This window comes from Streptomyces ochraceiscleroticus, from assembly GCF_000720485.1.
In the GTDB taxonomy this organism is placed as follows: domain Bacteria; phylum Actinomycetota; class Actinomycetes; order Streptomycetales; family Streptomycetaceae; genus Streptomyces; species Streptomyces ochraceiscleroticus.
On sequence record NZ_JOAX01000040.1, the window covers coordinates 1 to 54,312 of the forward strand.

At 67.9% G+C, this 54,312-nt stretch carries 42 protein-coding genes, 1 tRNA gene and 4 pseudogenes; 9 read left to right on the forward strand and 38 right to left on the reverse strand.

The annotated features are described in order from the left end of the window. The 13 genes from IG84_RS0134240 to IG84_RS41360 all read right to left on the reverse strand — a co-directional run. The coding region (locus IG84_RS0134240) for a homocysteine S-methyltransferase family protein (RefSeq protein ID WP_037801250.1) at positions 1–2,193 on the reverse strand (2,193 nt) is incomplete at its 3' end. Continuing rightward, positions 2,190–3,173: a carbohydrate kinase family protein gene (locus IG84_RS0134245; RefSeq protein WP_031066304.1), complete on the reverse strand. Its 984-nt coding sequence runs from the start codon at positions 3,171–3,173 to the stop codon at positions 2,190–2,192. The genes IG84_RS0134240 and IG84_RS0134245, both read right to left, overlap by 4 nt. 34 nt (positions 3,174–3,207) lie before the next feature. After that, complete coding sequence (metK, locus tag IG84_RS0134250) at positions 3,208–4,428, reverse strand: methionine adenosyltransferase (RefSeq protein ID WP_031066309.1); 1,221 nt, start codon at positions 4,426–4,428, stop codon at positions 3,208–3,210. 1 nt (position 4,429) lies between these two features. After that, positions 4,430–4,684 carry a hypothetical protein gene (locus IG84_RS0134255; RefSeq protein WP_031066313.1) on the reverse strand — a complete coding sequence of 85 codons (255 nt, stop codon included), beginning with the start codon at positions 4,682–4,684 and terminating at the stop codon, positions 4,430–4,432. A 44-nt stretch (positions 4,685–4,728) separates the two neighbouring features. After that, the gene (locus tag IG84_RS0134260; RefSeq protein WP_031066317.1) at positions 4,729–5,097 is read right to left on the reverse strand and encodes a holo-ACP synthase; all 369 of its coding nucleotides are present in this window, start codon (positions 5,095–5,097) and stop codon (positions 4,729–4,731) included. A 49-nt stretch (positions 5,098–5,146) separates the two neighbouring features. After that, complete coding sequence (locus tag IG84_RS0134265; RefSeq protein ID WP_245659703.1) at positions 5,147–6,013, reverse strand: class-II aminoacyl-tRNA synthetase family protein; 867 nt, start codon at positions 6,011–6,013, stop codon at positions 5,147–5,149. Positions 6,014–6,065: 52 nt separating this feature from the next. Continuing rightward, a complete protein-coding gene (locus tag IG84_RS0134270) occupies positions 6,066–6,956 on the reverse strand; it encodes a diiron oxygenase (RefSeq protein ID WP_031066323.1) in 891 nt (296 codons plus the stop codon). Between the two features lie 42 nt (positions 6,957–6,998). Further along, positions 6,999–8,066 (reverse strand): class I SAM-dependent methyltransferase, encoded by a 1,068-nt coding sequence (locus tag IG84_RS0134275; protein ID WP_031066326.1) that lies wholly within the window; start codon positions 8,064–8,066, stop codon positions 6,999–7,001. Next, a complete protein-coding gene (locus tag IG84_RS0134280) occupies positions 8,063–8,929 on the reverse strand; it encodes a class I SAM-dependent methyltransferase (protein WP_051862790.1) in 867 nt (288 codons plus the stop codon). The genes IG84_RS0134275 and IG84_RS0134280 overlap by 4 nt, the downstream gene beginning before the upstream one ends. Positions 8,930–9,019: 90 nt before the next feature. After that, positions 9,020–9,517 carry a MaoC family dehydratase gene (locus IG84_RS0134285; protein WP_031066331.1) on the reverse strand — a complete coding sequence of 166 codons (498 nt, stop codon included), beginning with the start codon at positions 9,515–9,517 and terminating at the stop codon, positions 9,020–9,022. A 119-nt stretch (positions 9,518–9,636) separates the two neighbouring features. After that, complete coding sequence (locus tag IG84_RS0134290; RefSeq protein WP_245659704.1) at positions 9,637–10,734, reverse strand: trans-sulfuration enzyme family protein; 1,098 nt, start codon at positions 10,732–10,734, stop codon at positions 9,637–9,639. Positions 10,735–10,959: 225 nt separating this feature from the next. Next, positions 10,960–12,396 (reverse strand): MFS transporter, encoded by a 1,437-nt coding sequence (locus IG84_RS0134295; RefSeq protein ID WP_031066337.1) that lies wholly within the window; start codon positions 12,394–12,396, stop codon positions 10,960–10,962. 161 nt (positions 12,397–12,557) lie between these two features. Continuing rightward, positions 12,558–12,755 (reverse strand): hypothetical protein, encoded by a 198-nt coding sequence (locus IG84_RS41360; RefSeq protein WP_157848991.1) that lies wholly within the window; start codon positions 12,753–12,755, stop codon positions 12,558–12,560. Between the two features lie 266 nt (positions 12,756–13,021). Between IG84_RS41360 and IG84_RS0134305 the strand changes: the two genes are divergently transcribed. Both IG84_RS0134305 and IG84_RS0134310 read left to right on the forward strand, forming a co-directional pair. Beyond that, entirely contained in the window at positions 13,022–13,564 is a 543-nt protein-coding gene (locus IG84_RS0134305; protein WP_031066340.1) for a DUF4396 domain-containing protein, read from the forward strand. Between the two features lie 156 nt (positions 13,565–13,720). Beyond that, complete coding sequence (locus IG84_RS0134310) at positions 13,721–14,128, forward strand: four-helix bundle copper-binding protein (protein WP_031066342.1); 408 nt, start codon at positions 13,721–13,723, stop codon at positions 14,126–14,128. A gap of 119 nt (positions 14,129–14,247) precedes the next feature. Here the strand turns inward: IG84_RS0134310 and IG84_RS0134315 are convergent, their stop codons facing one another. The 7 genes and pseudogenes from IG84_RS0134315 to IG84_RS40890 form a co-directional block, all read right to left on the reverse strand. Next, positions 14,248–15,546 carry an MDR family MFS transporter gene (locus tag IG84_RS0134315; protein WP_031066344.1) on the reverse strand — a complete coding sequence of 433 codons (1,299 nt, stop codon included), beginning with the start codon at positions 15,544–15,546 and terminating at the stop codon, positions 14,248–14,250. Then, the gene (locus tag IG84_RS0134320; RefSeq protein ID WP_078649783.1) at positions 15,543–16,727 is read right to left on the reverse strand and encodes a PLP-dependent cysteine synthase family protein; all 1,185 of its coding nucleotides are present in this window, start codon (positions 16,725–16,727) and stop codon (positions 15,543–15,545) included. The genes IG84_RS0134315 and IG84_RS0134320 overlap by 4 nt, the downstream gene beginning before the upstream one ends. Positions 16,728–16,836: 109 nt before the next feature. Then, a complete protein-coding gene (locus IG84_RS0134325) occupies positions 16,837–17,193 on the reverse strand; it encodes a hypothetical protein (RefSeq protein ID WP_031066348.1) in 357 nt (118 codons plus the stop codon). Between the two features lie 936 nt (positions 17,194–18,129). Then, positions 18,130–18,798: a DUF305 domain-containing protein gene (locus IG84_RS0134330; protein WP_031066350.1), complete on the reverse strand. Its 669-nt coding sequence runs from the start codon at positions 18,796–18,798 to the stop codon at positions 18,130–18,132. A gap of 99 nt (positions 18,799–18,897) precedes the next feature. Further along, positions 18,898–19,308, reverse strand: a complete 411-nt coding sequence (locus IG84_RS0134335; protein ID WP_245659705.1) for a DUF6153 family protein — start codon at positions 19,306–19,308, stop codon at positions 18,898–18,900. Positions 19,309–19,726: 418 nt separating this feature from the next. Then, positions 19,727–20,234 (reverse strand): annotated as a pseudogene (locus IG84_RS40285) (alcohol dehydrogenase catalytic domain-containing protein); the annotation flags it as partial. 183 nt (positions 20,235–20,417) lie between these two features. Further along, positions 20,418–20,534 (reverse strand): annotated as a pseudogene (locus IG84_RS40890) (short-chain dehydrogenase); the annotation flags it as partial. 361 nt (positions 20,535–20,895) lie between these two features. On the opposite strand from IG84_RS40890, the gene IG84_RS0134350 reads away from it, so the two are divergent. Further along, positions 20,896–21,348 (forward strand): flavodoxin family protein, encoded by a 453-nt coding sequence (locus IG84_RS0134350; RefSeq protein ID WP_031066358.1) that lies wholly within the window; start codon positions 20,896–20,898, stop codon positions 21,346–21,348. Here IG84_RS0134350 and IG84_RS0134355 read toward each other — a convergent pair. Further along, positions 21,338–21,802 (reverse strand): annotated as a pseudogene (locus IG84_RS0134355) (MFS transporter); the annotation flags it as partial. The gene IG84_RS0134350 and the pseudogene IG84_RS0134355 sit on opposite strands and share 11 nt — an antisense overlap. Between IG84_RS0134355 and IG84_RS41730 the strand changes: the two are divergent. Beyond that, positions 21,759–22,064, forward strand: a complete 306-nt coding sequence (locus tag IG84_RS41730; protein ID WP_169749919.1) for a hypothetical protein — start codon at positions 21,759–21,761, stop codon at positions 22,062–22,064. The pseudogene IG84_RS0134355 and the gene IG84_RS41730 sit on opposite strands and share 44 nt — an antisense overlap. Positions 22,065–22,210: 146 nt before the next feature. Here IG84_RS41730 and IG84_RS41915 read toward each other — a convergent pair whose 3' ends face one another. The 6 genes from IG84_RS41915 to IG84_RS41365 all read right to left on the reverse strand — a co-directional run bounded on the left by IG84_RS41915 (position 22,211) and on the right by IG84_RS41365 (position 26,585). Continuing rightward, on the reverse strand, positions 22,211–22,816 hold the full coding sequence (locus IG84_RS41915; protein ID WP_211266556.1) for an MFS transporter: 606 nt from the start codon (positions 22,814–22,816) through the stop codon (positions 22,211–22,213). After that, a complete protein-coding gene (locus IG84_RS41920) occupies positions 22,798–23,451 on the reverse strand; it encodes an MFS transporter (RefSeq protein WP_211266557.1) in 654 nt (217 codons plus the stop codon). Before IG84_RS41920 ends, IG84_RS41915 begins: the two co-directional genes overlap by 19 nt. Before the next feature lie 111 nt (positions 23,452–23,562). After that, positions 23,563–24,534, reverse strand: a complete 972-nt coding sequence (locus IG84_RS0134370; protein WP_031066363.1) for a PDR/VanB family oxidoreductase — start codon at positions 24,532–24,534, stop codon at positions 23,563–23,565. Continuing rightward, a complete protein-coding gene (locus IG84_RS39150) occupies positions 24,531–25,754 on the reverse strand; it encodes a WXG100 family type VII secretion target (RefSeq protein WP_051862793.1) in 1,224 nt (407 codons plus the stop codon). The genes IG84_RS0134370 and IG84_RS39150 overlap by 4 nt, the downstream gene beginning before the upstream one ends. A 58-nt stretch (positions 25,755–25,812) precedes the next feature. Beyond that, entirely contained in the window at positions 25,813–26,115 is a 303-nt protein-coding gene (locus tag IG84_RS0134380) for a hypothetical protein (RefSeq protein ID WP_031066368.1), read from the reverse strand. Between the two features lie 212 nt (positions 26,116–26,327). Then, entirely contained in the window at positions 26,328–26,585 is a 258-nt protein-coding gene (locus tag IG84_RS41365) for a hypothetical protein (protein ID WP_157848992.1), read from the reverse strand. Positions 26,586–26,746: 161 nt separating this feature from the next. Between IG84_RS41365 and IG84_RS39155 the strand changes: the two genes are divergently transcribed. Continuing rightward, positions 26,747–27,628, forward strand: coding sequence for a recombinase family protein (locus IG84_RS39155; RefSeq protein WP_051862794.1), 882 nt, complete (start codon positions 26,747–26,749; stop codon positions 27,626–27,628). A gap of 10 nt (positions 27,629–27,638) precedes the next feature. Continuing rightward, complete coding sequence (locus tag IG84_RS39160; protein ID WP_051862796.1) at positions 27,639–28,151, forward strand: hypothetical protein; 513 nt, start codon at positions 27,639–27,641, stop codon at positions 28,149–28,151. Positions 28,152–28,596: 445 nt separating this feature from the next. Here the strand turns inward: IG84_RS39160 and IG84_RS41370 are convergent, their stop codons facing one another. The 9 genes and pseudogenes from IG84_RS41370 to IG84_RS0134435 all read right to left on the reverse strand — a co-directional run bounded on the left by IG84_RS41370 (position 28,597) and on the right by IG84_RS0134435 (position 49,559). Continuing rightward, positions 28,597–29,166, reverse strand: a complete 570-nt coding sequence (locus tag IG84_RS41370; RefSeq protein WP_157848993.1) for a hypothetical protein — start codon at positions 29,164–29,166, stop codon at positions 28,597–28,599. A 108-nt stretch (positions 29,167–29,274) separates the two neighbouring features. Beyond that, positions 29,275–34,962 carry a methylation-associated defense system ATP-binding protein MAD8 gene (mads8, locus tag IG84_RS42465; protein WP_031066377.1) on the reverse strand — a complete coding sequence of 1,896 codons (5,688 nt, stop codon included), beginning with the start codon at positions 34,960–34,962 and terminating at the stop codon, positions 29,275–29,277. Further along, positions 34,959–36,626, reverse strand: coding sequence for a methylation-associated defense system protein MAD7 (mads7, locus tag IG84_RS0134400; protein WP_031066380.1), 1,668 nt, complete (start codon positions 36,624–36,626; stop codon positions 34,959–34,961). Before mads7 ends, mads8 begins: the two co-directional genes overlap by 4 nt. Beyond that, on the reverse strand, positions 36,617–40,939 hold the full coding sequence (gene mads6 / locus IG84_RS0134405) for a methylation-associated defense system protein kinase MAD6 (protein ID WP_063761907.1): 4,323 nt from the start codon (positions 40,937–40,939) through the stop codon (positions 36,617–36,619). The genes mads7 and mads6 overlap by 10 nt, the downstream gene beginning before the upstream one ends. After that, positions 40,939–42,363, reverse strand: a complete 1,425-nt coding sequence (gene mads5, locus IG84_RS0134410; RefSeq protein ID WP_031066385.1) for a methylation-associated defense system restriction endonuclease subunit S MAD5 — start codon at positions 42,361–42,363, stop codon at positions 40,939–40,941. The genes mads6 and mads5 overlap by 1 nt, the downstream gene beginning before the upstream one ends. After that, entirely contained in the window at positions 42,360–44,501 is a 2,142-nt protein-coding gene (mads2, locus tag IG84_RS0134415) for a methylation-associated defense system DNA methyltransferase MAD2 (protein WP_031066388.1), read from the reverse strand. The genes mads5 and mads2 overlap by 4 nt, the downstream gene beginning before the upstream one ends. A gap of 260 nt (positions 44,502–44,761) precedes the next feature. Then, positions 44,762–46,882, reverse strand: coding sequence for an AIPR family protein (locus IG84_RS0134420; RefSeq protein ID WP_031066392.1), 2,121 nt, complete (start codon positions 46,880–46,882; stop codon positions 44,762–44,764). 1,026 nt (positions 46,883–47,908) lie between these two features. After that, positions 47,909–48,725, reverse strand: a pseudogene (locus tag IG84_RS40895) (IS5 family transposase). A 66-nt stretch (positions 48,726–48,791) separates the two neighbouring features. Beyond that, positions 48,792–49,559, reverse strand: a complete 768-nt coding sequence (locus IG84_RS0134435; protein WP_051862798.1) for an IclR family transcriptional regulator — start codon at positions 49,557–49,559, stop codon at positions 48,792–48,794. A 279-nt stretch (positions 49,560–49,838) separates the two neighbouring features. Between IG84_RS0134435 and IG84_RS0134440 the strand changes: the two genes are divergently transcribed. Beyond that, positions 49,839–50,360, forward strand: a complete 522-nt coding sequence (locus IG84_RS0134440) for a hypothetical protein (protein ID WP_031066402.1) — start codon at positions 49,839–49,841, stop codon at positions 50,358–50,360. A gap of 211 nt (positions 50,361–50,571) precedes the next feature. Here the strand turns inward: IG84_RS0134440 and IG84_RS0134445 are convergent, their stop codons facing one another. Then, entirely contained in the window at positions 50,572–50,892 is a 321-nt protein-coding gene (locus IG84_RS0134445; RefSeq protein ID WP_037801248.1) for a helix-turn-helix domain-containing protein, read from the reverse strand. A gap of 21 nt (positions 50,893–50,913) precedes the next feature. On the opposite strand from IG84_RS0134445, the gene IG84_RS0134450 reads away from it, so the two are divergent. Both IG84_RS0134450 and IG84_RS0134455 read left to right on the forward strand, forming a co-directional pair. Continuing rightward, entirely contained in the window at positions 50,914–51,918 is a 1,005-nt protein-coding gene (locus tag IG84_RS0134450) for a hypothetical protein (protein WP_157848995.1), read from the forward strand. After that, positions 51,915–53,816 carry a hypothetical protein gene (locus tag IG84_RS0134455; protein WP_157848996.1) on the forward strand — a complete coding sequence of 634 codons (1,902 nt, stop codon included), beginning with the start codon at positions 51,915–51,917 and terminating at the stop codon, positions 53,814–53,816. The genes IG84_RS0134450 and IG84_RS0134455 overlap by 4 nt, the downstream gene beginning before the upstream one ends. Before the next feature lie 248 nt (positions 53,817–54,064). On the opposite strand, the gene IG84_RS0134460 is transcribed toward IG84_RS0134455, so the two are convergent. Next, positions 54,065–54,149 (reverse strand) — tRNA-Leu (locus IG84_RS0134460). Between the last annotated feature and the right edge of the window lie 163 nt (positions 54,150–54,312).

Consider the following 54,312-nt stretch of genomic DNA (forward strand, 5'->3'; position numbering starts at 1 on the left):
GATGGTGCCCTTGCCCTCGTCGCCCTCGACCTTCTCCATGTGCGGCTCCAGGTAGGCCACCGCGGTCTTCATGACCTCGGCGGACTGGAGCACGAACGGCAGCTGCATCCGGCCGGAACCGAACAGCTCACCGACCACCTTCATACCCGCCAGCAGGGTGTCATTGACGATGTCCAACGCCCGCCGGTCTTCGAGCGCGGCATCGAGATCGACTTCAAGGCCGTTGCGTTCTCCGTCGATGATGCGGCGCTGCAGGCGCTCGTCCAGCGGCAGCGCGGCCAGCTCCTCAGCCTTGCCGGCCTTCAGGGACTTGGCGGTGGCGCCCTCGAAGAGTTCGAGGAGCTTCTGCAGCGGGTCGTAACCCTCTTCGCGACGGTCGTAGATCAGGTCCAGGGCAACCTTGACCTGCTCCTCCTCCAGTCGCGCGATCGGCAGGATCTTGGACACGTGCACGATCGCCGAGTCCAGGCCCGCCTTGACACACTCATCGAGGAAGACCGAGTTCAGCACGATGCGCGCGGCCGGGTTCAGGCCGAAGGAAATGTTGGACAGGCCCAGCGTGGTCTGCACGTCCGGATGGCGCCGCTTCAGCTCCCGGATCGCCTCGATCGTCGCGATACCGTCCCGCCGGGACTCCTCCTGACCGGTGCAGACAGTGAAGGTCAGACAGTCGACGAGGATGTCCGACTCCCGCACGCCCCACTTCCCCGTCAGATCGACGATGAGCCGCTCGGCGATCTCGACCTTCTTCTCCCGCGTCCTGGCCTGGCCCTCCTCGTCGATGGTCAGCGCGATGAGGGCCGCGCCGTGTTCGACCGCCAGCTCTGTGACCTGCGCGAAACGGGATGCGGGCCCGTCGCCGTCCTCATAGTTGACGGAGTTGATGACCGCGCGGCCGCCGAGCTTCTCCAACCCCGCCCGGATCACATCGACCTCGGTGGAGTCCAGCACGATCGGCAGGGTCGAGGCGGTGGCGAAGCGGCCCGCCAGCTCCTCCATGTCCGCCACGCCGTCCCGGCCGACGTAGTCCACGCACAGGTCGAGCATGTGCGCGCCCTCACGGATCTGGTCCCGGGCCATCTCCACACAGTCGTCCCAGCGGCCCTCCAGCATCGCCTCGCGGAACTTCTTCGAACCGTTGGCGTTCGTCCGCTCACCGATCGCCAGGTACGAGGTGTCCTGGCGGAACGGGACGGTCTGGTAGAGCGAGGCCGCACCCGGCTCCGGGTGCGACTCGCGCACGGCGGGAGCCAGCGCCCGGACTCGCTGAACGATTTCCCGCAGATGCTCCGGCGTCGTACCGCAGCAGCCCCCGACCAGCGACACCCCGTACGTCCGTACAAAGGTCTCCTGCGCGTCGGCCAGCTCACCGGGCGTCAGCGGGTAGTGCGCGCCGTCCTTGCCCAGCATCGGCAACCCGGCGTTGGGCATGCACGAGATCGGCACCCGGGCATGACGGGCCAGATAACGCAGATGCTCGCTCATCTCGGCCGGGCCGGTGGCACAGTTCAGGCCGATCATGTCGATGCCCAGCGGCTCCAGCGCCGTCACCGCCGCACCGATCTCGGAGCCCAGCAGCATCGTGCCGGTCGTCTCCACCGTCACCGAGCAGATGACCGGCAGACTGACGCCCATGGCATCCAGCGCCCGCCGCGCCCCCAGCACCGCCGCCTTCGTCTGCAGCAGGTCCTGCGTGGTCTCCACCAGCAGCGCGTCCGCATCGCCGGCGACCAGTCCCTCGGCGTTCCGCTGGTACGCATCGCGCAACGGCACGTACGCAACATGGCCCAACGTCGGCAGCTTGGTGCCCGGCCCCATCGATCCCAGAACCCAACGCTGCTGCCCAGTGGCGGCGGTGAACTCGTCCGCCGCCTCCCGCGCGATACGCGCCCCGGCCTCCGACAGCTCGTACACCCGCTCCGGGATGTCGTACTCCGCCAGCGCCGCGAAGTTGGCCCCGAAGGTGTTGGTCTCCACGCAGTCCACACCGACCGCGAAGTACGCCTCGTGCACGGAGCGCACGATGTCCGGGCGGGTGATGTTGAGGATCTCGTTGCAGCCTTCCAGCTGCTGGAAGTCGTCCATGGTCGGGTCCTGCGCCTGGAGCATGGTGCCCATGGCTCCGTCGGCGACCACGACGCGCGAGGCGAGGGCCTGGCGAAGTTCCGCCACCCGTCGAGATGTGGTGGTCACGTCAGCTCCCTCAGGTGGGGCAGGATCCGGGCGGGTACGGCGATGCCGTACGCGTTGCGGAGCCGGGCCAGGAGCGGGTCGCGGTAGAGGCGGTACTCCTGGGTGCCGATGTAGTCGAGGGCCGTGGCGGCGATGGCGCAGCCCAGCCGGGCGGCGTCGGCGAGGGGGACGCCCCGGGTCGCCGCGGCGACGAAGCCGGCCCGGAAGGCATCGCCGACACCGGTCGGGTCGACGACGCCTTCGACCGGCACGGCCGGTATCACGACCGGCGCGCGGTCCGCACTCTGCAGGCGTACTCCGTCCTCGCCGAGGGTGGTGATCCAGCAGCCCACACGGGCGCGGATCTGATCTGCTGTCCAGCCGGCGCGTTCCTGCAGCAGGGCCGCTTCGTACTCGTTGCTGAACAGCCAGCGGGCGCCCTCGACGAGCTGCCGGACCTCTGCGCGGTTCAGCCTGGCGAGCTGCTGCGAGGGGTCGGCTGCGAAGGGGATGTCGTGCTGCCGGCAGGCTGCCGTGTGGCGGAGCATCGCCTCCGGGTCGTCGGGGGAGATGACGACCAGGGCGAGGCGGCCGACCCGTGCGACCACGTCGCACAGGTCGATGGTGCGGGCTTCGGCCATCGCTCCCGCGTAGAAGGTGGCGATCTGGTTCTGTCTGCGGTCGGTCGTGCAGACGAACCTGGCCGTGTGCAGATCGGCGCTGATGTGCACCGAGTCGGTGTCGACCCCGTGCTCCTTGAGGTGGACCCGGTACGGCTCGAAGTCGGTGCCCGCTGCGCCGACCAGGACGGGGCGCAGTCCGAGCAGGCCCAGTCCGTAGCAGATGTTGGCTGCCACTCCCCCGCGGCGGATGTCGAGCCGGTCGGCGAGGAAGGACAGTGAGACCCGGTCCAGCTGGTCGGCAATGAGCTGATCGGCGAAGCTTCCGGGGAAGGTCAGCAGATGGTCGGTGGCAATGGAACCGGTCACGACTGTCCGCACGATGTGCTCCTTTCTCGCTTCGGTTTCCTGCTGCCTACTGGCAGCCCGCCGCGGTGCGCAGCTTCGCGGCGCGGTCGGTCCGCTCCCAGGTGAATTCCGGGAGTTCGCGGCCGAAGTGGCCGTACGCCGCGGTCCGGGCGTAGATCGGGCGGAGCAGGTCCAGGTCGCGGATGATCGCGGCCGGGCGGAGGTCGAAGACCTCGCTGATGGCCTCCTCGATCCGGGTGGGATCGACGGTGGCGGTGCCGAAGGTCTCGACGAAGAGGCCGACCGGCTCGGCCTTCCCGATGGCGTAGGCGACCTGGACCTCGCAGCGGGCGGCGAGGCCGGCCGCGACGACGTTCTTGGCGACCCACCGCATGGCGTACGCGGCGGAGCGGTCGACCTTGGAGGGGTCCTTGCCGGAGAAGGCGCCACCGCCGTGCCGGGCCATCCCCCCGTACGTATCGATAATGATCTTGCGGCCGGTCAGGCCCGCGTCCCCCATCGGGCCGCCGACCTCGAACCGCCCTGTGGGGTTGACCAGCAGCCGGTACCCCTCCGTCTCCAGCTTGATGCCGGCCTTGGCGAGCGCTGCAAGCTCCGGCTCGACGACGTGTTCGCGGATGTCGGGCGCGAGGAGGCCGTCGATGCTGATGTCGGCGGCGTGCTGGGAGGAGACGACCACGGTGTCGAGGCGGACCGCCCGGTCCCCGTCGTACTCGATGGTGACCTGGGTCTTTCCGTCCGGGCGCAGGTACGGGACGGTCCCGTTCCTGCGGACGTCCGTGAGGCGGGCGGAGAGCCGGTGGGCGAGGGTGATCGGCAGCGGCATGAGTTCGGGCGTGTCATCGCAGGCGTAACCGAACATCAGGCCCTGGTCGCCGGCGCCCTGCCGGTCGAGTTCGTCGCTCGTGCCCGGTCCCTTGCCGATGCGCTGCTCGTACGCGGTGTCCACGCCCTGGGCGATGTCCGGCGACTGGGCACCGATGGACACCGACACGCCGCACGAGGCGCCGTCGAAGCCCTTGGCCGACGAGTCGTAACCGATGGCGAGGACGGTGTCCCGGACGAGCTGGGCGATCGGCGCGTACGCCTTCGTGGTGACCTCACCGGCCACGTGGACCTGGCCGGTGGTGATCAGGGTCTCGACGGCGACGCGGGAGGAGGGGTCCTCCTTCAGGAGCGCGTCGAGAATGGAGTCGCTGATCCGGTCGGCGATCTTGTCGGGGTGTCCCTCGGTCACCGACTCCGAGGTGAAGAGGCGCAGGCTCATGTCAGCTCACCCGGGCCGTGAAGAAGTGCTGCTCGATGGCGTCCAGGGTGCGGATCGAGTCGACCTCCAGGGTGTCCATGTCGATGGACCGGCCGCTCACCTGCTCCAGGAGGAAGACGAACTCCACGAAGGACAGCGAGTCGATGAGACGGTTCTCGATGAGGTCGAGGTCACCGGCGATGTCCTGGCGGTCCGGGTGGCGCTTGACGATCCACGTCTTGACCTGGTCGATTCCGTCGGTCACGGGGTTGGTCATGGGGTTACTCCCTAATGTCTCAGAAGCCTGTCAGGAGGGGCGTTTCAGCGTTCGGTGAGGATGGGTGCGGCCACCGCGACCGCGTAGTCGACGTCGTGGCTGATGCTCACCGTGATCTGCGAGATGCCGGAGGCGGCGGCCATCCGGCCTGCCGAGCCGCGCAGGTCGACGAGCGGCCAGCCGCCGTCGGCGCGCTGCACCACGATGTCCAGCCAGGGCAGGAAGCGGTTGCGGACCCGCAGGGTCTTGAAGGCGGCTTCCTTGGCGGCGATGCGTCCGCAGAGGCTGAGCACATCCAGCCCGGTGGATGTGCGGCAGTCGGCCAGCTCACTGGGGACCAGCATGCGGGTGAAGAACTCCTCGCCGTGCTCGTCGAGGAGGCGCCGGACACGGGTGACGGACACGATGTCCATGCCGAGATGTGCCCAGCCCGGGCCACTGGGGGCGGGTTGGGCCGGCACGTCAGAGCGCCGACCTGGCCCGCAGGACCGCGTCGGCCGCCGCGTCCCAGTCGCCGTACCGGCGGGTCAGTGCCGACAGCCAGCGTTCCAGCCCGAAGGCCACGCAGCTGGTGAAGGCCGGGCCCCCGCTCTGCGCGAGCGAGATGTCGCACCGGTCGCCGAAGAAGTTGCGGTGGGTGTTGACAGAGGCGATGGCGAGGTCCTCGAAGAGGAACTCGTGCTTGACGGGGACGAGACGCTGCAGCACGGCCTTCGAGCTGCCCTTGTCGAAGAACGGGTCGCAGGCGGCTTCCTTGCGCAGTGGCAGATCGAGGGCCTCGGCGAATGCGGTGATCCTGTCGCTGAAGGTGGCGAGGTGCTGCTCGGCGTGCTCCTGGCCGCCCAGTGCGACGATCTCCCGCATACGGAAGCCGAGTTGGCGGCGCAGCCCCTCGTACTTCTCCTCCTTGCGGAAGCACCAGCCGACCACGGTCACCAGGGTGTCGGACTCCAGCTGCCGGCCCTCGTGACTGAGGTAGACGCCGTAACAGGAGGCCGAGGGCAGCCCGAGCGAGGCCGGCTGCAGGGCGTCACAGGGAAAGCAGCCGGTCTCCTGACAGAGCCCGGAGCCGCCCTGGGCGCTCTCCAGATTGAGCGGGGAGACCACAACGGCCTGGTGGGGGAAGTTCTCGTAGTAGTCGAGGCGGGCCAGGTCCTGCGTGGGGAGCAGCGGGGGCGCTGTCATGGAGGTGGCCCCCGCGGCGTGGCCCCAGCCCTCGAAGGTGTCGTCGAGCAGCCGCAGCAGTGCGGTGCCTTCCGCACCCAGGGTGGGCAGTCCGGCTCGGTGGTCGGTGGGTGGGGGCATTCGTACCTCGGTGGGTGTGGACATACGTACCTCACTTGGGGCGTGGATCGCGACGGAGGCAGGACGGCGGGCCGGGTCAGATGACGGGCAGCACGTCGTCCGTGAAGATCCCGGTCTTCAGGAAGAACGCGAGCGGCTTGCGGACCGACTTGCGCTCGATGGTGCGGCGACGGTCGTCGGCGAGCAGGGCGTTGCGCAGGGCGAGCGGGTCGGCGACGCCGGCGTCGCGGTAGACGTGCGGGTTGTAGAGCGAGTTGATGCTGAAGACGACGTACCGCTTGAGGTACGCCTCGACCTCGACGTGCCGCTCCTCGCTGATCGTCTCGCGCATCCGGGTGTGCAGCAGGGAGACCAGCTCACGTCCGAAGGCGATGTGCCGGGACTCGTCCTGGTGGTGGAGCCGGTTGACCTGCCGGATCGTGTCGCACAGCGACGCGTCCTGCGCCATGTGCGTGTTGTAGAAGTCCACGAGCTCTTCGAAGAACAGGATCCGGGCGAAGACCAGGAAGTTCTCGACCTCCGGCTCCCAGTCGGAGGTGGCCCGCATCGCCGTGGAAGAGTAGATCTTGTCGCCGTAGCGGCGGCAGAACTCGGCGAAGAACCACATGTGTTCGTTCTCCTCACCGATGAAGTGGTGGAAGAAGTCCGAGGGGATCTCGAATCCCGGCATGTGGATGCGGTTGACGACCTCGATGAGCAGTTCACGGATGCCGTGCACGTTGAGGCTGTAGAAGTTGATGCTCTCCCACTTCGACAGCCGGCGCAGGGTGTCCTCGCCGAGCTGGTCGAAGAGCGGGGTGCCGTACGGGGTGAGCAGTTCGGGGCTCATCCACATCCGGTCCTCGTCGAGCCGGTCGGGCCAGTCGAACTGCTGGTACGGGTTGTAGTAGTCCTCGATGGACTTGGTCGAGAGCCGTTCCAGTACTTCCTGGAAGCGGTCGGTGATGGGCAGGGCCGGGGCGGCCATGGTCGTCCCTCCAGTACAGGTGGTCCGGTGTGACGGGGCGGGTCAGGGACGGGCTTCGTAGACCGCGTTGACGGGCGTCTCGGTGGCGCGGCGCCAGCGGGAGAAGCCGCCGGCCTTGGCGATCTGCTGGAAGGCCGTCTCACCGGAGTGGTTGCCGAGGGCGTACGGGCCGCGCTGGGCGACGGCGACCGGCAGGCACATCACGGCGGACAGGCTCATGAACATCCGGGCGGCGGGCGTGCCGTGCCCGGTGACGTCATCGGCGGAGGCGTTGGTTTCCACCAGCATCCACGTGCCGTCCGGCTTCAGGGTGCTGCGGACGTGCGACGCGGCCCCTTCCGGGTCGCCCATGTCGTGCAGGCAGTTGAAGAACGTCACCAGGTCGTAGTCGCGTCCCGGGTAGTCGTCGGCCGAGGCGGTATCGAAGACCACCCGGTCGCTCAGCCCCGCGTCGTCGGCGAGCTGGCGGGCGATGGTGATCGCCTCTTCGGAGTAGTCGTAGCCGTGCACGGTGGCCTCGGGGAACGCCTTGGCGATGAGCAGGGTGGTGTGCCCGACGCCGCAGCCGACGTCGGCGACCCGGCCACCGTTACGCAGCTTGTCCGTCACCCCGTCGAGTGCGGGCAGCCACTCGGGGATCAGCCGGTGCTCGTACGCGGGCTGGAAGAAGCTGCCCATGCCGGTGTCCAGCGCCGGGTCGTGCTCGGCCCAGCCGACGCCCTCGCCGGTGCGGTACGCGTCCACGAGCAGGTCCTCGGTCGCGTACAGGGCCTTGAGCGCGGTGAAGAAGCCGGCCGTGTACGTGACCGCGGCGCGGTCGGCGAGGACCGGGGCGTGTGCGGCGGGCAGGGTGTAGCGGTCGGAGCTGGGGTGGCGCTCGACGTAGTCGGCGCTGAGCTGGGCGTGCAGCCATTCCTCGGCGTAGCGCGGGCTGATGCCGGTGCGCTCGGCGAGCTCGTCGGGGGTGAGCGGGCCGTGTTCGGCGAGGGCGCGGTACAGGCCCAGGCGCTCGCCGAGGGCGACGGTGAGGCCGCGTACGGCGGCGGCCGCGTCCGTGATGACGCGCTGGTGGAACTCTTCGGTGGTGACACCTTGCAGAACGGCACTCATGATCTGGGCTCCTCATCCGTGTGCTGCGTTCCTCGCCGGGTCGCGGATCGCAGGTCGCAGGTGAACAGGAAGGACCGGGGTACGCGGGGCACGCTGCGCGGCGGCACCGTGTAGGGCCAGCGGCCGAAGTCGGCGCCCTCGTCACCGGGCTGCTTGACCTCGCGCGGCGACCATCCGCTGTCCAGCAGCAGCTGCTCGGGCTCCTCCGTACCGAAGAGCCAGGGGTTGCCGTCGTCGGCCAGCGCCTTCAGGAACGGCCGGGACAGCGGGTTCTCCAGGGCGGCCCGGCTGATGACATCACCGGCCAGGACGGAGTCCGGTGCGCTGACGTCGGCGAGGGTTGCGAGGAGAGTGCGTACGGCGTCCTCGGGGAGGAAGAAGAGCAGGCCCTCGACGACCCACAGGGTGGGCCGCTCGCTCTGCCAGCCGGCCTCCTTCAGCGCCCCGGTCCACTCCTCGGTGAGGTCGACGGCGACGGGGTGCCGGGTGCGGCCGGCCGGCTGCGGCTCGTCGGCGAGCATCCGCGCCTTGGCGTCGAGCAGCGCGGGCCGGTCCAGCTCGTAGACCGTGACGCCGTCCGGCCAGGGCAGCCGGTAGAAGCGGGTGTCCATGCCGGCGGCGATGAAGACGACCTGCCGGATGCCGCCCTCGGCGACGGTCCGCGTGATGGCCCGGTCGAGGTACTGGGTACGGATGGCCAGGAAGGGCACCGTGCCGGCGCCCGCGTACCGTTCGAGCAGCTCGAAGCCGATGTCGGCGGCGACGGTACGTGCGTAGGAGTCGTTGAACAGCCGGTCCGGGCGCTCGGATTCGAGGGCTCGGGCGGCGGCGGTCCACTGTGCTGTGCGGGATACGGCCTCCACAGGAGGGTCCCCCTTCGGTTGAGAGCCGGCCGGTCCCGGACGGGACTCGGGGCCGCCGGCACTGGTGGAGTGGACGGTCGTGTCCGGCTTTCAGCCGCGCACGCAGGGCACCGGGTCCTCCGCCGCCGTCTTCGACGGGGGCAGGGCGGCGGAGCGGCGCCGGAAGATGCTGTGCAGGACCATGCTGAACACGACCGTCCCGTCTGCGGCCACCAGCGAGCACTTGGACTGCACGATGCCGGTGGCGGGGTTGCCGAGGGACGGGCGGGCGCCGAGGATCTCCATCCGGGCGGTGAGGACGTCCCCCGGTCGCACGGGCCGGAGGAAGCGGACCTCGTCGATACCGGGTGAGCCCAGCCCGTCGCTGGAGGCGAGCAGGCCGTCCACGTAGCACCGCATGAACATCGCGGCGGTGTGGAATCCGCTGGCGATCAGCCCGCCGAACGGGCTGTGCGCGGCGGCCTCCCGGTCGGTGTGGAACGGCTGCGGATCGAAGCGCGCGGCGAACTCCAGCACCTCCTCCTCGGTCACGGTGACCGTCCCCAGCTCGTGAACGTCACCGGCGCGGAAGTCCTCGAAGTAACGCATGCGCGTGCCATCCCCTCGTCAAGACTCGACAGTCTTTAGGACTCAACAGCCCTTGGCACACCACAACTTACGATCCAGCCGTTTATTTTGTCAATCCAAATCTATGGATCCACAAAGCGCTAAGCGCTGGGGAGCGCCTGCTCGATGTCGTTCCACAGGTCTTCGGGGTGCTCGATGCCCACCGCCATCCGCACCATCCCGGCACTCACTCCCGCGGCCTGCAGCGCCCGGTCGTCGAGCTCCCGGTGCGAAGTACTGGCCGGGTGGGTCACCAGCGTCTCCACACCACCCAAGGACAGGGCGAGTTGGGCGATCCGCAGCCGCTCGGCGAAGGCGCGGCCGGCGTCCCGTCCGCCGGCCGGCTCGAAGGAGACCATCGCGCCGAAGCCGGAGAGGAACCGGCGGGCGCGCTCGTGCGAGGGGTGCGTGGCAAGCCCCGGCCAGTAGACCTGCTTCACCGCCGGATGCAGCTCCAGCCGGGCGGCGAGGAAGGCCGCGTTACGGCAATGCTGGCGCATCCGCAGTGGCAGGGTCTGGATACCGCGCAGGGTCAGCCAGGCCGCGAACGGATCGGCGGTGGCACCGAGTTCGACCGCGCGCCGCCAGACCTGTTCGTACAGCTCCGCGTCCGCGAAGACCGCGACTCCCCCGATCACATCCGAGTGCCCGCCCAGGTACTTGGTCGTGGAGTGGACCACGATGTCCGCACCGAACTCGATCGGCCGGCACAGGGCAGGCGACGCGAGGGAGTTGTCGACCAAGCTCACGACACCGGCCCGCCGCGCCACACCCAACAGTCCTGACAGGTCTGGTACTTCACCGGTCGGATTCGCCAGCGTCTCCAGCAACAGGAGCCGGGTGGCCGGGCGCAAGCGCGCCGACAACTCCCCCGCGCCGTCGCCGGATATCCGCTCCACCTCGATGCCGAACCGCTCGGCGAGGTCGGACAGCACCGCGTACGTACCGCCGTACAGGCAGCTCTGCACCAGTACGTGGTCACCCGGGCGCAACAGGGCCAGCAAGGTGCTGCTGATGGCCCCCATGCCGGATGCGGCCGCCAGCGCCCGGGCGCCGCCTTCAAGGCCGGCCATGACGCGTTCCAGCGTGCGCACGGTGGGGTTGCCGCGCCGGCTGTACACGAAATCCCCGTCGGGAGTGGCCATCGCCGCGGCGAGCGCGTCGGCACTGTCGTACGCGAACGCCGACGATCTCACCATAGGCGTACTCAGCGGCCTTCCGCCGCCCGAGGCGAGCCCCACCGCTTCGGCCGTAACGTGGACCGCACGGGTCTGCAAGTGCAGCATCTCGGTTCCTCGCTCCTCCGCCATTGCGTTTTCCTTCCTGCGTGAGCTGGTCGGGTGGCTGGGTGACTACAGCAACGGGGCCGTGCCGCGCCCCCGTTCGGGCACTGCACGACCCCGGATTGACTGCCGGCCGTACGGCTACGCGACGGCCTTCTCGCCCGTCGGCGCGCTGCTCTGCTGCGCCTCGGCCTGGGGCGCGCGTCCGCGCATGAACACCAGCGTGAGCAGGCCGCCCACGGCCGCGACGCCCGCGGCCCCGATGAAGGCGGAGCTGAAGCCGTTGGTCAGCGCGGGCAGGTCGCCGAGCTTGCCGGCCCCCTGCGAGGTGGCGAGCGCGGTGAGCGCTGCCAGGCCGAGCGCGGAACCCACCTGGTAGGTGGTGTTGACGATGCCGGAGGCCAGGCCCGCCTGCTCCTGCGGCACGCCGGACATCGCCGCCATCATGGCCGGGATGTACGCCAACGACATGCCGAGCGCCGCGACCAGCGAGGCCGGCAGGACATCCACGACGAAGGTGCCGGTCGGCTCGACGGCCGAGAGCCACACCAGGCCGGCCGCCAGGACGAACAGACCACCCGCGATCAGCGGCTTGGGACCGAACTTGCCCAGCAGCTTGGCGGTGATCATCGTCATGAAGATCATGAGCAGGACGGTCATGGGCAGCAGCGCCGCGCCACTGGCGAACGCGCCGTAGCCCAGGACCTGCTGGAGGTAGAGGTTGAGGAAGTACCACATCGGGATCCAGGCCGCGCCGAGCAGTGCCATCGAAAGGTTCGAGGACGCCAGGCCCGGAGTACGCCACACACCCAGCGGCATCAGCGGCGCCTTGACGGAACGCTGGATCACCAGGAACAGACCGATCAGCACCGCGGCGCCGACGAGTTCGAGCACCGTCTCCGTGGTGCCCCAGCCGACCTCCGGAGCACGGACCACGGCGAACACGGCGAGCGCCAGGCCCGCGGTGACGGCGATGGCACCGAGCAGGTCCACGGAGCCCCGCTTCCCCGCGACCGCGGGCAGCAGTCCGGTGGCGGCGAGGGTGGCGATGCCGATCGGGATGTAGATGATGAACACCCAGGGCCAGCTTGCCCATTCGGTGAAGACACCGCCGAGGAAGACGCCCGCGGTACCACCGGCCGGGGCCGCGGCTCCGTAGAAGGCCATCGCCTTGCCCAGCTCCTTCGGGTTGTGCCCGAAGAGCATCATCAGCAGGGTCATGGACGCGGGGGCGATCAGCGCACCGCCGACGCCCTGCACCGCACGGCCCACGACCTCGACCCAGGCCGTGGAAGCGGCGGCCGCGACGACGGAGCCGGCGATCAGCACCGCCCAGCCGCTGACGAAGACCTTGCGGGCACCCAGCAGGTCGGAGAGCCGGCCGCCGAGCAGCAGCAGACCGCCGAAGGCGATGACGTAGGCGTTGAACACCCACTGCAGGTCGCCCTGGGAGAACCCGAGGTCGCGCTGCATCTCGGGCAGCGCCACTCCAATGATGGACGTGTCCATGATGACCATGAACTGTGCGGCCGCGAGCACAGCAAGTGCCCACCAGCGCCGCGGATTGACGGCAGACATGGCGCCACCCTTTTCTCGTCGTATACCCCTGGGGGGTACTTGCGGCGAGGAACGTAGCATACCCCCTGGGGGTAACGAAACCCTAGAGGCGGCCGCAAAGCGAAAAGGCTGCTGATACCCCCTAGGGGTATCAGCAGCCTTTTCATCAGGAGCGATCGGGGTCAGGTCAACTGACCTGCTTTGCAGACCCCTTCGCCGCAGCCGCGCCGCGCGGACGCCGGGCCGCCCGACTGCTCGATCCGCGCAGCAGCGACCTGAAGGAGCGCCACGGCGAGCATCCGCACCACGGGATCATCCGCGGCCCGGCGCGCCAGCCGCCACACACGGACGGGCATGCCCACTCGGCCGTTGCGAGACATCCATTCCACCCCCTCACTGGCACGTCACACGCGACAACATGGAGACAACGCGCACGCGTCACTCCGCACGTCGCTCGAACCATATACCCCCGTGGGGTATGCCGCCAGAGGAAGCCGGACAGTGACAGGAATGCATCGACGTCTACCCACCCCTGGGCCACTCCTCCTCGTCGACACCCCTGGCAATATACCCTAGGGGGGTATACAGTCATGGTGCGGCCGGCTCGGAAGCGGGACCGTAGCGGACGAGAATGGGGATGAAGGTCATGGGACACAGCGCTCACCACACCGGCACCGCGCACGACCACGTCTCCCACGAGGGCCACCACGGACACGCCGGCCACGCCACCCACCGCGGCGAGCACACGCACGGCGGAGCCTCCTGGGCGATGGCCGCGAAGGCAACGTTGCACTGCCTGACCGGGTGCGCCATCGGCGAGATCCTCGGCATGGTCATCGGCACCGCCCTGATGTGGGGCAACGTGCCGACCATGGTCCTGGCGATCGCGCTGGCGTTCCTCTTCGGCTACTCGTTCACGCTGTTCGCGGTCCGCCGGGCCGGCCTGGACTTCAAGAGCGCCGTCAAGGTGGCGCTGGCCGCCGACACCGTTTCCATCGCCGTGATGGAACTGGTCGACAACGGCATCATCGCCCTGGTTCCGGGAGCGATGGACGCCCACCTGTCGGACGGGCTGTTCTGGTCGGCGCTCCTCGGCGGGTTCGCCGTGGCATTCGCGATCACGACACCCGTGAACAAGTGGATGATCGGCCGCGGTAAGGGCCACGCCGTCGTCCACGCCTACCACTGAAACCGAGCAGCCACGTCCCCGGGGCGTCCCGCATCGACGGGAGCACCCCGGGGGCGTTTGCTTCGCCGCGCCACGGTCAACCCGCCAAGGGCCGGGGGTGGAAGAGGCATGGCCGCCCGGCCCGCCGGCCTCCGGCAGCGAAGGATGCGATCTGTGATGGCCAAGGTCAAGGACATGCTCGCCACCTACCCGGCCGACCTCGGCGGCGTCGACCGGGAGAAACTCACCAACTGCATCGAGGAATGCATCGCTTGCGCACAGGCGTGTACTGCCTGCGCCGATGCCTGCCTGTCCGAAGGCATGGTCGGGGATCTCACCAAGTGCATCCGCACCGACATGGACTGCGCCGACATCTGCAACGCCACAGCCGCCGTTCTGTCCCGCCACACAGGCTACGACGCCAACATCACCCGCGCGCTTCTCCAGGCATGTGCAACCGCCTGCAAGGCATGCGCCGACGAATGCTCGTCACACGCTGACATGCACGAGCACTGCCGCCTGTGCGCCGAAGCCTGCCGGTCCTGCGAACAGGCATGCAACGACCTCCTCCAGGCCCTCGGCTGATCCGCTGTTGGCCGCCGGGCCACGTTCTGCACGCTGGAGAGATCACCGACGTGCGCGCAGTTGGAGGGTGGGGCGAGCGGACTGCTCGGAGTCCGCTCGCCCCACGGTGACGGGATCGGTCAGGCGACGACGGGTTGCGGCACAGCCTCCGGCCGGGTCAGGTGGCCGGACCGCTGGAGCCCGTACAGGGCAGCCGCACAGCCGAGACCGAGGGCGGAGAGCACGAGCCAGGGCAGTGCGGACACGCCGGCCGCGCGGGCGGCGTCGAGCGCCGCGCCCGTGAGCAGATTGCCCAAGGTGATACCGATGCCGCAGATGGTGTTGTAGAGCCCGTAGTGGGTCGCGACCAGGCGGTCGCCCGAGAGGCGGACGATGGTGTCCATCTCGAAGGGGTACGCGATCATCGTGCCCAGGGCGAGCAGCAGCGCGGCCAGGGTCGGTGGCACCGCGGCCAGAAGCCACAGCCCGAGACCGCCGGCCGGTACGGGCAGCGCCGAGGCGGCGAGCAGCGGCACGAAGGCCGCGCCCATGGTCAGCAGACCCCACGCCAATGCGCGGCCGGGCTCCAGCCGTTCCTTGCACCAGGCCGTCACCCGGGTCTGCCCGACGATGGTGGAGAGCCCCGACACGGCGAACATCACCGCGACCGCGGCCGTACCGAACTCACCGTCGCCACCCACGCGCCGGACCTCCAGCGGGAGAGCCAGGTAGACCTGGAAGGAGAGCACGTACGACCCGATCATGGCGGTGGAGAACAGCAGGAACGCCCGGTTGGCCACCACCGTGCGCCACTGCGACAGCACGCGCTCCTGCTGCTGCCCGGAGCCCTGCGGTGCGTCGTTCGCCCGGCGCGCGGGGAGCGCGCGGATCTGAACCGCGCTCAACACGGCGAAGATGGCTGCCGAGACCAGGCACGTGACCCGGAAGTTGAGCCCGGTCAGCAGCATGCCCACCATGGGGCCGAGCAGGATGCCGGCCTGGTAGAAGACGTTGAAGAGCGCGAACGCCTCGACCCGGCGCTCCCCCGCGTCGGCGGCCAGGTAGGCACGTACGGCGGGGTTGAACAGCGCGCCCGCGAACCCGGTGGCCGCGGAGGCGACGAGCAGTGCGGGCACCGAGTCCACCAGCCCGATGGCGGCGAACCCGACGGTCCGCAGCACGCACCCGGCGATGATCAGCGGCTTGTACCCGAGGCGATCGGCGAGCGTCCCACCGATGAGGAACATGCCCTGCTGGCTGAAGTTCCGTACCCCCAGGATGAAGCCGACCAGCCAGCCGGCGAGCCCGAGCGTGCCGGAGAGATGGGCGGCCAGGTACGGCATCAGCATGTAGAAGCCGAGGTTGATGGTGAACTGGTTCACCATCAGCAGTTGGACGCTGCGGTCGTAGGAGCGGACCTGCGCGATCGTGCTCTTCATCGCGCCTCACCCACTGCGTTGTCGACGACGGCGTCATTCGTGGCCTCGCCGGCCCGGGCCAGCCAGGTGAGCGGGTCGGCGACAGAGGTGCAGCGGGTCCAGCGGGTGACTTCTTTCTCGTCCGCCCGGCCGATCAGCTCCGGCTCCGGTGCGGGGGCAGCGCCCAACAGGCCGCGTTCCCCACAGTATTCGTCGTTGTAGACGGTCTCCAGGTAGCGCTGCGGGCCGTCGGGGAAGATCGCCGCAATGCGGGTGTCCCGAGGCAGGGTACGGGCCAGCCAGCCCGCCACCAGTGCGACCGCGCCGACACTCCAGCCGCCCGTCGCGTAATGCGAGGACGCCAGCTGCCGGCACGCCCAGACCGATTCGGCGGGAGCGACCCAGTGCACCTCGCTGAAGTTCTCGTAGGCGACGTTCCGGGGATAGATGCTCGACCCGAGGCCGCGCATCAGCCGGGTGCGTGCGGGCTGGCCGAAGATGGTCGAGCCGATGGTGTCCACGCCGACCAGGCGCATACCGGGGTAGAGCTGCCGCAGGACGCGCGATACGCCCGCGGAGTGTCCGCCGGTGCCCACGCTGCAGACCAGTACGTCGATGTGGCCGAGCTGCGAGGCGAGCTCCAGGGCGAGCGGGGTGTAGGCGGCGACGTTGTCCGGATTGCCGTACTGGTCAGGGCACCAGGCGTCCGGCTGCCGGGCCAGCAATTCGGCGACGCGGTCGCGGCGGGCCTGCTGCCAGCCACCGGTGGGGTGCGGCGCGGGCACCATGTCGACGGTCGCACCGTATGCGGTCAGCAGCCGCGTCATGGACGGTTCGAGGCCCGGGTCGGTGACGAGGGTGACGGGGTGGCCGTGCACCATCCCGGCCAGGGCGAGGCCGAGGCCGAGAGTGCCGCTGGTCGACTCGACGATTGGCGCGCCGGGGAGCAGGTCACCGCGGGCCCGGGCGCGTTCCACCATGTGCAGCCCGGGGCGGTCCTTGATGCCACCGGGATTGAAGCCCTCCAGCTTGGCCCAGAAGCCGCGGTCCGGGGAGGTGGTGAAAGGTCGGGACACCCGCAGGACCGGAGTGTCGCCGACCAGCCCGCGGAGGGACGAGTCAGCGGGGCTGAAGGCGTTGCCCTCGGTAGCGGTCAGCGGGTGGTTGAACGTTGCTGTGTGGCTCTTGGTCGGAGAGTGCATAGTTTCGCTCTCGTTCGTACTGGCGATGGGTCGGACGCTCATCTCGCGCGCCACCCGGGCAGGCGTGGCACGCGGCAGGCCGGCCGCTGGCCGACCGCAACGGCGGCGTCTATATGCGCCACCGGCAGAGGGCGGCCAGCACGGTCCGTCCCTCGCTGGGAAGCCGGCTTCTCTTACCGGCGGAACGGTCGACGACCCGATGCCCGGCGGTGCCTGCCGTCAGCGCGAGCGTCGCCACCCCAGCCGGCTCCGCGCGCACGGGCGGTTGCTGCGCGGAACGGAGCGCAGCGTCGGCATGGAAGGGCAGACACCCATCGGGCACCGCGACGGTCTCGACGGCGGCCGCGGGCAAGGGGGCGGAGGCAACCGGCACGGAAGCATGAGCGTCCAGGTGCGTCGGCAGCCCACCGCAGCCCAGCAGGGTGAGGAGAAGTACGCCCAGCACGGCCCACGCAAAGCGGAACATCCAGAGCGAGCTCATCGATGAGGGCGTTTTACGGGAATGGGATTGATGAAAGGGGTGAAGCGGCACGCATCCTCCGCGCGGGTGTCGCCCTCCTCAGAAACGGAGGCACGACGAGCAGGGATCAACGGGATGACGGGAGTTCCGTCGACCGCCCCCGCACCGCGCGTAAAACGGCAGGCGTGGGAGGTCGGACGCCCAGGGAGCGCCGACCTCTAGATGCGCAGGACCGTTGGGTCCGCTGATGGCGGTATGGGGACAGCCAGGTCCCGTGCCGCCGGGCCGTGGGTACGGTCCATGACGGGCACACCTCGGCCCCATGCCGAGTTGAGTGGCGAGAGGCAGGGTGCCGCTAGATCAGGCCCCTGCTCCGGCTGGCCCAACGCACAGTCATCGACATACTGATGCCCGCCGTGCCCGCCGTGATGACCGCCCGGCTCCTCAACCCCGGACGAGTCCCCCGAGGAACCATCCATAGCAGTCGCAACAGATTCGCCCGCACTGACAAGTGTCGACGAGGCATGCGAAGCCGTAGCGCTGCTGAGGGAGGGAGTGTGACGCACTGTCACCTCGGGACTTACCGCGTGCGTATACAACAGCCCGAAGAGAAGCAGGCCCAGCCACCACACAGGCAGCGGAACCGCTGATGAGCGGCTCCGCCAAGCGCGGGAAGGCAACCAGGCCGTAATCACACCGTGATCGTACCCCGCTGCAGAGCGAGCGCCACCTCGTTTCCGGAAACGGATTGTGAACAAGCCATGCCCTCACTCCGCAGGACGCTGAATGGGCGCAACCTCGCTCAAGGGCAACGGGCTTTACTAAATGCAAACATCACGCATTTCGCCGACAATCATCGTCGACAATCATCAGCGGGCACGGAAAAAGCGGCCGGCAGGGCTGGTGCCCCGCCGGCCGCTCCGCGGCCTGACGTCCGCCGCGTCAGCTCTTCTTGAGCATCGTGTCCATCTTCTCGATCTCCGCCTTCTGCGCCGTGATCACGTCATCGGCAAGCTTCTTGGCGGGACCGTATTCGCCCTTGGCCTTCTCGGTCTCGGCCATCTGGAGGGCGCCCTTGTGATGCTCGACCATCATCTCGAGGAACATCTTGTCGAAGTCGGCGCCGGACGACTTCTTCAGCTTGTCCATGTCCTCGCTGCTCATCATGCCGGGCATCGAGGAGGACATGTCGTGTCCCATGTCGCCGTGGTCCATGTCGCCGTGGTCCATCCCGCTCATGTCCTCGGGCGCCTCCTCGCCCCACGAGGTGAGCCAGCCGGACATCTTCTTGATCTCCGGGTCCTGCGCTCCCTTGACCTCCGTGGAGAGGTCCTTCACCTCGCTCGACACGCGCTTGCCGTCGGCCAGGTCGGCCATCTCGATGGCCTGACGGTGGTGCTGGATCATCTCCTTGGCGAAGGAGACGTCCGCGCTGTTGTGCTTACCGCCCTTCGCCGACGGGGACGCGGATGCGGACGCCTTGGAGCTGGACTCCATGGAACCCATGTCGTGCCCCTTGTCGTTCCCGCCACAGGCGGCAAGGACGAGAGCGGCCGCACCAGTGGCGGCGACGAGGGCGGTACGGCGAATGAACGCGCGGTGCGCAGTCATGACGGAACTCCTGGATTGCTGAACTGATCGGATACGGATGAACGGCACGCCGGTGTGCGCCGCCGGCTCGTCCGGAGGGCACAGCGCGGCAGGCCGCCGCTATATCCGCAGCAATTGGAGTTCGGAGAGTGAGGGTGGCGCCCGGTCGCTCGCCGGGCCGCTGACGAACCCACAGGTACGGGCATCCGTTGGTTCGGCACCGTTCACGACACCAGGCAGGGGCGCAGGCAGCGACGGAGGCCCGGCGATGGAGGCCGAGACGCACATCCCGCTCGCGTGATCAACATGTCCGTCGCCGTGGTCATCCTGGCCGCACTGCCCGACCCCGCACACCATGGGACCGGCGGCCCGGCTGTCGGCGGCCATCCGGTGGTGCCCTGAGGCCGTGGCGATCCCCGGCACCGGGCCGAGGCCGTGCATGCCGAGCAGCCCCAACAACAGCGCACCCACGAGCAGCCCCCAGAGCCGCAGCATCCGCTGCGGCCGGCCGGGCAGTCCGTAGTGCGTCACAGGCACATCGTAGACATACGAGAGAGGCGCCTGGCGATACGCCCCGGCGCGCCTCGACTGCTCGACGACGATGGTCACGTGGCGCGTCGCGCCCCCGCACAATGCCTGAGATCATGCCTTCGTCGCACAGGCGATGAAGAGCGGCACGGCGAGGAACAGCCGGTCTCTGTGCGCTCGCGCCCGCTGTTCGGCGCGTGCCGAGCAGCCGGTTCACAAAGACCAGCTTGTATCTGGCTCCGGCGCCCACCGCTCGGACGCGCGGCCGTTCCAACAAGCGGCGGTGACGCTGCGACGACCACAACGGGCCTGTCTCAGCGACCAGTTCGACGAGGTCCCCGTCGGCAGACCACTGATCGGCCGACTACCGACAATCGCTGCACGATAAGCCTTTCCCATGTACCAACCGTGCCGCTTCCTCTCGCAGGACCGGGTTCGCGCGAAGCTCGCAGGCGAAGTCCGCGTCGGGAGGTCCGGCGATGTTGATGACCTTCCCGCCAGGCTTGAGGACCCGCAGGGACTTCTCCAGGGTCTCGCCTCCTAGAGCGTCCAGGGGGAGGGAGGCAGCCTCCGCCATGGTGAGCGTGGCCGCTTGGGTGCCAGGTCGTTCTGGTGGACGGCGATGAGTTCGGTGAAGGTGCCGATGCGGTCCTTATCGGGCCGGGCATAGACCTCATCGCTCACCGCGAACCGGGGGACGTCCGATCCCACCTCGACCACCGCCCCGGCGAGGTCGTTGCCCAGGATGAGAGGGAGACGGTACGGCAGGATCGCCTTGAAGCCGCCGTCGCGGATCCCGAAGTCCAGCGGGTTGACGCTCGCCGCGTGGACCCGGACCAGGACATCGTCGGCGCCCACCTGCGGGCCCGGGACTCGGCGATGCGGCCGCCGCCCTTGTCGCCGTACCGCTCGATCATGAAAGCCTTCATCGTCGTCTCCGTTTCCCGTCCACAGGGGGATGTGGCCGCTGTGCGTTCCGGGCTTCTGCCAGTACGACACCCTTTGTAGGGTTTGTTTCGGTTTCCTGGAGCCCTCGCCGATGCGGCGGGCGGCCGTCACCGGCGCGGTATCCGTCGCCGGGCATCAAGGCCACCGGTGGGGCGATGTGCGCCTCACGCCGCGCTCGGCGATGCGGCCGCCAGGCCCTGCTTCACGTGCCGGGTGATCTCGTCGGCAAGGATCTCGTGCAGTCCCGTCTCGATGCCGGACAGGGCCTGGGCGGCGACCTGGCAGCAGCTTGAAGTTGGCTTCGACGGGGGCCAGGAGGCGTAGGTCGGAGTACGGAACAGGTCGGCCTTGTTCTGGGTGACCAGCCAGGCCACGTGACAGCCTCGTGTCTCCTCAGGCAGGATCGCCGGGACGTTGCCGGGGACGCCATACCGCTTCGACGAGCAGCTAGACCACACCCCGATCTCGTTGCAGATTTCGTCCGCATGGGGGAGGCAGTTCCTGCTCAACAAAGCTGAGCATGCCACTGAGATCCAATACAGAGGTACTGCAGGGCGGGCACTTGGGTTCATGACCGGACGCTGGACAGCTCAGGGGCTGGCGGGAGTTGCGTCGGGGCCGTCGTCCCGGCAGCCTCTTCCCGTGCGAAAACTACTGATCGTTCACCACACGCCCTCGCCCAACGTGCAGGCCATGTTCGAAGCCGTTGTCGCGGGCGCCACCACGGAGGAGATCGAGGGTGTCGAGGTCGTTCGCAGGCCGGCGCTCGCTGCCACGGTCTCCGACGCGCTGGAGGCGGACGCGTACATCCTGGGAACCCCGGCCAACCTCGGCATGATGAGCGGCGCGCTCAAGGTCTTCTTCGACACCATCTACTACCCCTGCCTCGACGCCACCCGGGGCCGCCCGTACGGCCTCTACGTGCACGGCAACAACGACACCACGGGCGCCGTCCGCGGCGTGGAGTCCATCACCACGGGGCTGGGCTGGACAAAGGCCGCCGAGAACGTCCTGGTCACCGGGGAGCCGGACAAGGCCGACAGTGAGGCATGCTGGAATCTCGGCGTCACGATCGCGGCCGGTCTCATGCCCTAGCTGTGCAGCTCACGGGTCCGTTGTCCTTCCGCCACAGCCTCGGGCGCCACGCGGGTGCGGGGCCGAAGACGGCCACGACAACGGCGCCGACCAGCCAGGTGCCGGCGATGAAGCAGAAGACGCTCTGATAGCCGTGGCCGTTGTAGAGGGCCGCGACGATCAACGGTCCGGCGGCGTTCGACAGCCGGCCCAGTCCGTAGGAGACGCCGGTTCCCAGCGAGCGGCCGCGGGTGTCGAAGAGCTCCGGGGAGTAGGCGTAGCCGAGTGCGGTGTAGCCGCGCTCGAACATGTTCACCAGGAACCCGAAGACGATGATCAGGACGGGGTTGAAGGTGAGCCCGTACAGCAGACCGCACAGCGCGATGACCGTACCGAAGGCAGCCAGACACCACTTGCGTTCGAAGCGGTCGGTGACCAGGGACGCCAGATACGAGCCGAGTGACGCGCCGACCGAGGCCCCCGTCTGGCAGCGCCACCGGCACGGCCACCACCCCCGACGGCCGCCGGCAGGGGCCCGCACCGTCAGCCTGCAGGACGTCCTGACCGGGCGGGCCGCGGCCCGCGAGGACTCGCGGCAGATCACCTTCTCCGAGCGCGGCAACATCCAGGGCGCCCAGTTCCACGCGGTGGCCGCCCTGGTCTACGAGCGGGCCCGCAAGCGCGGACTGGGCCGGGAGGTCCCCCTCGACTGGCTGCTCCAGGACATCCGCGACTGACCCTGCTGCTGCGCTGCCGGGGGCCCGAGGAGCGCGGGCTGCGGTTCACCACGCCCGCTGAGCGGACCCCGGCAGGCCCGGAGCCCGCCGCGTCCGGAAGGTGGACAGGGGCGGGCCCTTCGCACACAGGTCCGCGAGGCCGGCGGCTACACGGACTCGGGCACTTTCTCGTCCGACTCCGCCGAGGTGGCCTGCTTCCGGTCTTCCGCTCGGTCGCGGACCGGCAGCATCATCAGGATCGCCAGAGCGGGACCGGCGGCAAGGGTGAGGAACGCGGCGTTGAAGGATCCGGTCGCGGAGAACACCGCGCCCACCGCCAGCGGCACGAGGACGCTGCCGAGCTGCCAGATCGCGTTGGCGATCCCCGCCACGCTGCCGGTCACCGAGGCGGGCACGAGACGCGGGATGAGGGCGACCAGGAGCGCGGTCCAGCCGTAGGCGGCGCCGCCGAGCAGCGGTGCGATCCAGATGAACGCCGTGGGCGAGGACAGACTGCCGAACCACACCAGGGTGAGCGCGAACACGGCGAAGATCACAAGGCTGGGCGTCTTGCGGGCGCCGCCGAAGAAGCGGTCGGTGATCCAGCCCACCAGCGGCTTCACCACGACGGCCGTGATGGCGAAGATCGCGACGACCAGTCCCGCGGTGCCGGCGTCGATGTCATGACCCTTGATCATGAGCGCGTTGGCCCAGGTCACAAAGCCGTACAGGCCCCAGAAGCCGCAGAACCCGGTCAGGCACGTGAGGACCACGTCACGGTTGCGGAGGAAGGTGCGCAGATCGGGACCGAAGATCCCGCCGGACTTCCGCTCGACGGGAGCCTTCTTCTGGCACCCTTCACCTCCTCCGGGCCGTTGCGGAGCACGAACAGCAGCAGCGCCGCCACGACGACCGAGATGATGCCGAAGACGTGGTGAGAGGTCCCCCAGCCGTGCCAGGCGATCAGGGCCGGCACGACAGCGTTGGCAATGGCGGTGCCGAGCGAGGTCGCCGTGGTGAAGACACCCATCGGCATGCCGAGCTTCTTGGACGGGAACCAGCTGGAGATCAGGCGGACACCGGCCGCGTAGTCCGCCCCGGCGAAGAGCCCGACGACGGCCTGCACCGCAATGCCGACGGTCGCGGACGTCGTGGAACCGAAGACGCTCATGAACACACCGGCACCGGCCAGCGACACGGTGAGCACGATGCGGCCACCGAAGCGGTCCACACCGATGCCGCCGATGGCATTGGAGATGACGTAGCCCACGTAATAGGCGGTAGCGAAGACACCGAGGCTCGCCATGGGCACGGCCAGCCCCTCGCCGACGAAGACCGAGGCCGGTCCCCAGGTCGAGCGGTCGATCGAGGTGAGGGTGAAGGACAGCCAGCAGGCGACGAGCACCACCCAGCGGTAGGGGAGGGAGCGTCTGCCCGGCTGGGGGTGGAGTGGAGCAGGTTCATCATTGAACCTCCGCTGCGGAGGGGGGATGGGTCGCGGACTCGAAGCCGGGCAGGCTCACAGGTCCAGGATGAGCCGCTGGGAGGCGCAACCGCCAACGCAGATCATCATCGAGGTGTTCTCGGCACGTTCCTTCTCGGACAGGATGGTGTCGGCGTGGACGGGGGTCCCGCCGAGCACCTTGGTCTCGCAGGTGCCGCAGAAGCCCTCCTCGCAGGAGGAGAGGACGTCAGGGCGCAGGGTGCGGACGGCCTCCAGGACCGAGGTGCCGGGGGTGACGACGACGGTCTCTCCGGTGCGGGCGAGTTCGACCTCGAACGCGTCGCCGTCGGCGTCCTCCGGGGCGGATGCGGCAGCGCCGGTGCCCGCCGAGGTGAACTGCTCGGTGTACAACGGCAGCCCGGGCCGGGCACTGTCGATCTCCGCGCGCAGGGCGGCGAGCAGGCCCGGCGGTCCGCAGGCATGGATCGCGCCGCCCTCCGGCACGTCCCGCACCAGGGCGGGGAGGTCGAGCGGCTCCCCCGCAGTCAGCCGGAACCGCGCGCCGGCGGACTCGGCCAACATACGTGCCTGCTCGACGAACGCCATGGTGGTGACCGCGCGTCCACCGTAGTGCAACTCCCAGGAGTCGCCGCGTGCCGTGGCCTCGCGCGCCATGGCGAGAACGGGGGTGATGCCGATGCCGCCGGCGACGAGGACGTGGTGGGCGGCGGGCTCCAGCGGGAAGTGGTTACGCGGGCCGCGGATGGCGAGGGTGCGCCCGATGAGCGTGGAGTCGTGGATCTCGGCGGATCCTCCGCGGCCGTCGGGTTCCCGCAGTACGGCGATGGTGTAGGCGGGGTCGCCGGGCTCGCCGCACAGCGAGTACTGCCGCACGGTGCCGGACGGCAGGCGCAGGTCGATGTGGCCTCCGGCGTCCCAGGCGGGCAGCGGGACGCCGTCGGCCGGCGCGAGGACGAGCGAGACGGCTCCGTCGGCCTCCAGGCCGAGCCGGGTGACGGTCACCTCCCGCCAGTCGGACACGGTCATGACTCCTCCTCCGAGTCGCGGGTGCCGCCCCGCAGCACCTGCAGGAAGTGCACGACGGGCGGCAGGTCACGCAGTACGGCGATGGTGTCGACGTACTCGCGCAGCACCGCGGCGGACGCGTGCTCGTCGGCACTGCTCCAGGACAGGCCGGGGGCGACGACGACGGCGCCGAGCAGGATGCCGGCGGCGCGGGCGGCCTCTCCCAGGGCGGCGACCGCGGCGTGGTCGACGAGGGAGAGGTCACAGGTGACCAGGGTGATGGCGTCGGCCCGCTCCACGGCCTCCCTGAGGCCGTCGTCGAGCTTGTCACTGTCGGCGAGGGTGACCCCGGTCAGGGAGTCCCGCCGGACGGCGAGGTCCAACTCGCCCGGGCGCAGCCTCGGCCGCGCCAGACCAGAGCCTTCCAGGCCCAGCGCCTTGCCGCGCCGACCCAGCTTGCTGGGCTTGAGTGCCTTGAGCCCCTTGCCGAAGGCCTTGCCCAGCACACCGCCGCCGACGCCCAGGACGGCACCCTCGCCCAGCACGTGCGCCAACTTGCCCGGGTCCTTGAACGCGTCCGGGTCCTGCAGCGCGGCATCCAGGGCGGAGAACTTCATGCCCTCGCCGACCATCCGCCCCACAGTGGCGACGCCCTTGATCTCCTTCAGTGCGCGCAGTGCCCGCTGCAGGCCGCGGATGACCTCCACTACCGCACGGATCGTGCGAGCCAGCGCGGTCCCGGACTGCTCGATCCGCGCGATCAACGCGATGATCCGTGCTGCCCGGGCGCCCGAGGCGAGGGTCGTTGCCACCGTCGACATGCCCGCGGTCAGCACCGACAACGCAAGCCCGGCCACCTCCATCTCGACGATCTCCACACAGATCACACCGATCTCGGTGATCATCTCGTGGGCCTCGTCCGCGAACTGATCCAGCGCCCTCGCGCCGTCGCGCAGCGCATAGGCCATCCGATCGGCCTGATCACGAGCCTTCTTCGCCCGCAGATGGAACGCCTCGGCGGCCTTGCCCTCCCACTCCACATCCTCAAGCGCCGCGCCGGCATCCCGGCTGGCGTCCTCCAACGCCCCGGCCAACTCCCGCCACTTCTTGGCGATCTCGCGGACGCCGTCGGGGTCGACGGCCGGATCAGAGATACCCAGGAACTCCAGGACGCTCGCCATGGACTCGCCCATGGCGTGGTTGACCTGGTTGATGTAGTGCAATGGATTCAGGTCGACCACAGCGCCGTGGATCCTCCCCCGTCAGAAATGTGTGCTGCCGATCCGTGTGCGCGCCGGCTCAGCCCTTGTCGTCCCCGCCCAGCAGCGCATCGAGCTGGTCGAAGGCGTCGGAGATCTCCGTCATCGCCGTCGCCTGCTCACGCCACTCCTCGTTCAACTCGCGGGTGAGCCGGCCCAAGGTGTCCATGGCCTCGGCGATGTCGTCCTTCGCGCTCAACAACGACCCGAGGGCGCCGAGCGCGGACAGGTCGTGCCCCTGCTCCGAAAACGCCTGTACCGGACGGTGAGTGTGATGCGTCATCCGGCGCAACGCCTGCGCCCCTGTGCGGATACTCTCCGCGTCCTTCTTCAAATCCGACATCGCGGTCTCCCCAAGTCCGTGACCACGCGTGCATGAGTACCGGGTGCCACTGGATACAGCCCAACCTAAGAAATCATCGAACTCCAGCCGATGATTGTGATCATGGGGATGAGGCGGCGTCGAAGCGGAGACCGTCTCCGATGATCATGACGCGGCATGAAGGTGATCGCGATGCTGCAGGCGGCCACTGAACGCTCGATTCGGCGACTTCATCATGCCGACTCATGCCGGGCAGTCATCCAGTCAGGACTGATCGAGGCACCTGCGATGCCGTCGCGCCAGACGGCGGTGGAGTACTCCTGGCCTGATGGGGGCTCACGGCCTGCCCCGAGTTGCGTTTTCGTCGGCCGCTGTTCGACCGAGGACCTGCAAGGCCCCGAAGCCTCCCGCAACTGGCAGCTGACGAGGGGAAATCCCTCATCGAGCCGGTCGGCGGCCGAATCGTCGCCGAGTACTTCGACATCGGCCACAGCCGCTCCCTGCCCTGGCGCCGCCGCCCCGTGCCTCCGCCCTCCTCGACGCCCTCAAGAACCCCGACCGCGGCTTCACCGCCGTCGTCATCGGCGAACCCCAACGCGTCTTCTACGACAACCAATACAGCCTCACCCACCCCCTCTTCACCCACTACGGCGTGGAACTCTGGGTACCCGAGGTCGGCGGCCCCATCAACGCCGACAGCGAAGCCCACGACCTGGTCATGTCCGTCTTCGGCGGCATGAGCAAGGGCGAACGCAACCGCATCAAAGTCCGCGTCCGCGCCGCCATGGCCTCCCAGGCCCAGATCGAAAGCCGATTCCTCGGTGAGCGACCGCCGTACGGCTACCGGATCGCCGACGCCGACCCGCATCCCAACCCGGCCAAAGCCGCCGACGCCAAACGCCTCCACCGCCTGGAGCCCGACCCCGCCACCGCCCCCATCGTCCGCCGCATCTTCGCCGAGTACCTGCGCGGCCGCGGCTACTACGCCATCGCCGAAGGGCTCACCCGCGACGACATCCCCTGCCCCTCCGCCTACGACCGCGCCCGCAACCCCCACCGCAGCGGTACTGCCTGGGCGAAGAACGCCGTACGCGCCATCATCTGCAACCCCCGCTACACCGGCCACCAGGTCTGGAACCGCCAGCACAAACAGGAGGTCCTCCTCGACGTCGAGGACGTCGCCCTCGGCTACCAGACCCGCCTGCGCTGGAACAGCCAGGACGACTGGATCTGGTCCAAGAACCTGGCCCATCCTCTCTGGTCCAAGAACCTGGCCCATCCTCCGCTGATCGCCATGGAGGACTACCTCCACGCCACCGAGATCCGCGCCTCGAACACCCGGCAGAAAGGTCCCAAGGAGCGCCGCCCCAAGGTGCACACCTACGTCCTCACCGGCCTGCTCCACTGCGCCCGCTGCCAACGCAAAAATGACCAGCCACCCTGTCCGCACCGAGCCCTATTACCGCTGCCGCTATGCCGAGGAATACGCTCTCGCCAACAAAATCGACCACGCCCGCAACATCACCCTGCGTGAAAATGACGTCGTGCCCGCCCTGGACGAGTGGATCTCCCTCCAGTTCACCCCCGGTCACCGCGACGCCACCATCGACCGCCTCCACGCCGCCCAGCGGCTGAGCGCCCCCGATGCAGCGGACGAGGTCCAGGCGATCATCCGCGACTGCGACTCCAAGCTCACCCGGTACCGGAGCCTCCTCGACTCCGGCGCCGCCGACTCCGCCACCGTCGCCCAGTGGATCACCGAAACCGAAGCCCACCGCAAAACAGCCGCCGCACGCCTCACAGCACAGCACCACGTCCAGCTCAGCCGCCACCAAATCGCCGGCCGTGTACAGGCCGCCGGAGACATCGCCGACGCACTACAGCACGCCGAGCGACCGGCAAAGGCGCGCTTGTACGCCGAGCTCGGCCTACGCCTCGACTACCACCACACACAACGCAAAGTGCTGGTCGGGATCGCTCCCGGCCAGCACTTGGTTGGTGAATCGTATGTGGGTCGTTCACGAAATCCGCTGACCAGGAGCGATGTCTCCAATTGACCAAATGATTCCCGGCAGCATGTAGATCATTACCTGAATAGTTGCGTGCGCATCCACCTGATTTCGGAATCGGCCCCTACCGTATGCCCCAGACCAAGCACGCCGCTGTCAGGCATGCCGCGCACGTCGCCGACGTGGCCCCGTCGGCGGGCGAGTACTCCAATACATTGGCCGGCCTGAGGCAGTCAGCAGCGCCAGCCGGGGCGGACAGGAGGGCCTGAGGACGCAGGCGAAGGAGCTTGCGACCTTGATCCTCCGGGCGGCCAGCGTGTGGTCAAGAGATCGCCTTCTCCTGGCTACGAGTGAGCAGGGCGGCCCAGGAACCCCTAGGATCCGAGGTGGCGAACGAGATTCCCGCAGGGGATCGCTGGAACGAGACGGGGCGCGCAGTGACGCGCCAACAGCGGCAGACGGTCGAGGCGGGAAGGAGGATCGAGCGGTGTCGTCACTTCGCGAGCGCGGGAACCATCTGCACGCTCGTAGCTTCGGAAAGGAGGCTCTGGGTGCTGGGGTGCCGCTGATAAACGGCATCGATTTCCTCCGAGGCTGCCACGTCGTCGGACGGACGGGCGAGCTGCCTGGCGACCGCATCCCTGAGCGAGTCGGCGATCTCCGCGTCCAGCTCGACCACGCGCAGCCCCTCTACGATTCCGGTGCTTGAGTCGACGAGCACCATGTAGGCCATAAAGGGTTTTCCGATCCCTCCAGGCACCCCGACCCTACGGTCGCGCTGCCGATGGGCCTCCCAGGGTGAATCCCCCCAGCCGAGAGAGTCCGATTGGCGGTCTGGTCGGTCCGGAGTCTCGAACCGGTAGCACCACATGAGATGCCTGTTCCCAGGGACAACGGCGAACGTAGCCGCGCCAGTACTAAACGCGTGCTTTTCACCAGCCGTGAGCCCATCGAACGCATAGATGATCTCTACATATGGGTCGTTGAGTACGAGATTGGCGGCGGATTTCGGCCAGTTGACCTGCTTCGGGTAAGGAGCGCCTACCACCAGCGAGTACCCCATGCTCCATCCTTTCCTCGAACCGGTCCCGGCCCGATCTTTCCAAAGCGCGGCTCGGGCGCGCCGGTACCGCGTGGCCCAGATCCGGTAACCGGACCACGTACTGTCGCCCTACTGCCCGCCTGATGCGGTCTTCGTCGCTCCGCCGTGCCGGGTCACCCGAGGCCGGCACCGCACACGCACCGCGCCGTGGGTGAACGCAGGGTCGGTGGACTTGCTCGCCCACACGTATGCCTCGCCGGGTTGGAGCTGCGCCATCTGCTCCGAGCGCAGTCCGGCGAAGGAACTGTTCGCCTTCTGGAGGTGCTTCAGCCAGGCTGGGGAGGTGAACTTGTGCAGGATGACGTGGTCGGAGAGCTCGATCAGCGAGATCGGCACGGAGGGCGGGTCCTGGCTGGCGATCAGGATGCTCATGCCTTTGTGCCGCATCTCGCGGACCGTCTCGACGAGGCCGGCAACTAGGTCGGGGCTGTCAATGTACTTGTGCGCCTCGTCGAAGACGACCAGCTTGTTGAAGTGCCTTTCCTCGTCGCGGGCTTCGGCGAAGAGCTGCATCAGGACGACGAAGAGGCCAAGGGCCTCGTCCTTCTCGATGTATTCGTCCCGGAGGTCCACGATGATCAGTCGGCCTGGGCGGATGAGGCTAGTGAGGCTGGCGTTATCGTCGATGTACTCCTCGGCGAGGTCGAGACGTTCCTGGGCGAGCTGCTTGACGTGGTCGGGCATGGCCGAGTCGTCCACGCCCTGCCGGATGGCGGCGAGGCTCAGGTTATTGCGGTTCGCCCGCATGATGCGGGTGAGCTGGCGGATGTACGTGGACTGGTTGCCGACTGCGCCCATGAGGAAGCGCCAGTGGGATGCCTGGAGTTCTCCGGAGGAGAAGGCCAGTGGCTGGACATCGATGCCGGGGAACTCTCGCTTGCGTTCCGCAACTTGGGCCTCGGGCGTGAGGAGCAGGACATCGGTCAGGGCGCGTGGTTCGGCCCCGTAACGCTCTTTGAGGACCTTGAGCTGCGCCTGGTCGTCGTTGGGGCGCACCATGGAGGTGAACTCCGGGGCATAGTCCATGGTCCGGCTGTAGTGGAACACCACGGTCGCGAGCGGGTGGGGCAGTTCGTTGACGGGCGGGGCGGGCAGCGAGGCCATCTCAACGATGCTGCCCAGGGTGTAGCTCTTTCCGCCTCCCTGGACACCGAAGAGGCTGATGGTGTGGGTCTCGTAGAGGTCGACCGCGACCTTTCGTCCGGCAACCTCACCGAGCACGCCGTGCTGCAGGGACGGGCGGGAGACGCCGAGGAAGATCTCGGGGACGCTTCCCGCAGAGGACATATCCAGCGTGACAACCGGAGTGGGCTGGGCGTCGATGGTCGGCGCCACGTGGAAGCCGCGCCTGTCCAGCTCGGTCTCCGTCCGCGGTGGAACCTGGTTCGCTGCCGACGCAGCATCGGACGGGGGGCCGTGCGGGACGGGCGGCGACTCTGCCTGAGGTCCGGTCAGTGCAAGTGCGCCATCCTCGACCGATTCGTCCATGCTGCCTTCCGTGCGGCGAGGCTGCATCTGGTCGGCGGGGAACGCCGGAGCATCGCCCGCTCCGGAGCAGTCTCCGGCCGAGTTCTCTCCGTCGTCCCTGTAGAGCTCCTCCTGCGCCGGGGTGTTCTCCCCATCCGCTTCCTCGCGCCCAGGAGCACGGAACTCCGCGTCGGCTAGTCGCGGAACGGACAGCTGCAGAAGGGCCAGGGTGGGAGCGGTGGCCGCTCCGTCCGTATCCGGGCCGAACTCCGCCGCGCCCTCGGCGACGGCATCGCATGGCTCCGGGACGCCCGGTCGTCTGGTGGGGATCGCATCGATCAGCTCCGTGATCAGGTCGCTGCCGATCCGGTGGTACTCCACCCCACTCTCCGACTCCCGATCCGTACCGCTCCGGGCCAGGTCGAAGATCAGTCCGCTACGGGTGAATTCGAGCCGGTAACCGTCGTCGAGGGAGTCGAGAAGGGCATGTGCGGACGTTTGTGGCCCACGCCCCATGGTTCCGTGACGGGCTGCCCGCTCCAGGTAGAAGCGGAGCAGGGAGCCGAGGGCGAGGTTCTTGACTGGCCGGTCGATGCGGTCCGGTGTGGTGCATTCCGGGTCGAAGGACTCGGCAAGGATGCGCTCGCTCTGCCCCAATTGCTGGGCGACCTTGGTCTTGAGCCGCTGGTAGGCACTGATGTCGTCGAGCGCTGTGTAGCACTTCACCTCGACGAGTCGGCAGGTGACGGTTCGTGTCCTCGCGTCGACGTGGAACAGAGCGAGGTCACTGCGCTGGAAGGAGAGCACGTCACCGAGCTCGCCGGCGCGGCGGCGCGCCTCGGCGTAGAGCTCGGGGTGTGCGTCCAGGGGGACGACGATCTGGTTGTGAAGTGCGTCCTGGTAGTCCAGGTAGAGGCGGGCCAGGGACAGCCCGAGAACCTCGGTGCGCTGGTTGGGGGCGGTGGAGGCCAGCTTGAAAGCGAGGTTCCCCGAGAGCAGGCGCAGCTGGTCGAAGAAGGAGTTGAGGTGGCGCTCCTCCACCGCAATGCCGTGCTGTCGTGCGGTGGGGCCGAGCAGGTTGCGCAGCTCGTCGACCGAGTTCGAGCTGACCATGATCTGGTGGCCGAGGCCGCTGTCGAGCGCGGGCGCGTAGTCGATGACGTACTCGGGGCGGCCGTGCTCTCCGGCATGGTCGAAGTACTCCAGGCCGAGTGTGCGGTCGATTGTGACGACCCAGTCGCCGATCTGATGGGCCAGGTAGAGCAGGGCGCGGTCGTCGTTGTCGAGGGAGAGGACGGTGCACGGCACGTTGCGGGGCGCCTGTCCTGCTGTGGCGACGTTGGCGGCTGCGCCAGCCAACAGGCCGGGCAGCCGACTCAGGAGAGTGGCGAGGTCCTCGGCGCCCTCGGCGGTGGGCAGGGCGGCTCCGTAGCGCGGGACGGTCCGCCAAACAATTTGCTGCTCGGAGTCCTCATACGCGGCGAAGGTAGCCTGGACGAGTCCGTGTACCGGCGCGTGAGCGATGCCGTGCCGTTTGACGGAGCTGTGCTGCTCGCCCCCGAAGGCGTCGATGAGCACGGTCAGATGAGCGTCGAACTCTATGGAGGGGCTGCGGAACTCCTCGATGGAGCGCACCGAGTAGACAAGTTTCGCGTGGCGACCCCCGCCCGCCGTGTGCAGGAAGGCTTCCGCCTCGGCGGTGGGGATCTGGCTTTGGGCGCTGAGCAGTTCACCGAGCGCCGTCCCGGTCTCCGGGGCCTCGGGGTCGGTCACACAGAGCCGGATGTCGTAGGTGAGATCACGGGTGGCCGGGCGCCGCTGGAGTTCGAGGAGGGCATCGGCGATGACCTCGGCCCGCCCCGCGTTGACGACGTTCATGACGAGGGTGCGGACGTATGGGTGGAGCCGTACGTAGCGCTCCATGCGGTCAGCGAGTGCTGTACCGGACAGCGCGCTCGCGCCGTTCGCCGCGCGGGTGCCGGAAGTGGAGAGGTTCAGTCCGGCAGAGAGGCGGCCGAGCAGGCCGCGGGGGTCGGCGGTCTCGCTGGGGAGGTAGGCACCCCAGTACGGGGTGAGGTTGTCCGCCGCTGCCATGAGACGCCCGTCCTGGCGCGGGACCACGAACGGAAATCCGAGCGGGGACAGCGCTCCCTGGAGAGAATCGTGGGCCGCGATGGCACGGCGCTTGTCCTCCCCGACGAGACGGCTGGTCCATTCCTTGCCCATCGCGGACCAGGTGGCCAACCAGAGGGCGCGCAGGGGGTGGGTGGGCGAGGCGAGCAACACGGTGTCGCGCCCGCCAAGACCGTCGGTAAGGCTGACGGCCAGGCAGTCGATCTGCTGGATCCGCGCCAGGGCCACGAGCGCCGGGCCCCTGGCGTCATCTCCTGCCCTTTCCGTCTGGAAGGTCTGGGCCTCCACCAGTTCACCGTACGCTTCGGCGTAGGCGGCGAGTTCGTCGCGTACGGTCTCGAAATCGACGGCCTCGGTGACCAGGAAATCGCTGACCTCGACCGGTTCGTCGCCGTGACCGCTCCCGCCGCGTACAGCTGCGAAGTAGAAGCCCCGCGCGGAGAGGAACGCGTCGTACGCCTCGGCGGCGCGCCCCGTCAGAGTGCTGGCCAGGTTCTCCTCGTCCCCGGAGGGCATCTCGAAGGCGCCGTCGGGGTGGAGGACTAGGCGGCGCAGCGAGGTGTCCTCGGGGCGGGCGAGGAGGTCCTGCTGGACCTTTACGAGCAGGGGGGACAGCCGGATTTCCGCGCTGCCCACCGGACGGATTTTGGCGTTGAGGGCCCGCTGCGGGCTCCGCGGCGTGCTGGGCTTCCAGCGGATGTCGTTGAGTACGACTCGGGTCGGGTCGTCCCCCGCGGCAAGCGCGTCGAACTGCAGTGACCTCAGTGCCTGGGCGACCCCGGGGTGGCGGCCCGCACTGCGCTCGGGCGGTTCCTCGATCTCAGCGTTCGGGACAACGTAGAAGCGCTCGCTCTCGCCGCCCGGCAGCTCGTGAGCGTTGGGAACGACGTCGAGCGCGTCTCCCGCAGCGTCAAGGGGCGTCACCCGGACATAGTGCCAACCCTCTTCCCAGTCAATCTTGTTCAGTTTGGCCAGTTTGACCTTGTACTCGGGGACCGCCCGTGTCCCCTTGTCCTTGTACGCGATCCGTCCGATCGGTCCGCCGTTCTCCGAGACGATCTCCACCCGGAAGCGCTGGAGCGCGTCCACCTTGACCGGGGAGGGCTGCACGGTGAACCGGGCGGTGACTTCGCGTACACCGTTGTCGCCGGTGAGCAGGTAGGGCTGGCCGACGATCGCCCGGAGTGCCTGGTATTTCTTCAGTTCCTCGGCAATGTCGCCGGCGGCGGGAAGCCCCAGCTCACGTACTTCGATGGCGACCGTGGCACGTCGGCGTTCGTCAATACGCCAGTTCCCGAAGGACAGTCCCCAGTTCTCGCGGTCGGTGACCACACGGCGGGTCCACACGACCGGGTCCTCCAGGCCGCAGCGGGTCGCGAATCCGGCGAGTTTGGCGGCGAAATCGCCGTCGCTCAGTCCCAGGTCAAGGACGCGCTGGCGCTCGGAGCGGTTCGACGCAGTCAACTTGTCGACCAGCCGCCGGTTCCGTTCGACCCGCTCCTTGACCGCAGTGGGGTCGGCGTACAGGTCGAAGTCGGGGACGAGCCCGAAGTGGTAGACGGCTGCTCCGGACACCTGCTCCCGATAGCCGTTGGTCTGCAGCGTCAGCAGGTATGCGGCGACCGCGCGGTCACTCGTCCGCCAGTCGGCATGGCCGCGTAGTGCGGCGAGCAGTTGGTCGACGCCCTGACGCAGCCGATCCGGAACCTGCTGAAGGAGATGGTCGGCGAGCTGAGCGTATGCGTCACCGAGCGGCACCTCCTCAAATGTCGCGATGCCGAAGGAGTCCTCGGCGCTCACCCGGGTGCCGGGCGGAACGAACACGAGGAGCGGCCCAGGGAGCGTTCCCTCACCTTCTGCTCGGTTGCGGAGTTCGACCAGCTTGGTGCTGGTGACGGTCACGTCGTGGAAGGGACGGGTCGGCTCCAAGTCGTCGGCCTGACCGAGGACGCAGACTGTGGCGGCAGGGCCCAGCGCGCCGCGCAGCCGTCGTACCAGAGGCGCCGCCAGCTCGGCGTCGACCTCGGTGATCCGCATGCAGTGACCGGCCGCCCGCTCCCCGACGAGTTTCGCCAGCCGTGGCACGAGGACGCCTTCGAGCGCCTCTCGGAGGTCCTTGGCTGTGATCTCCACCAGACCGGTCGTGCTGTTGCTCATCGGGGCGCTGCTCCCGTCGTCGCCTCGGTCCCGATGCTGTACCGGGGGGTGATGGTCTGCGTCAGATAGGCGTCGGACATGTCCTGGTAGTAGCCGATCTCGCGAAGCCGGTCGAGGAAGGCTGCCGCGTTGGCGCGCAAGGCGGCCTGGTCGTCCAGGTGCGCTCCGGAGAAGCCGTCGGTGTCCGGCAGCTGGTCGATGTGCAGCCCGTACCGTTCACGCAGCAGGGTGAGGAATTCGTCGACGCGCATCGGTGAAGTCTGCAGGTTTCCGGTGCCGTCGTCGCCCTCTCTGAGCAAAGACACCTGCAACAGAACCTCCAGAAGTCTGGCGTCCAGGACGAAGCGGCGGGCAACGCTCTTGCCGCCCGTGCGCCCGCCGCGTGGCTGAGCGATCAGTGCACCTGGCCGGTGCTTGAGGAGCATGGTGTCGAGGCACTCGATGAAGTAGTTCCGGTAGTGGCGCCCCTTGTAGTGCATCAGCATCTCGATGTACTCGTCGAAGGCTGAGAGCCCGAGCTGGGTGATCTGCTTCAGCTCCGGGGGAAGGTCCTTCTCCTCGTCCCGCACGCGAGTGACCCGCTGGAGAAAGAAGGCGTCACGTTCCTTGGTGTACGACTTTCCGAGCCGTTGCAGCACCTCTTCCGGGGTGAAGTAGTTACGCCCCGGCGGGTAGCTCAGCTTGGTGGTGTGGCGGACCAGGTGAGCGGAGAACTCGTCGAGCTTCTTCACCTGGTAGGTCGCCTGGACAAAGCGGGGGACGCGCCGATACCAGATCTCCGCGCTGCGTTCGGCCAGCTCGGCGGCCGGAGTCCCTGGCACTCCCTCGACGTCGAGGAAGAGCCGGGGCCGGTGCGGGCAGCGGTCCGTGCCCGGCCCGCCGGAATGTCCCCCACGGCAGGATGCACTGCCCGCGCCTGCCTCGAACACCGCCGGAAGCAGCTTCATCATCCGCAGGTGGTACAGGGACAGATGGAAGGCGAAGAGGATCTTCAAGTAGTCCACGAGCACGGTCCTGGGCATGTGGTCCTGGTGGTACAGCAGCCGCATGACGTCCTGACAGAGCTGCCGTGCCGGCTCAGCGCACAGAGGGGTGTAGGGCGTGCGAGGCCGACTGGTGTCGGCCCGGTCCTGCATCTGACGACCTGCCCGCTGTACGAGGTGGAGCAGTGCCTGGGTCTCCACGTCGGTCCCCGGGCCGGGCGTGATGTCACCGGTGGAGCGGTCCACATCGGAGAAGAAGAACTCCCGCAGTCCCTTCAGAGCTCCCTCGTCCTCGGCGAGCATCTCGTACAGCTGCTCGTCGGCCCCGTACGGGCGAGACTTCCGGCTGTTGCGGAAGCGGTAGGTAAATCCGTGCAGCGGCCGAGGTGCTGCCACGGCCTCCGTCGGCTTACCTCGGTTGACCAGATCGAGGAGATGGGTCGAGGCCCAACGGGTGGTGGTCTCCCGGTCGAATCCGTCGAACACCTCCGGGTTCCCCAGGAACAGCTTTACGAACACATCGACTTCGAGGTTCCAGGTCCGGCTGATCTTGCTGGGCATGCCGCCGTGCCAGAGCCGTGCCAGGAGCGCAGTGAGCACGCGGTCCATGTCCAGCGCCTTGTAGTCGATCCGGCTGACGCCGGGGTGAGTGAACGTGCCCAGGGCTCCGGTCAGCGCCATGTCGTCTCCTCCGCAACGGCGACGTCCGCGCCCGGCTGCTCACCGTCGTCGGTCCGGGCCGTCAATTCTTCCAGGTGCAGTACGGAGTCCTCGGTGCGGTGGATCCTCCGTAGGTCGTGTCCGTGCGTGGTGAGAAGGACTTCCTGGTACGGGACGGCGGCCAGCCGGTTCTTGAACACGGCGAGGGCGAGCTGTTGCCCTTGAAGGTCGGTGACCGAGGGCCGGTAGCCGCGCTCGAAGCGCTGGAGCAGTTCGAACAGGTCGAGCCGGACGTCCAGTTCGGCGGTGCCGCCGCCCTGCTGGCCGGCGGGGTCCTGGTAGGTGAGCCGCAGCGAGGTCCGCCCGGACTCGATGTAGGGCGAGTCGGGAGCCGCACCGGGTTCGAGGCGGAACCCGGCAGCAGGGAAGCGTCGAAAGCTGCGGATGGTTCCGCCCGGAACGTCCCGGACCTTCAGGGCGAGGGCGTCGCCGATGCGCTCGGGTGCGACGAGTCCCTCGCCGCGGTTGAGTGCTCGCAGGATGGTGTCGCGTTCCTCCGCGCCGGCGGCGTCGGTGCGGGAGAGCAGTTCCATGAACCGCAGTACGGAGGGGTAGGGCAGCATCCGTTCCGCCCGTTCCTCGTCGCGAAGTTCGAAGTACAGCAGGCGGCGGGTCGCGTCCACGTACCGGCGATGGCCAGCGGCCTGGGCGGCTCGGTCGGTCATCGACCGGCCGAGCCGTGCGAACTCCTGGCCGAGCAAGATCCGGTCACGGTCCCCACGGCCGTCGACAGTGACCAGAGCGCCGGCGGAGAGGAGTCCGCCGTAGTCGAGCCGTCGGTCGAGCTGCGGCTGTGGGACGGCGGCCACATCGGCCTCCCGCAGCAAGGAAAGCAGCCGATCCCGCTCCCGCGGGCTGCCGTCCGGGGCGGGCGGGGTGCCCAGGTGCGCAGAGAAGTAGAAGCCGTCGAGGATCGCCTCAGAGTCGCCGGCCGCATACAGCTGGTGGATCTCGGAACAGTCGCGGCCCGAAGCGAGCGTGTAGGCGAGGGCGGAGCGCAGGTCGCGCAGGGTGATGTGGAGCTTGCCGCGGAGCTGTGTCAGCTCGTAGACGCGGCGCAGCCGCCGTTTGACCTGTGGGCCGGCGGCGGGGTGCTGGAAGGTCTGGGCATTGTGCCGGGCGTAGCAGACAGTCGCCAGGTCGCAGCTCTCGCAGTCGCTCCAGAACCGCTCATGTGTCATCCGGTCGAGCATCCGCTCGAGGAGCGACTCCCCGTCCTGCGGTTCACCGTCGGCACCGAGCGGGCGGGCAGCGACATCGCGGGCGTTGAGGTTGACGACGGCGACAGCCTGGCCGGTGGCGCTTCCCGCAAGGCCGAGGTTGGTCAGCTTCGCCAGGTGGGGGAAGCGGTCGTGCCGGTGGCTCAGGAAGTCCACCAGACGGCCCTCGTTGATTGCGATCAACCTGGTCTCGCCCTGGACCGGCCACGCCGTTTCGTCGGCTCCGGCGAACGGCGCAAAGAATTTCTCCAGGACGTCGTCGCCGCTGGTCTCGCCCTCGTCCTGACTGCCGTCGTGATTGGTGCGGAACCGGTGCCCGGCCAGGGTGAAGTCGGTGCCGTTGGAGCGGGGCGGTCCGAACTCGGCACCGAGCTCTCGGGCCTGGCGCTCGAACCTCTCCAGGAACGCGGTCTTGCCGTCCCCCGCGTTGCCAGTGACCACGACCAGGGCGTGACGGCCTTCGCGGAGGGCGGGGACGAGCTCACGGTCCAGGGCGGTCTCGATGTACACGGACATGGCGTGCGGGTCGAGGCCACGGGTGCCCCGGTTGCTGCGACGACTCTGGCTGTAGAGCGTTTGCAGATGGGCTACGAACGGGTTGTGGTTGGGCTGCTGCGGGGACTCGTCTCCGCCGGTGACCACCGGTGGGGACGGTGGCTGCTGGGCGAGGACGGGCGGCGGGACCGGAACGGGGGCGAGACGGGCCGATTCCAGTCCTTCCAGTGCGGCGAGCAGTTCCTCGGCCGTGGTGAACCGTTCGCCCCGGTGGGGCGAGATGGCCCGCAGCATGATCTCGGCGAACCCCGACGACAAGTCACCGAATTCGCTGTACGCGGTACGCGGATCGACCGGCCGCACCCCGGGCGACGGCTGCCCGACACCCTCCCACGGGTACTGACCGCCGGTCAGCGCCTCGTACAGGGTGACACCCAGGCCGAACAGGTCACGGTCGGCGTACCCGGAGCCGTCCGCAGGGACCTGGTCCAGGTCGGGCGGGGTGTAGCGGGGGCTGGTGTAGGTGTGTCCCTCGGAGGAGTCGGCGGTCTTCGCGATCCCAAAGTCGATCAGCTTAACGCCGTCGTCGGTCCACAGCAGGTTGCTCGGTTTGATGTCGCAGTGCCATACCCCGCGCTCGTGGATGTGTCGCAGCCCCCGAGCGGTGTCGATCGCGAGCCGCAGCACGTCCGCCGCGCCCATCCGACCGCCGCGGATCACCTCCGCGACATCCTTGCCGTCGACGAACTCGAAAACCAGGTAGGGGTACTCGTCCGGTGGCAGCAGTCGGTCCGCGTCGATCATCTCGACGACGTTGGGATGCCGTGCGTCCTGCAGCCGCTGCAGGACGTCCGCCTCGCGGCGCAGCCGTTCCAGGATGGAGTCCCGGTCCCGCAGGACCAGCTTCACCGCCCGGTCGACACTCCTTATCGTGTCGTAGACCCGGTAAGCCACCCCGAAGGAACCGGGACGCCCGAGCCGGTTGCGCACCAGGTACTTCGTGCCGAGCTGGAAATCAGCCGGCAAGTCCCGGAAGAACTCCGGGCCGCGCGGGGAATCCGGTGCCGATTGATCGGCGGTACCTGCCCGGGTCCGTGAGACGGAAGACGAACCCCGGCGCCTGGCCGGGGCGTTCTGCGCGCCAACGACCAGGTCGAGCCGCCGCAGCGCCTCGACGGCGGTGGGCCGGTCCGCCGGATCCGTCGAACACAGCTTCTGCAGCCAGTGCGCCAGCTCCACGCGGACCTGGGCCGCCTCAAGGCCGGATGCCGGCAGCATGCCTCCGGCTCCCGCCTGTTCGGTGGCCGAGGAGAAAGGCAGCTCGCCGGTGAACAGTTGGTAGCCGATGACGCCGACGGCGTAGATGTCGGCTTTCATGCCCATCGCGGACGGGTCGGCGTGGCACTCGGGCGCGAGATACGCGCGGTCGGCGACCTGGTGCGCCTCCGGTCCCACGGTGTGCGTGCGCCGCTGCGCGGTCTTTGCGTACTCGAAACCGGTCAGCATCGCCCGCCCGTCCTGGGCGATCAGGACGGTGGACGGGTTCAGCTCGCGGTGCGCGATGTGTCGGTGGTGCGCGTGCGCAAGCCCCATCAGGATGTGCCGGACCGTGCGCAGCTTCGCGTCGGCGGTGAGCGGGTCAGCGGCCCCGGATAGGTGCAGGGCCAGCGCGTGACCAGGAACGTCGTCATAGACGGTGACGAAGACGCCTTCGTCGTCATCGGGGAAGAAGTCGCGGGCGCCGACGATGTTCGGGTGCGAGGGCAGCTTGCCGAGCGCCTCGTAGGCGATGCCGATCCGCTTCTGCTGCAGCAGACGTTCTGCTTCCGGTGCGTACGGGTCGGCCGTACGCACCGACAGCCGGACGGTTCCCGAGCCCTGCGGCGCGTTGGCGTTCTTGGCCCGGTACTCGCGGTGGACACCGTTACCGCTCTCCTCCGGCGCGGTCTCACCGAGCCGCTCCATCACCTCCCAGCTGCCGAACCGCAGCGGCCCGGACGGGGGCCGGGAGGCGCCCTGGATCGTGCTCACGATCAGGTCGTGGTGGGCGGCGATATCCGTGTCGAACCGGTTGGTGGAGGTGGGGACGCGGCTCACGTCCGCGAGCCGCCCGATCAGGTCGGGCAGGGTGACGGTATCCCGGGCATCCTGCTGGCGGGGCGAGCGGTCGACGAACAGGGCGTCCGGATACGGCAGGACGACGAGTGCGTCGGTGTAGAGCCGGGACAGCGAAGGGTGGGCCGTTTCCAGTATCGACTTCAGCTGCCGGGCGTGATGGCGCAGCTTGGGCAACGGGGAACGGAACGGCGCACGGCGGGACGGGTGCCACTTGCGGCCATCCGCCTCGATACGGCCCCGGGTGCCCTTGACGTCGATGACGTACACGGCGTGCCCGGTGACCACGACGAGGTCGACCTCGAACAGTTCGTTCCGGTTGCGCGGAATCTCGACGGAGTGCAGGACCGTCCAGTCGTCGGGGGCGTGATCACGCAGGTACGCGATCACCCTCCGCTCGGCATCGTTGACGGCCTCCCCAACTGCAACGATCCTGGCACCCATCAGCCAGCGGCCTCCTCGATGGCGGTGGTGAGCAGCGCGAGGGCTTTGTCTTCTAGGACGTCGGCGCGGTCGCGTTTTTTGTAGGCGTTGCGAACGGTTTCGGCGATGCGGTTGCGGTCGGCGGGCGGGGCGAGGGGGATCGGGATTTCTGCGCGAAGGAACTCGTGGATGTCCTGTTGCTTGCCGCCGGCACTCAGAGAGCGGAGAAGGCGGAAGGCCGCTTCGGAGCGGAAGAACGCGAAGAGATAGGCGCCAGGAACCTCAGGGGTGCCACTGCTGATGCGAAGGAAGTGCTCCGAATACGCATATTTGAGCCATGACCCGATTGCCAGGATCGGGCGGCAGTACACCTCATTCTCGCCAAGTGTCCCTTGCGCAGCGACGAGGATCATCTCATCACTCGCGAATACCTCGTCCGGTGTCCCAGCCGTACCAATCCAGCGACCTTCGGGGCGAAGCCAGAATGCCTGCCGCTGACCGATAAGTTGCACGCCATGCTCCGGATTGCTGTCGACTCGACTAAATCGAGTTCCCCGGCTGAGCTGTCCGCCAGCACAAATGTCGCCGAGTCTCGCGCCCGGGACAGACCCCAGCTTCTCAGCCAACTTCCGTGCCCGGGGCGCGAAGGTCAACGCTCGCAGCGATGTCGGCCCTACAGACGCAACCTCAAACCCCAGGTCCCGTTCCTGCTGATGCCAACGCACCTTGTTCAGGTCAGGCAGGCCGTTACTGTCAAAGAAGTCCTTTGTCGCGGCCACCAGGTCTGCTTGGTGGTCCGCGCGCAACTGCGCACATTCCTCCACGAGGTCATGGATCCGCCCCTCCAGGTCCGCGCCGAGGCGCGGCACCGGCAGCCCCGCAATGTGGTGCGGCTCAATGTGCTTCACCGCCGACCCGTATACCGAACCGCGCACCAGCGACTCACCGAACCGGCTGAGGAGGAATGCGTACAGATACCCGGACTTGATCTTCTCGGAATTAGGCTGCACCTTGAGGATGTGCTCTGATGCCCAGCATTTCCCCATGTCGGGGCGAACATAGGACCGTCGACCGGCGTAAAAACCTGAGCGTGAGATTAGGGTCATGCCGGGATTGAGCTGCTGGGCTTTCAAGGATGGCGATTCGGCATCCGACTTCCTCAAGCGAGGCAAGTTGGTGAGATCGGCGGCCATCATGTCCCGGCTGCCAAGCCAAGGCACACTATGCTCGGGGGCGGTGAGGTATACCCGGCGGAACATCGGTCCGTAGAAAAGCCCGCCGTTGGGCCCCGTTGTCACCGCCGCCAGCGGCTCCGTCTTCGGCAGCTGCTCCAGCAACTTCTTCGTCTTCAACGCCCCCGCAACATACGGCGACGCGTCGAGCCTGTACCCCTGCTCTGCGAACCAGCTCGACATCACCGGATTGGAAAACTCGGCGATCTTCACGCGCTCGCCCCCGCGACCTTCCGTGGGTCCACACCCGGCACCGGATGCTTGGCCCGGAATTCCCGGTACCTCTCCGCGATCACAGGCAGGTCGTTGTCGATGACCTTCTTGCTGCGCTTCAGCGGCCGGGTCACCACCTTGTCCCCGATCCGGAGCCGCTCCATGACGATCTCCGTCTCCACCACGAACTCCCCGTTGGGCTCGCGCTTGAAGAGGTCGTTGCCACGCCGGTCGAACCCGACCTTCTCCGCGACCGCCATGAAGACCGGGTACGGCTTCTCGGTTCCCATCCGGTGGTTCTGTACTTCCTGCCCGGTCTTCCTCTTCAGGAACAGGAGGGTGGTGAGGATGTTGACGTTAGCGTCGACGACGAACGTTTCCACCGGCAGCTCGACACTCGCGAGCACCCAGCAGTTCTCCAGGATGTACCGGCGGATCGCCTCGTCGGTCGGCCCCGGGTTCGACAGAATGCCGTTGGGCAGGACGATGCCGATCCGTCCGCCGGGCTTGACCCACTCGATGGCGCGCTGGATGAACAGCTGCTCGGGCGCCATACTGCTCGGCCGGGAGGTCAGGCTCTCCCTGGGCTCACCGGTGACGGGGTCACGTCCCCAGGACTTCGCGATGCCGTTCCTGAACGAGCTGAGCACCGACTCATCGCTGACCGGGATGTCCGCCCCGAACGGCGGGTTGGTCAGCAGTACGTCGACCTTCTCGCCGAACTTGATCTTCTCCTGCGCCTGCTCCACGCCGGGAAGGTGCCCACGCGGGAAAGCAAGCGAATCCATGTGGAAGACATTGCCCGTGGTCTGAGCGAGCGTCATGATCGCCATCGTCGTAGCGCGCACCAGGAATGGGTCGAAGTCCGCTCCCATCAGGTGCTTCTCCGCGTACTCCTTGAGGCGGTCGGCGTAGCGTACGCGCTCCTCCTCGGTGTCGGGGAAGCCAAAGGTGCCGGCGTCCTTCTTCCAGCTGTCTCGCAGGTGCTTGAGCGTGGCCTGGAGGAAACCGCCGGTGCCGCAGGTCGGGTCGAGTACCGTCTCGTCCTCCTGCGGGTCGAGCATCTCCACCATCAGGTTCACCGCGCCGCGTGGGGTGAAGTACTGCCCTCGGTCGCCGCGCAGGTTGGTACCGACGAGTTCCTGGTACGCGATGCCCTTGGCGTCGACGTCGGTTCCCGTCAGGTCGTACGGGGCGATCTCGCTGACGATGAAGGCGAGCGCCCGGTCGGACAGGGTGATCTCATCGCTGGCCTTGAAGACGCCCTTGTACTCGGTCTTGACGTCCTCGAAGAGCCCCTTGACGCGGGTGCTGATGGCGGCCCGCCCGTCGTCGTCGAACATCTCCTTCAGGCCAGTCCGGAACCTGCCGCGCCCAGTTCCACGGGTGATCCGCTCGTCGTACATCTTCGCGAACAGCAGGTAGAGGAACTGCCAGAAGGCGGCGTCCTTGGGCATGCCCTCGTTGCCGTGGATGTAGTTGTGGCAGCGCTGGAATGCGATCTTGAGCATCTCCGGGTCGGCCTGGCGCAGCCGCTGGTGCGAGGCGACGGTCCGGCTGCCGATGGTGCCGTCGGCGACCTCCCAGTCGCTGCGGTCCTCGAACCTGGCGCCGAAGTCGCCGACTACCTTCTTGCGGAAGAAGAAGTCGACCCCGTCCGTCCACATCCCGTCAACACACCTGGGCCGGTCCTCGTTGCCCATCAGCTCTTCGAGGTCGGCGAGGTCTTTCTCCGCCTGCTTGGGCTCACGGATCTTGACGACGTTCTTGCCGCGCTTGGGCTCCGGCTTGCAGACGACGACTCGGAGCAGGTTCGCCGTGTTGTGCTTCGCGCCGGACTCGAAGATCGCGATGTCAGCCTTCTTGGTCCGCTTCCGCGAAGCACCTTCCTCACTCACCGTGACCGGGAAGTCGCGGGCCATGTCGTGGGGGTCGATGCCGTGCTCGTGGACCAGGGCCCGAGCGATGCGTTGCCGCACCTTCTCCTTCGGAGTCTCCTTGATCGCCGTACCGCTGATGTAGTCGACAACCTGCCCCTCTTCAAGGGTCGTGACCTGGGGCTGGGTATCCGCCGCCGCAGGCTCCGCGCCCTTCTCAGGCCGCTGCGGGTTCTCCGGGTCCAAGGTCAGTTCCTCCATCGACGTGCTGCTTCTTCCCTGTGCTCGGTGGTACGGGTGGTACTGGCGGCCGGACGGCCAGGGCGTGCTCGATCGCACCCTCCACCTGCGATCCTACGGCCGTGACCGCATGCCGGGCGGCGCTTCCGGTCAGGCTGCAATTACGCTGTGCGGTGGTGCGGCGCGAGCCTACTGCGAGGCACTGACAATCCGCCCGGAGGAACTCCGAGAGCCGATCGCCGCGTCGCCGTCGGCACCGCCGCACACACCACCATGGACGGTCAACTGCCGTCCGGCTCGCTCCCCACGTCCAGGCCCTCTTCCAGCCTGACCGCCAGCGCCAGCTCGTCGAGCGACCCCTCACCGGGGACGAACCAGCGAAGCGTCCCCTGCGCGGAGGTCACCGTCCCCGAGGCGAGCCGGCGCATCTCCTTGGTGAGGCCACTGGGCGAGTACCATCCCTCGTCCGCGTGCCACTGCAGGGGCTTGTTTCCGTTGCCGTTGCTCCACGTGGCCAGCGAACGCCGAGGTTCCTCCGCCAGCCACTCCGCCATCTCGCGCCGCTCAGGCTTGCTGTACGCCCGGAACTCCAGGACCGTGCCGTCCGCGATGCGGTTGTTCGTGATCAGGGTGGTGACGGCGTTGACCTGCCGACCCCGCGTTTCGACCTCGGCCACCTGGTAGTCCTCACCCAGGGCCGGAGCGGTTCGGTCGGAGTCGAGCCCGCGCATGGCGGCCCGGACAACTCGTTCGATCCGCTCCGTGTTGCGCACCGCGGCGATGATGTGGCTGGACTTTCCGTACTCCTCGTCGATCGCGGCGAGTGACCAGGCAAGCGCGTCCCGTACCAGGTCAGGAACCTTAACGAGCTCCCGCGGCCAGTGATACGACGGATCCTCGATGAACCGCGTGTCCAGGCGCCGGAAGACGATATGGGTGACCAGGAGGTCTCCGTAGAAGGCCGCGGCGTCCGCCCTCCACAGCAGCCCGTCCCGGAGAATCTGGAGCTGGTTCCGCACCTCGCGGAGGAGCTCCACCGAGCGCCAGACACGGAAGGCGTTCGGGGCCTCCCCGAAGATCTCGCGGTAGGTCTGGTCCTCCCACAGGCCGGCCAGGTTCTGATCACGCTTGGCCAGTGCGGCCAGCTGAGCATTCGAGTGCGTGGCGGCCAGCGCCTCGGCAGCCTCCGCCATCGAGCAGCCGTGCTCCGGCGCGGGCAGGGCCTCACCCCGCTTGATCACATAGCTGAGGTGCAGCATCAGGGCGAAGTCATCCCGGAGCTGCACCTGAACCTTGTCCAGGGACTTGAAGTCGCGCTCCTCGATCGGGTTCTGCGTGTTCGTGTTCGTGGTGACGTGATCGCCGAACTCGGGCGGGCAGTCCTCCAGGGAGATCAGCCGCACCATCACCCTGCCGTACTGGGCGGTGTCCGGGTCTGCGGTGTACGCACGGTGGATGGCGCTCACCGTCTGCGCACCGTTGACCACGCTGGCGCCGGTGAGCTGGAAGTCTCCGACCTTGCCCGGGACTGCCTTGCCGACCGGCTTGATCGTCTCGCAGAGCATGGTGATGCCGTTGCTGAAGTACCAGAAGTGCTCCGGCTCCTCGAGCAGCGTGTTCCTGATCTTGATGTTGACGTCGGTCAGGTCGAGGTTGTCGCGGATGTTGCGCGCGAAGAGGCCACGTCGGTGCTCGCTGTACAGGTCGGCGAGATCCGCCGCGGTCATGGTGCCGTACAGAGCCTTGTAGGGGGTCGACTCCTGGACGAAGCCGTCCAGCCGGACCCGGGCGTCGATCCTCGGAGCAGCCGCGTCCCCGAGGATGGCCCGGTGGAAGTCGCGCAGATCCAGAACCTTGTAGTCGACCATCTCCTCGACCTGGTTCAGCTCCGCGAGCTTCTCCTCGATGATCTCCTTGGTGTTCTGGTCCAGTGGAGCAGTACGCATCAGCGCGAGAACCAGCGTGATCTTCGGCGTGCCGACCTCGAAGGCCTGCTCGATCTCGGGGACGAACTGCTGGAATCGACTGTTGAACTTGGAGTACTGGAGGTCGAGCATCCGGTTCAACCCGCGGAACATCCGGTCGGCCTCGGTCTCCCCGAAGCCCCCCTTCATGTTGTCGCTCCACTTGGCCTGCACCAGGCAGATCCTCGGCTGTGCGGACCGCACCTCGACGGCGATGGCGTCCAGGCCCCGGTCGTCGTCGCCGTCGAAGATCCTGGTCGCGGCGATACGGTCACTGCAGGGGTGCTCGATCTGAACAGCGAGTGCGGCCAGGCCGCGACTGAGGAACGCCTGGACGTAGTCCTTCTCCGCGACCTTCGCCTTGTCCTTCATGTCGATGAGGTCGGTGAACCGGTCCTCGATCGCCTTACGGACGTACCTGACGTGCAGCTTGCTCATGTTCCACCCCTGTTAATGCACCACACCGCCGACACTCTATCGAGGGGCAATCTTTGATGCGCCTCGAACCATGGACATGGCAAGCACAACGAGGGGTGGTCGGCGCTGCTGGACGCAGGTGTGCGCCCTTCACCAGGTGTGATGCTGAGGTGGCGGTGCTCCGACTGCGGGGCTTGGGTCGGGTTGACGGCAGTAGTTGACGCTGAGGTTGAAATAATGGGGTGACAGCTGGTCGCCACTTCGACCCCATGGGCATCCGCTTTCGGCTGCACCCGAACTCACCGGGGTCGAGACGGGCTTGAACACGGTCAGCGCGCAGCGCTCTGCAGCGGGCCCCATCGTGGGCAGCCTGGCGCCAACGTCCCCCTCGGCCCGATTCGGGGTGACGTATCTCCGGTCGTCCGCGAGTTTCCGAGCGAACCAGTGCAACGACGGGCTCCGTGCCGTGTTCGCCGCTGTACTGGTCGGATCCGAGTGGCCGATTAAGCGGCCGCATGTCAGGGTAAGTCCATGCCTGTCTTCCTGGATGTCTCCGATGGTTCGGGACATCCCTTCGTGCCGCCTCCCAGGATGAGGCGGGTGGTGTTCGTCGCGATGCTGAGCCCGACAGGGCAGCTGGCCCTGGTGGCAGATGATCTTCCTAGAGCACGTCCCCGATGGGTGTTCCCTTCAGGACTCGCCCGAGCCGCCGAGTCCTACCGTGAGGCGGCAGCGCGCGTGCTGCGCGACCTCGTCGGCGCGATACCAGTCCACGGGGGCGTCGTCGAAGGATGTCGGTGGGCTCAGGTGCCTGTGCCGACGGAGCGCAGCCGTCGCGAGGCGCACGTGTTCATCTTCCGGCTCACTGCGGCTGGCGACGCACCCGGACTTCTGCTGTGGAAAGGGGCAACACGCTGGGCCGAGCCTGAGCAGTGGCCGGAGTTGTGCACGCGGTGTGATCTGCCGGATGTGGATATGCTGCTGACGGGATACCTGGAGGGGTGGGTCCCAGATGGGCGGATCACGTTGGGGCCTTAAGAGCGCGTCCTACGTGGTGAGTCGGGCAAGGCGCTTGTAGCAGACCAGGCCGCGGCGAGACCGAGGAAGGCCAGGCATTTGCAGCTTTGGTGCTCGTATCGGGGGCTGAGTCTGCGGTAGCCGGCCAGCCAGGCCAGGGTGCGTTCGATCACCCAGCGGTGGCGTCCCAATCGAGTGCTGGACTCGACTCCGAGGCGGGCGATGCGGTCCGTGATGTGTTTACCGCGGAGCCATCGGCGCAGGTGAGGCCGGTCGTATGCCTTGTCCGCGTGCAGCTTGCCCACCGGGTAGTAGCGGCCGCGGTCGGGGTCGTGTTTCGTTTGGTATCCGGTGATCATGGGTTCGAGGCCGTCGCTGTCAGCGGTGTTGCCGGCCGAGAGGCCGACCAGGAGGGGCAGTCCTGCCGCATCGGACAGGACGTGCATCTTGAAACCTGGCCGGCCCCGGTCCACGGGGCTCGGACCTGTAAGTTCGCCTCCTTTTTCACCCGCACGTGCGCGGTGTCCAGCACCAGGCGGGTCAGATCCAGGAGGTCGTGGGCGGCCAGCTGGTCGAGGACGGCCTGGTGGAGGCGGGCCCACAGCCCGGCCCGCGACCAGATCACGAACCGGCGGTGGGCGGTGGATTTCGAGATCCCGAAACAGGGTGGCAGCGACCGCCAGGCACAGCCGGAGACCACCACGTAGATGAACGCGGCGAACACCGCCTCATCGTCGATGTTCGCTGTTCCGCCGCCCTGCGGCCGGATGCGCGGCGGTGGCAGCAGTGGCCGGGCGATCTCCCATAGCCCGTCCGAGACGATCCACCCCCAACGGCTCATCGCCATGCCGACAGCATGCCGCAACTCACCACATGGGACGTTCTGTAAGTCCCGGCACCTCGGCACCCGCTGTCACTCTGCCCTGGCGATCGTGCTGGCGGTCTCCTGCAGAGCAGTAGCAACCGCTGGCATGTCCTGTTCACGCAGACGTACGGCGGGGGCGTACACGGAGATCGCGGCGAGCGGGTCCCCGATGCGGTTGCGGATGGCCACGCCTACGCCGTGCAGGTCGTGTGCACTTTCCTCGAGGTCTGCCGCCCATCCCCGGACTCTGACTTCCTCCAACTCAACCTCAAGCAGCGGCCACTCAGTGATGCTTCCTGCCGCCGTGGCAGGGAGCTCGGCCGGGAGTGTCGCGCGTACATCTGCCGGGTCGCGCAGCGCGAGCAGGGCCTTGCCCGCCGCTGTGACGTGGGCGGGGAGCTCCTGTCCGAGCAGAACACTGACGCGCAGGACATGCCGGCACTCGACTCCGTCGAGCAATCGGACGACGGCCGCATCCAGGGAGTACAGGCACACCGTCTCCTGCAGCTTCTCGGAGAGCTCCTCCAGGGGTCTGCGCGCCTGTCGTCGGACGTCCAGCTGGGCGATCGCGGCCAGTCCCATGCGTACGAGCTGCGGCCCCGCTGAGTATTCGCGTTGGCCCGGATCGTGGTACAGGAAACCCGTGCGCTGCAGGGTGACCAGGATGCGGTGTGCGGTGGAACGTGAGATACCGAGCTCACGGGCGGTTTCGGTAACACCGACTTCCCCCCGGTCATAGGCCAGAACGAGAACGTCCAGGGCCTTCGTCACCGACGCCAAGGCCTCCGTCGCCGACAGATGCTTGCCATCCACCATGAAGGAACCGTAACGCTCAAACGTTCCCGGGGACCGGGAGCTTCAGCAGAATCCACACGTCAGAAACCTGTGGTGGTACGTCTCACGGTTCCAGATGCGGCATCGCACGATTCCGGCGAGCCAACTATGCGCCAAGGCAGGGCGAGTCCTGCAATAGCCCCGACCGGACTTGCCGTGCTTGAGCGCACTGCTGACCGTTTGGTAACGCCTCACAGGAACTGCGTGCGTGCCACAGTGTGCCGTCCCTACACTGACAGCGGTCTTCTTTGGGAGTTCGCTATGGCGGGATACCGGACCAGCGCACCTGCGTCAGACAAGGGTGTCTACATCGGCCAGGCCCGGCATGCCGTGCAGGAGCTGATCACGTCACTGCGCGGCGAGTTGGCGACATTGGAAGCTGTGTACGCGATGATGTGCCAGGGCGTCGAATCCACCGATGTCCGCGAAGAGCCGCCGGACACTGGCGAGGACGCGGAAACCGCCCAGCCTTCCTGGGAGGGTCCGTCTGAAGTTTCTGACACCGACGAGGATCCTTCGTCTGAAGATGCGCGCCCGGGCATTGGCACTCGGGTCCTGGGGCCACCGCGTAACGGAAGCATGCGCGATGCGATCCTCACACTCCTGTGCGCCGCTCAAGAGGCAATGTCCATCACCGATATCGCGGCGGCGGTGCGCCCGGGAGCGGACGCGACGGTCCGCTCATCCGTAGGGAAAACCCTCAACCGCATGAAGCAACTTGGTGAGGTGGAAAACGTAGCACCGGGAATGTTCCGGGCCGTGCTGTCATCCCGGGCTGCTTGATCCACCCAAGAACGGCCCTAACTCGACAAGCAGGCCTCCCTCGATTATCGGTCGAGGGAGGCCGCCCAAACACGCGAACGGGCGCTTCTCCTACCAGGGTTCCGGTCCGTCGCGCACGCTCACTTTAGCGCTCCCACCCGGAGCGCTATAGGGAGTCTGCGCCATTCCGCGCTTGAGCGTGCACGACTGGCCTCGTATAGGCAATTGGGGTTCAGTCATGAGCACATTGGGTCGCATTCGATCCGGGCCAGAGCGCCAGACCCAGGGCGCGCTCCAGTCGGCAGACCGTCAGGACATCCGGCCAGGTGGCTCCCGCCAGCAGATCGCCGATGGTCTGTCTGCCGACGTTGCTCTGGGTGGCCAGTGCGCGCAGCGAGAGCTCCGGCCTCTCGCGCAGGGCGGCGGCGAGGCGGCGGGCAATCGTTTGGACGACAGCCGCGGCGGGCTCCCCGGCGATCCGGGCGTCCGGCCACTTCTCCGGATCGACGGCGTAGCTCCATGGCGGCGCCGTGCGCGCTCGGCCTCCGGTCATAAAGATGCGTTCCTTCAGATCGTGATCGACACTGACACCAGTGGCCGGTTAACCGGCCGCCTGTCATGGGCCTTGCGCCTGGAGGTCGCTGTGTCGAATCGCCTGCTGGCCTACACACCGAAGGCGGAGACGGTGCCGCCCGCCCAGTGGCGCCGCATCGCGCCGGTCGTCCGCTCGCTGGGATTCATGGCCGTCGCCGCGGGACCCTACGGCCCAGACGCGATCATGACGCCGCTCACACGGCTGGTCGCCTGGGTCAAGGCCCAGGGCCTCCCGCTCGAGCCCTCGGTGATCCTTGACCAGAGCAGCGTCGAGCGGTTCATCCTCGTCGGCTGCCGCGACATGACCGCCAACAGCCGCCGAACCTGCAGCAGCCAGCTGCGCCGAGCCTCCGAAGCGCTCCTGCTGGACCAGCTCGGACAGCATGCGCCGATCCGGTTGAAGGCCACCGCCGCCCCAGTGGCCCCCTACCCGCCGGCGGAAGTCGCCTACTGGCTGATCTGGGCGCAGAGCCTGCCCACCCCGGCCCAGCGGCGCAACGCCTGCCTGCTGTTCTGTCTCGGCGTCGGCTGCGGGCTTGCCGTTGAGGATCTTGTGTACGTTCAGGGGCGGGATATCCTCGCGGGCCCCACTGGCCGGGCGCTGGTCAAGGTGCACGGGCGCCGCCCGCGCACTGTCGTATGCCGGTACGCCTACGAGGAACTGCTGCTGGCGGAAGCCGCCCACATCCCGACAGACGCGTACGCCTTCCGGCCGGACTGGCAGGACCGCACCAGCAAGCACATCGCATCGGACTGGCTGGCCAGGTACCCGCGGATCATCGGCCGTTGTGATAGTGCAGTGCTGCAGACCCAACGGTTGCGTACGACCTGGCTCGTCGAACTGCTGAATGCAGGTATTCCGCTGAAGGTGATCCTCAAAGCGTCGGGACTCGGGACCCTGCACAGCCTCTCGCGCTACCTCGTCTTCCTCCACGACGTGCCCGAAGCTGAGGCATCCGATCTGTTGCGGGGGGAGGCGGCATGAGCAGGAAGAACCCGGAGGACAAACCCTGCCGACGTACCGGCCTCGCTCTACGCCCTGCACCGCAGGCCCCCGGCCGTACCCTCAACGACCGCATTGTGAGGCAGGTCTTCGACCTCGTGCGCCACAGCAGAGTACTGGAACGCCTTCCCTCCAACGAGCACCGGCCAGGCCCGAAGGGCTTTCCGTTCCGCACAGTGCTGATCGGCCTGATCCTGTCGCAGTACATGGGCAAGAGCGCGAACATCAACGACGCATGGGAGACGCTCTACTTTGCCCTGTCTCCAGGATCCAAAGCCCTCCTTGACGTCCCCGACCTCGACCTGCACATCCGCGAGGGCGCAACCCGAGAAGAAATCGACTGCGTCGCGCACCACCAGTACGCGACGTCGAAGCGCGTCTACCGATCCTGGGCCTCGATGACCCGGCGCCTCGACCCGGCACCACACGACCGCCGCAAGCGGCTGCCGCTCAGCGAGGCCAAGAAGATCCGACGGAAGTGGAATGCCCGCGCCAAGCAGGACACCGTGCGCAACCTGGAAGCCATCGCCCAGGATCTGATTCTCGCTCCGGTGATGGCTTCCTACCGGCGCGGCGACTTTGCTCGGTGGCCTGGCCACATCGCGGTCGACGACACTCCGGTTCCAGTCTGGGGAAAAGAGCCGGACTACCACCAGGACCGGGCCTCGCTTGAGATCACCGCCGGGATGTACGTGAAGGGAGGAACGCAGAAGAAGTCGGGGTCCAGCGGCAAAACTGCGGCCTCCACGAACACTGGCACCCGGCGCGGCACGACAAACAAGCCGCCGCCTCGCAAGACCAAGTCGGGACAGGAGAAGAAGGCCAAGGCGCCGGAGAAGAGAGAGTTCCGCTACGCCATGATGGCCGCGTTCCCGGGCCATGGCCATGGCAACCTCGCCGGCGCCTACCCCGCGGTCTGCCTCGGTATGATCCTTCACACCCCGGGCACCGAACCCGGCCCGGCCGCCCTGCGCGCCATCCAGCCGGCCTTCGAACGAGGCCTGGTCAAAGACCTGTTCTGCGCCGACCGGGGCATCACCCAGGCCAAGCCTCACAACCTGCATCTGCAGCTGCTCAAACTCGGCCTCAACGCGGTGAAGCACTACAACGACGACAAGGTCGACCGGCAGGGAGAGTTCCGCGGCATGCAGCTGGTCGGCGGCGAGTTCTACTGCCCGCTGATGCCTACCCCGCTCATCACTGCAGGCGCCACATACATCGACAGCCGCACGGACGAGGACCGCGCCCACGCACTCAACCTGATCCAGTCCCGGAAGGACTACCAGACCAAGATCAAGGAGTACGGGCCCGCAGGAGACCAGCGTCGACAGTGCCCCGCCCTCGGGCCCCACGCCACGGTCACCTGCTACCGCCGGCCCCAGCCACGTCCGTCCACCGTCGTCGACCTCGACGCCCCCACTGTCCGTACCTCGGCAGCCCTGCCCACCATCCCCACGCCCAAGCGGGACGCCCCCGTCTACCCCGACATCTGCAGGGGGAAGAGCATCACCGTCCCGGGCAACGTATTGGCCAAGTGGCGCCAGAAATACCCCCTGTTCACCCCTCTGTGGCAGGAAGCCTGGTCCGGACTGCGCAGTCAGAACGAGGGCGGCAACGGCAACCTCAAGAAGTCCGCCCTCGACAGCATCGACGATCCTCAGCTCCGCCTGCCGCACGGACGCGTCGCACAGACCCTGCTCAATGCCGTCATCATCTTTGTGGCGAACCTCAGAGCCATCCGACGGTTCCTCCGTGACCAGGGCATCCAGCCCCGCAAAGCCAGCACGCAGAGCGCCGCAACCCAACCCGGTGAGCCCACCGACCCGCCCCCGGCGCGACCGCTTCCGACCGAGCAGGTCGAGCCTCCGCCACGTGAGTGACACACCTCCGCCGCGCTCCGCCCCCTGAAAACCCCACATGCCTGCGCCCGGGCTACCAGCCGTCGCGCAGGCATGTCCTTTTTCCGCAGGTGAAGGGCGCAGCACCTGGACCGCCACCGCCTCACCCTCTCATCGAGCCGATCACGAGGCTCGGGGCCCCAAAAACGACGAATTACCGGTGAGTCACATGACTCGACCGGTAATTCGTGAACGCTTTGGGACGATCACGTGAACGTCCCCGGCGTATGTGTCCGAGGGGGGACTTGAACCCCCACGCCCGATAAAGGGCACTAGCACCTCAAGCTAGCGCGTCTGCCATTCCGCCACCCGGACTAGGTGTCGTCGGCGCGGGGCTTGCCCGCGGCGACATGGACAACAATACCAAGGTTTCGGAGTGGGTTTCACATGCGTATGCGGGGAGGCATAAGCGGGGTTTATGGGCGGGGTGGTGCGCGGTCGGCGGGTGGGCGAAATGGGGGTTTGGGCTGGTCGCGAG

Bases quoted from the DNA above. Each gene is read 5' to 3' on its own strand.
- mads6 (WP_063761907.1), bottom strand. From the start codon at position 40,939: ATGGGTGCCAGGATCGTTGCAGTTGGGGAGGCCGTCAACGATGCCGAG.
- IG84_RS0134435 (WP_051862798.1), bottom strand. From the start codon at position 49,559: ATGGTGGATGGCAAGCATCTGTCGGCGACGGAGGCCTTGGCGTCGGTG.
- IG84_RS0134380 (WP_031066368.1), bottom strand. From the start codon at position 26,115: ATGTCGGATTTGAAGAAGGACGCGGAGAGTATCCGCACAGGGGCGCAG.
- IG84_RS0134285 (WP_031066331.1), bottom strand. From the start codon at position 9,517: ATGCGTTACTTCGAGGACTTCCGCGCCGGTGACGTTCACGAGCTGGGG.
- IG84_RS0134445 (WP_037801248.1), bottom strand. From the start codon at position 50,892: ATGACCGGAGGCCGAGCGCGCACGGCGCCGCCATGGAGCTACGCCGTC.
- IG84_RS0134440 (WP_031066402.1), top strand. From the start codon at position 49,839: ATGGCGGGATACCGGACCAGCGCACCTGCGTCAGACAAGGGTGTCTAC.
- metK (WP_031066309.1), bottom strand. From the start codon at position 4,428: ATGAGCCTGCGCCTCTTCACCTCGGAGTCGGTGACCGAGGGACACCCC.
- IG84_RS0134260 (WP_031066317.1), bottom strand. From the start codon at position 5,097: ATGGACATCGTGTCCGTCACCCGTGTCCGGCGCCTCCTCGACGAGCAC.
- IG84_RS0134315 (WP_031066344.1), bottom strand. From the start codon at position 15,546: ATGAAGAGCACGATCGCGCAGGTCCGCTCCTACGACCGCAGCGTCCAA.
- IG84_RS0134265 (WP_245659703.1), bottom strand. From the start codon at position 6,013: ATGTCCACACCCACCGAGGTACGAATGCCCCCACCCACCGACCACCGA.
- IG84_RS41360 (WP_157848991.1), bottom strand. From the start codon at position 12,755: ATGTCTCGCAACGGCCGAGTGGGCATGCCCGTCCGTGTGTGGCGGCTG.
- IG84_RS0134455 (WP_157848996.1), top strand. From the start codon at position 51,915: ATGAGCAGGAAGAACCCGGAGGACAAACCCTGCCGACGTACCGGCCTC.
- mads2 (WP_031066388.1), bottom strand. From the start codon at position 44,501: ATGGAGGAACTGACCTTGGACCCGGAGAACCCGCAGCGGCCTGAGAAG.
- IG84_RS0134290 (WP_245659704.1), bottom strand. From the start codon at position 10,734: ATGGTGAGATCGTCGGCGTTCGCGTACGACAGTGCCGACGCGCTCGCC.
- mads8 (WP_031066377.1), bottom strand. From the start codon at position 34,962: ATGAGCAACAGCACGACCGGTCTGGTGGAGATCACAGCCAAGGACCTC.
- IG84_RS41370 (WP_157848993.1), bottom strand. From the start codon at position 29,166: ATGGGGTACTCGCTGGTGGTAGGCGCTCCTTACCCGAAGCAGGTCAAC.
- IG84_RS0134370 (WP_031066363.1), bottom strand. From the start codon at position 24,534: ATGACCGTGTCCGACTGGCGGGAGGTGACCGTCACCCGGCTCGGCCTG.
- mads7 (WP_031066380.1), bottom strand. From the start codon at position 36,626: ATGGCGCTGACCGGAGCCCTGGGCACGTTCACTCACCCCGGCGTCAGC.
- IG84_RS0134275 (WP_031066326.1), bottom strand. From the start codon at position 8,066: ATGAGTGCCGTTCTGCAAGGTGTCACCACCGAAGAGTTCCACCAGCGC.
- IG84_RS0134325 (WP_031066348.1), bottom strand. From the start codon at position 17,193: ATGTTCCGCTTTGCGTGGGCCGTGCTGGGCGTACTTCTCCTCACCCTG.
- IG84_RS0134305 (WP_031066340.1), top strand. From the start codon at position 13,022: ATGGGACACAGCGCTCACCACACCGGCACCGCGCACGACCACGTCTCC.
- IG84_RS0134270 (WP_031066323.1), bottom strand. From the start codon at position 6,956: ATGGCCGCCCCGGCCCTGCCCATCACCGACCGCTTCCAGGAAGTACTG.
- IG84_RS0134255 (WP_031066313.1), bottom strand. From the start codon at position 4,684: ATGACCAACCCCGTGACCGACGGAATCGACCAGGTCAAGACGTGGATC.
- IG84_RS0134330 (WP_031066350.1), bottom strand. From the start codon at position 18,798: ATGACTGCGCACCGCGCGTTCATTCGCCGTACCGCCCTCGTCGCCGCC.
- IG84_RS0134295 (WP_031066337.1), bottom strand. From the start codon at position 12,396: ATGTCTGCCGTCAATCCGCGGCGCTGGTGGGCACTTGCTGTGCTCGCG.
- IG84_RS0134320 (WP_078649783.1), bottom strand. From the start codon at position 16,727: ATGCACTCTCCGACCAAGAGCCACACAGCAACGTTCAACCACCCGCTG.
- IG84_RS0134310 (WP_031066342.1), top strand. From the start codon at position 13,721: ATGGCCAAGGTCAAGGACATGCTCGCCACCTACCCGGCCGACCTCGGC.
- IG84_RS0134420 (WP_031066392.1), bottom strand. From the start codon at position 46,882: ATGAGCAAGCTGCACGTCAGGTACGTCCGTAAGGCGATCGAGGACCGG.